Annotated in this window: 50 protein-coding genes and 1 pseudogene (2 of these 51 running past the window's edge); 20 read left to right on the top strand and 31 right to left on the bottom strand. The window is 63.1% G+C overall.

The features are described 5' to 3' along the window. A protein-coding gene (locus tag X757_RS146015; RefSeq protein ID WP_023669627.1) for a GcrA family cell cycle regulator crosses the window boundary here: on the top strand, positions 1-119 show its 3' portion. It extends 400 nt beyond the left edge of the window; only the last 119 of its 519 coding nucleotides appear in the window; the start codon falls outside the window, past its left edge; the stop codon is at positions 117-119. A 104-nt stretch (positions 120-223) separates the two neighbouring features. Here the strand turns inward: X757_RS146015 and X757_RS146010 are convergent, their stop codons facing one another. From X757_RS146010 to X757_RS146000, 3 genes are all read right to left on the bottom strand, one after another. Continuing rightward, a complete protein-coding gene (locus X757_RS146010) occupies positions 224-1,231 on the bottom strand; it encodes a magnesium and cobalt transport protein CorA (RefSeq protein ID WP_023669626.1) in 1,008 nt (335 codons plus the stop codon). Between the two features lie 95 nt (positions 1,232-1,326). After that, entirely contained in the window at positions 1,327-2,049 is a 723-nt protein-coding gene (gene phoU, locus X757_RS146005; RefSeq protein ID WP_023692535.1) for a phosphate signaling complex protein PhoU, read from the bottom strand. 115 nt (positions 2,050-2,164) lie between these two features. Further along, a complete protein-coding gene (locus tag X757_RS146000; protein ID WP_023726832.1) occupies positions 2,165-3,430 on the bottom strand; it encodes an ATP-binding protein in 1,266 nt (421 codons plus the stop codon). Between the two features lie 102 nt (positions 3,431-3,532). Here X757_RS146000 and ppk2 point away from each other — a divergent pair, with 102 nt between their 5' ends. Then, positions 3,533-4,438 carry a polyphosphate kinase 2 gene (gene ppk2, locus X757_RS145995; protein WP_023726833.1) on the top strand — a complete coding sequence of 302 codons (906 nt, stop codon included), beginning with the start codon at positions 3,533-3,535 and terminating at the stop codon, positions 4,436-4,438. A gap of 201 nt (positions 4,439-4,639) precedes the next feature. Here the strand turns inward: ppk2 and X757_RS145990 are convergent, their stop codons facing one another. Both X757_RS145990 and X757_RS145985 read right to left on the bottom strand, forming a co-directional pair. Continuing rightward, on the bottom strand, positions 4,640-5,278 hold the full coding sequence (locus X757_RS145990) for an acyl-homoserine-lactone synthase (RefSeq protein WP_023681954.1): 639 nt from the start codon (positions 5,276-5,278) through the stop codon (positions 4,640-4,642). Positions 5,279-5,553: 275 nt separating this feature from the next. Then, complete coding sequence (locus X757_RS145985) at positions 5,554-6,285, bottom strand: LuxR family transcriptional regulator (protein ID WP_023669621.1); 732 nt, start codon at positions 6,283-6,285, stop codon at positions 5,554-5,556. A gap of 296 nt (positions 6,286-6,581) precedes the next feature. Here X757_RS145985 and X757_RS145980 point away from each other — a divergent pair, with 296 nt between their 5' ends. Beyond that, a complete protein-coding gene (locus tag X757_RS145980) occupies positions 6,582-7,397 on the top strand; it encodes a transporter substrate-binding domain-containing protein (RefSeq protein WP_050593952.1) in 816 nt (271 codons plus the stop codon). Positions 7,398-7,533: 136 nt separating this feature from the next. On the opposite strand, the gene X757_RS145975 is transcribed toward X757_RS145980, so the two are convergent. Continuing rightward, entirely contained in the window at positions 7,534-7,947 is a 414-nt protein-coding gene (locus X757_RS145975; RefSeq protein WP_023688697.1) for a tellurite resistance TerB family protein, read from the bottom strand. Positions 7,948-8,103: 156 nt separating this feature from the next. Between X757_RS145975 and X757_RS145970 the strand changes: the two genes are divergently transcribed. Then, positions 8,104-9,753: a lysine--tRNA ligase gene (locus X757_RS145970; protein ID WP_023726835.1), complete on the top strand. Its 1,650-nt coding sequence runs from the start codon at positions 8,104-8,106 to the stop codon at positions 9,751-9,753. On the opposite strand, the gene X757_RS145965 is transcribed toward X757_RS145970, so the two are convergent. From X757_RS145965 to X757_RS145935, 8 genes and pseudogenes are all read right to left on the bottom strand, one after another. Beyond that, the gene (locus tag X757_RS145965; protein WP_023681958.1) at positions 9,716-10,588 is read right to left on the bottom strand and encodes a thermonuclease family protein; all 873 of its coding nucleotides are present in this window, start codon (positions 10,586-10,588) and stop codon (positions 9,716-9,718) included. The genes X757_RS145970 and X757_RS145965 overlap by 38 nt on opposite strands. Before the next feature lie 8 nt (positions 10,589-10,596). Beyond that, a complete protein-coding gene (locus X757_RS145960; RefSeq protein ID WP_023681959.1) occupies positions 10,597-11,247 on the bottom strand; it encodes a helix-turn-helix transcriptional regulator in 651 nt (216 codons plus the stop codon). Positions 11,248-11,550: 303 nt separating this feature from the next. Then, positions 11,551-11,711: pseudogene (locus X757_RS1000000169735) on the bottom strand (thioesterase); the annotation flags it as partial. A gap of 11 nt (positions 11,712-11,722) precedes the next feature. Then, on the bottom strand, positions 11,723-13,942 hold the full coding sequence (locus X757_RS145955; protein WP_023726836.1) for a 3-hydroxyacyl-CoA dehydrogenase NAD-binding domain-containing protein: 2,220 nt from the start codon (positions 13,940-13,942) through the stop codon (positions 11,723-11,725). A gap of 23 nt (positions 13,943-13,965) precedes the next feature. Then, positions 13,966-15,174, bottom strand: coding sequence for an acetyl-CoA C-acetyltransferase (locus X757_RS145950; protein ID WP_023669613.1), 1,209 nt, complete (start codon positions 15,172-15,174; stop codon positions 13,966-13,968). A 31-nt stretch (positions 15,175-15,205) separates the two neighbouring features. Next, positions 15,206-16,375, bottom strand: a complete 1,170-nt coding sequence (locus tag X757_RS145945) for an acyl-CoA dehydrogenase family protein (protein ID WP_023681961.1) — start codon at positions 16,373-16,375, stop codon at positions 15,206-15,208. A gap of 232 nt (positions 16,376-16,607) precedes the next feature. Then, positions 16,608-18,416, bottom strand: a complete 1,809-nt coding sequence (locus tag X757_RS145940; RefSeq protein ID WP_023726837.1) for an acyl-CoA dehydrogenase — start codon at positions 18,414-18,416, stop codon at positions 16,608-16,610. Positions 18,417-18,691: 275 nt separating this feature from the next. Next, on the bottom strand, positions 18,692-19,150 hold the full coding sequence (locus X757_RS145935) for a MerR family DNA-binding transcriptional regulator (RefSeq protein ID WP_023669610.1): 459 nt from the start codon (positions 19,148-19,150) through the stop codon (positions 18,692-18,694). A 479-nt stretch (positions 19,151-19,629) separates the two neighbouring features. Here X757_RS145935 and X757_RS145930 point away from each other — a divergent pair, with 479 nt between their 5' ends. From X757_RS145930 to X757_RS145915, 4 genes are all read left to right on the top strand, one after another. Beyond that, entirely contained in the window at positions 19,630-23,637 is a 4,008-nt protein-coding gene (locus tag X757_RS145930; RefSeq protein ID WP_023726838.1) for an SEL1-like repeat protein, read from the top strand. 193 nt (positions 23,638-23,830) lie between these two features. Continuing rightward, positions 23,831-24,754 carry a sulfite exporter TauE/SafE family protein gene (locus X757_RS145925; RefSeq protein ID WP_023669608.1) on the top strand — a complete coding sequence of 308 codons (924 nt, stop codon included), beginning with the start codon at positions 23,831-23,833 and terminating at the stop codon, positions 24,752-24,754. Next, on the top strand, positions 24,754-25,545 hold the full coding sequence (locus X757_RS145920; RefSeq protein WP_023726839.1) for a TIGR02186 family protein: 792 nt from the start codon (positions 24,754-24,756) through the stop codon (positions 25,543-25,545). The genes X757_RS145925 and X757_RS145920 overlap by 1 nt, the downstream gene beginning before the upstream one ends. Before the next feature lie 176 nt (positions 25,546-25,721). Continuing rightward, on the top strand, positions 25,722-26,978 hold the full coding sequence (locus X757_RS145915; protein WP_023699496.1) for an Hsp70 family protein: 1,257 nt from the start codon (positions 25,722-25,724) through the stop codon (positions 26,976-26,978). A gap of 4 nt (positions 26,979-26,982) precedes the next feature. On the opposite strand, the gene X757_RS145910 is transcribed toward X757_RS145915, so the two are convergent. Next, positions 26,983-27,882, bottom strand: a complete 900-nt coding sequence (locus tag X757_RS145910) for a LysR family transcriptional regulator (RefSeq protein ID WP_023699495.1) — start codon at positions 27,880-27,882, stop codon at positions 26,983-26,985. 278 nt (positions 27,883-28,160) lie between these two features. On the opposite strand from X757_RS145910, the gene X757_RS145905 reads away from it, so the two are divergent. The 3 genes from X757_RS145905 to X757_RS145895 are packed head-to-tail and all read left to right on the top strand — an operon-like array spanning position 28,161 to position 32,758. Continuing rightward, entirely contained in the window at positions 28,161-31,091 is a 2,931-nt protein-coding gene (locus X757_RS145905; RefSeq protein WP_023726840.1) for a molybdopterin oxidoreductase family protein, read from the top strand. Further along, complete coding sequence (locus X757_RS145900) at positions 31,088-31,816, top strand: 4Fe-4S dicluster domain-containing protein (RefSeq protein WP_023681970.1); 729 nt, start codon at positions 31,088-31,090, stop codon at positions 31,814-31,816. Before X757_RS145905 ends, X757_RS145900 begins: the two co-directional genes overlap by 4 nt. 3 nt (positions 31,817-31,819) lie before the next feature. Continuing rightward, positions 31,820-32,758 carry a DmsC/YnfH family molybdoenzyme membrane anchor subunit gene (locus X757_RS145895; protein WP_023696709.1) on the top strand — a complete coding sequence of 313 codons (939 nt, stop codon included), beginning with the start codon at positions 31,820-31,822 and terminating at the stop codon, positions 32,756-32,758. A 12-nt stretch (positions 32,759-32,770) separates the two neighbouring features. Here X757_RS145895 and X757_RS145890 read toward each other — a convergent pair whose 3' ends face one another. Further along, positions 32,771-33,649, bottom strand: coding sequence for a LysR substrate-binding domain-containing protein (locus X757_RS145890; RefSeq protein ID WP_023726841.1), 879 nt, complete (start codon positions 33,647-33,649; stop codon positions 32,771-32,773). Positions 33,650-33,743: 94 nt separating this feature from the next. Here X757_RS145890 and X757_RS145885 point away from each other — a divergent pair, with 94 nt between their 5' ends. Further along, complete coding sequence (locus X757_RS145885) at positions 33,744-34,715, top strand: quinone oxidoreductase (protein WP_023726842.1); 972 nt, start codon at positions 33,744-33,746, stop codon at positions 34,713-34,715. Between the two features lie 4 nt (positions 34,716-34,719). On the opposite strand, the gene pdeM is transcribed toward X757_RS145885, so the two are convergent. Next, positions 34,720-35,436: a ligase-associated DNA damage response endonuclease PdeM gene (gene pdeM, locus X757_RS145880; protein WP_023726843.1), complete on the bottom strand. Its 717-nt coding sequence runs from the start codon at positions 35,434-35,436 to the stop codon at positions 34,720-34,722. Next, entirely contained in the window at positions 35,433-37,937 is a 2,505-nt protein-coding gene (locus X757_RS145875) for a ligase-associated DNA damage response DEXH box helicase (RefSeq protein ID WP_245275080.1), read from the bottom strand. The genes pdeM and X757_RS145875 overlap by 4 nt, the downstream gene beginning before the upstream one ends. On the opposite strand from X757_RS145875, the gene X757_RS1000000169025 reads away from it, so the two are divergent. Next, positions 37,845-38,039 carry a hypothetical protein gene (locus X757_RS1000000169025; RefSeq protein ID WP_245260071.1) on the top strand — a complete coding sequence of 65 codons (195 nt, stop codon included), beginning with the start codon at positions 37,845-37,847 and terminating at the stop codon, positions 38,037-38,039. The two genes, X757_RS145875 and X757_RS1000000169025, sit on opposite strands and share 93 nt — an antisense overlap. Before the next feature lie 141 nt (positions 38,040-38,180). Here the strand turns inward: X757_RS1000000169025 and X757_RS145870 are convergent, their stop codons facing one another. The 3 genes from X757_RS145870 to X757_RS145860 form a co-directional block, all read right to left on the bottom strand. Then, positions 38,181-39,041: an NlpC/P60 family protein gene (locus tag X757_RS145870; RefSeq protein WP_023681976.1), complete on the bottom strand. Its 861-nt coding sequence runs from the start codon at positions 39,039-39,041 to the stop codon at positions 38,181-38,183. Between the two features lie 29 nt (positions 39,042-39,070). Beyond that, the gene (locus X757_RS145865) at positions 39,071-39,421 is read right to left on the bottom strand and encodes a MarR family winged helix-turn-helix transcriptional regulator (RefSeq protein WP_023669596.1); all 351 of its coding nucleotides are present in this window, start codon (positions 39,419-39,421) and stop codon (positions 39,071-39,073) included. Positions 39,422-39,490: 69 nt separating this feature from the next. Next, positions 39,491-40,852, bottom strand: coding sequence for a M17 family metallopeptidase (locus X757_RS145860; RefSeq protein ID WP_023726845.1), 1,362 nt, complete (start codon positions 40,850-40,852; stop codon positions 39,491-39,493). 237 nt (positions 40,853-41,089) lie between these two features. Between X757_RS145860 and X757_RS145855 the strand changes: the two genes are divergently transcribed. After that, positions 41,090-41,911 carry a tetratricopeptide repeat protein gene (locus X757_RS145855; protein ID WP_023669594.1) on the top strand — a complete coding sequence of 274 codons (822 nt, stop codon included), beginning with the start codon at positions 41,090-41,092 and terminating at the stop codon, positions 41,909-41,911. Positions 41,912-42,025: 114 nt separating this feature from the next. On the opposite strand, the gene X757_RS145850 is transcribed toward X757_RS145855, so the two are convergent. From X757_RS145850 to X757_RS145810, 9 genes are all read right to left on the bottom strand, one after another. Then, the gene (locus X757_RS145850) at positions 42,026-43,042 is read right to left on the bottom strand and encodes a type II secretion system F family protein (RefSeq protein WP_023696714.1); all 1,017 of its coding nucleotides are present in this window, start codon (positions 43,040-43,042) and stop codon (positions 42,026-42,028) included. A gap of 40 nt (positions 43,043-43,082) precedes the next feature. Beyond that, a complete protein-coding gene (locus X757_RS145845; protein ID WP_023669592.1) occupies positions 43,083-44,096 on the bottom strand; it encodes a type II secretion system F family protein in 1,014 nt (337 codons plus the stop codon). A gap of 155 nt (positions 44,097-44,251) precedes the next feature. Then, positions 44,252-45,760, bottom strand: coding sequence for a CpaF family protein (locus X757_RS145840; RefSeq protein WP_023688717.1), 1,509 nt, complete (start codon positions 45,758-45,760; stop codon positions 44,252-44,254). Between the two features lie 86 nt (positions 45,761-45,846). After that, positions 45,847-47,130 (bottom strand): CpaE family protein, encoded by a 1,284-nt coding sequence (locus X757_RS145835; protein WP_023726846.1) that lies wholly within the window; start codon positions 47,128-47,130, stop codon positions 45,847-45,849. A 54-nt stretch (positions 47,131-47,184) separates the two neighbouring features. After that, positions 47,185-47,922, bottom strand: coding sequence for a CpaD family pilus assembly protein (locus X757_RS145830; RefSeq protein WP_023726847.1), 738 nt, complete (start codon positions 47,920-47,922; stop codon positions 47,185-47,187). A gap of 13 nt (positions 47,923-47,935) precedes the next feature. Next, positions 47,936-49,447: a type II and III secretion system protein family protein gene (locus tag X757_RS145825; RefSeq protein WP_023726848.1), complete on the bottom strand. Its 1,512-nt coding sequence runs from the start codon at positions 49,445-49,447 to the stop codon at positions 47,936-47,938. Further along, positions 49,444-50,256 (bottom strand): Flp pilus assembly protein CpaB, encoded by an 813-nt coding sequence (cpaB, locus tag X757_RS145820; protein WP_023688721.1) that lies wholly within the window; start codon positions 50,254-50,256, stop codon positions 49,444-49,446. The genes X757_RS145825 and cpaB overlap by 4 nt, the downstream gene beginning before the upstream one ends. Positions 50,257-50,459: 203 nt before the next feature. Further along, positions 50,460-50,978 carry a prepilin peptidase gene (locus X757_RS145815; RefSeq protein WP_023699481.1) on the bottom strand — a complete coding sequence of 173 codons (519 nt, stop codon included), beginning with the start codon at positions 50,976-50,978 and terminating at the stop codon, positions 50,460-50,462. A 211-nt stretch (positions 50,979-51,189) separates the two neighbouring features. Then, a complete protein-coding gene (locus X757_RS145810) occupies positions 51,190-51,378 on the bottom strand; it encodes a Flp family type IVb pilin (protein WP_023699479.1) in 189 nt (62 codons plus the stop codon). 346 nt (positions 51,379-51,724) lie between these two features. Here X757_RS145810 and X757_RS145805 point away from each other — a divergent pair, with 346 nt between their 5' ends. The 3 genes from X757_RS145805 to X757_RS145795 all read left to right on the top strand — a co-directional run bounded on the left by X757_RS145805 (position 51,725) and on the right by X757_RS145795 (position 53,585). Further along, positions 51,725-52,147 carry a pilus assembly protein N-terminal domain-containing protein gene (locus X757_RS145805; protein WP_023681988.1) on the top strand — a complete coding sequence of 141 codons (423 nt, stop codon included), beginning with the start codon at positions 51,725-51,727 and terminating at the stop codon, positions 52,145-52,147. 166 nt (positions 52,148-52,313) lie between these two features. Next, positions 52,314-52,919 carry a TadE/TadG family type IV pilus assembly protein gene (locus tag X757_RS145800; RefSeq protein ID WP_023699477.1) on the top strand — a complete coding sequence of 202 codons (606 nt, stop codon included), beginning with the start codon at positions 52,314-52,316 and terminating at the stop codon, positions 52,917-52,919. 30 nt (positions 52,920-52,949) lie between these two features. After that, positions 52,950-53,585 (top strand): TadE/TadG family type IV pilus assembly protein, encoded by a 636-nt coding sequence (locus X757_RS145795; protein WP_023699476.1) that lies wholly within the window; start codon positions 52,950-52,952, stop codon positions 53,583-53,585. A 26-nt stretch (positions 53,586-53,611) separates the two neighbouring features. Here X757_RS145795 and X757_RS145790 read toward each other — a convergent pair whose 3' ends face one another. Beyond that, positions 53,612-54,565, bottom strand: coding sequence for a PhnD/SsuA/transferrin family substrate-binding protein (locus tag X757_RS145790; RefSeq protein WP_023726849.1), 954 nt, complete (start codon positions 54,563-54,565; stop codon positions 53,612-53,614). A 175-nt stretch (positions 54,566-54,740) separates the two neighbouring features. Here X757_RS145790 and X757_RS145785 point away from each other — a divergent pair, with 175 nt between their 5' ends. The 3 genes in view from X757_RS145785 to X757_RS145775 are tightly spaced (at most 40 nt apart) and all read left to right on the top strand, a layout consistent with a single transcriptional unit that may run on beyond the window. Then, positions 54,741-55,979, top strand: coding sequence for a phosphopentomutase (locus X757_RS145785; protein ID WP_023726850.1), 1,239 nt, complete (start codon positions 54,741-54,743; stop codon positions 55,977-55,979). Next, the gene (gene mutM, locus X757_RS145780; RefSeq protein WP_023726851.1) at positions 55,972-56,862 is read left to right on the top strand and encodes a bifunctional DNA-formamidopyrimidine glycosylase/DNA-(apurinic or apyrimidinic site) lyase; all 891 of its coding nucleotides are present in this window, start codon (positions 55,972-55,974) and stop codon (positions 56,860-56,862) included. The genes X757_RS145785 and mutM overlap by 8 nt, the downstream gene beginning before the upstream one ends. A 40-nt stretch (positions 56,863-56,902) precedes the next feature. Continuing rightward, on the top strand, positions 56,903-57,671 hold the 5' portion of the coding sequence (locus X757_RS145775) for an enoyl-CoA hydratase (protein WP_023681994.1). The gene runs 5 nt beyond the window's last position; only the first 769 of its 774 coding nucleotides appear in the window; the start codon lies at positions 56,903-56,905; the stop codon falls past the right edge of the window.

The following is a 57,671-nucleotide window of genomic DNA, read 5'->3' on the forward strand; positions in this document are numbered from 1 at the left end:
ACCCGCTGTCGGAAGACTTCAACTTCTGCGGCAACGAGGCGGCTGAAACCGGACCTTACTGCAAGTACCACGCAAGGGTGGCGTTCCAGCCGGCTTCAGAGCGGCGCAGAAGCCGGTAGTTAGGAATAGGGATTGGGGACTGGGCAGTAGGGAATGGGGTAGCGCTCGTGAGGCGCTACCTTATTCTGCCTACTGCCTACTGCCTACTGCCTACTGCCTACCATCACAGCCACCCACTCTTCCGAAATCGCCAATACAAAAACGAGCAGATCAGCGCGATCGAGACCAATACGACGGGATAGCCGTATTGCATCTTCAGCTCCGGCATGTCGTCGAAATTCATGCCGTAAATGCCGGCGAGCGCCGTCGGCACCGCCAGGATCGCGGCCCATGAGGCCAGCTTCTTGGTGTTCGCGGTTTCCTGGCTCTGGCCGACCAGCAGGCTGGCTTCGAAAGCGAAGGCCAGAACCTCGCGCAGGCTGTCGATCTTTTCCTGCACGGTGCGGATATGATCGGTGACATCGCGAAACAGCGGATGCATGGCGGTATGGATCTGCGGCAGGTCGGCGCTGGTCAGCCGGCGGCAGACCTCGACCAGCGGCAGCGCCGCATTGCGCAGGCGCAACAGATCGCGGCGCAGCATATAGAGCCGCTCGATGTCGGGACCGGTCATCGGCTTCAGCAGCACCCTGTCCTCGATCGCCTCGACCTCGTCCTCGATCTGCTCGAGCACCGGCATGTAGTTGTCGACGATGAAGTCGAGGATGGCGTAGAGGACGAAATCCTCGCCCTTGGCCAGTGAGTGCGGACAGCTTTCCCAGTGCTGGCGCACGGCGGCGTATGAGGTCGAGGGACCATGCCTGACGCTGACGATATAGCCTGAGCCGACGAACAGATGCGTCTCGCCGAAGGTGACGCGTCCGTCGATCAGCTGTGCAGTGCGGGCAACGATGAACAGCGCATCGCCATATTGCTCGATCTTCGGCCGCTGGTGCGGATGTTCGGCGTCTTCAATCGCCAGCTCATGCAAATGGAATTGCGCCTTGACGCGCAGCAGAAGCTCGCGGTCGGGTTCGAGCAGCCCGATCCAGACGACATGGCCCGACTTCTTGGCCCATTCACCGGCTTCCTCGATCGGAATGTCGGCGATGCGCTTGCCGGCGGTGTAGACGCTCGACGCGATGATGCCGGACGATGCCGGCGCCGGCTTGAACTCTCGGACATATTCCATCGCAGCCTCCTGAGCGCCTGGCCTTGGCCAGGAACCGAGACGCTAACATCCGGGCAGTTTAGCGCAATATGATTACGCGTTCGAGGGGCGCGCGATCACTTCACCGGCAGCGCCGGCAGGGCAACCTTGTCGGTCTTGTCGCCCTTTGGACGCTCGGCCGGCAACTGCTCGCCGGTGACGATGTAGTAGATCGTCTCGGCAATGTTGGTGGCGTGGTCGCCGATGCGCTCGATGTTCTTGGCGCAAAACAGCAGATGCGTGCACGGCGTGATGTTGCGCGGATCTTCCATCATGTAGGTCAAAAGCTCGCGAAACAGCGAGGTGTACATGGCGTCGATCTGGTCGTCGCGGTCGCGAACGAAGCCTATTTTCTCGACCGAGCGCGAGGCATAGACGTCGAGCACTTCCTTGAGCTGGGTCAAAGCGAGTTCGGCCAGCGCCTCGAGGCCGCGAAACAGGCTGGTCGGCTGGCGGCCGTCAATGACGCTGACCACACGCTTGGCGACGTTCTTGGCGAGGTCACCGACCCGTTCGAGGTCGGCCGAAATGCGGATGGCGCCGACGATCTCGCGCAGATCCGTCGCCATGGGCTGGCGCTTGGCGATGATGACGATGGCTTTGTCGTCGATTTCGCGCTGGCCATCGTCAAGCACGATGTCGTCACGAATGACCTTCTGGGCGAGGCCGGGATCGGCATTGACCAGCGCCTGGATCGCCTGCTCGACCATGCGCTCGGCATGGCCGCCCATCGCAGCGATGCGCTTCGCCAGGTATTTCAGCTCTTCGTCATAGGCGCTGACAATGTGTACGGACTGCATGGGCGAAATGCCTTCCTTAAATCTTTGGCCTTTTGAGTCGTTTCCTCGACCCCTGTGCTGATACGCTAGCCGGATGACAGAAAGAAGAAACAGGCAGTTAGCAGATAGTACCGCCTCAGCCTGCCGGCAAATGGACCGTGAACGCCGCGCCCTTGCCAACCTCCGACTTGATCGAAAGCCGGGCGTTGTGGCGCGTCAGAATATGCTTGACGATGGACAGGCCAAGACCGGTGCCTTTCTGCGTGCGGCTGCTCTCCACGTCGACGCGATAGAAGCGCTCGGTAATGCGCGGTATGTGCTCTTCCGGGATGCCCGGGCCGTAGTCCCTGATGGTTACATCGATGCCCGGTTCCGGGCCGGCCTCGCCCCGCGCGATCGACACCGTGACGCGTCCGCCAGGCTGGCCGTATTTGCAGGCGTTTTCCAAGAGATTCTCGAACACCTGGAACAGCTCGTCGCGGTCTCCGGGCACGTCGAGCGGCCCCTCGGCGTAGTCGCGTTCGATGACGACGCCGTTCTCGCTGGCGAGCGGGCCTAGTGAATCGATGACGCTGTCGATGGTCTGGCGCAGATCGACCTCGGTTCCCGGCCTCAGGTAAGGCTTCATTTCAAGCCTCGACAGCGACAGGAGATCGTCGATGAGGCGCGCCATGCGGCCGGTCTGGTTCTGCATGATCTGCAGGAACTGCTCGCGCGCCGCCGGATCGTTGCGGGCCGGGCCGCGCAACGTCTCGATGAAGCCCGAGATTGAAGCAAGCGGGGTGCGCAACTCGTGGCTGGCATTGGCTATGAAGTCAGCGCGCATGCGGTCGATGCGGCGCGTCTCACTCTGGTCCTTGAATACCAGCACATAGAGATCGGTGGCGTGGCCGACCGAGGACGCGCTGACCCGGTAGGCCCGTTCCACCGGCAGCTTCTCGGTGTAGTCGACGGCATCGGAGGCAACGGTTCCCGACAGCACGCCGTCCAGCAAGGCCTGCATTTCCGGCGCGCGGAATTTTAGCGACAGCGACAGGCCGGGCGCGATACCGACAAAGGCGGCAAAGGCGGCGGCATTGGCGTGGACGATGGTGGCGGTGCGGTCGAAGATGATCAGCGGATCGGCAACGGCAGCCGCAAGATATTCCCCGGAAAGCCGCTGCAGCCCACTCGCCTCGATCGTGGCAATGGTCTCAGCGGACCGGCTGGCGCCACCGGTTGGCAGAAGCGCGGCGGCCAGCAGCACCGTCAACGCAGCCAGGACCACATAGGCGGAGATACCGGCAAACCCATAAACGGCCATGATGGCGATCGCACCGGCGGCAAGCAGCCATCGGCTGTTCCACAGCCGGCCGGCGACGGCTTGCCCCGTGGTTGTCCGCTCTGCGCCGGTGTCAGCCATTCGTGCTTTCCGTGCTTCTGTGCCGGTCTCGCCGAAACTTCCGCTGGACCGGGTTTGAGGCCCCCCATAGCATGAGTCCGCAAGCTGGAAAGGTTCGTCTCGATGAAAAAAGCCAAGGAAAGTCCCGCCGCAGAGCCGGCAAAGGGGCCGCTGAAGATCAAGGTGGACGGCAAGGAGCGGGAGTTCGACATCGAAAACCCTGAGCTTCCCAGCTGGATCGAGGACCACAAACTGACGGCAGGCGACTACCCCTACGACAAGAAAATGAAGACCGAGGAGTATGACGAGACGCTGGAGCGGCTGCAGATCGAACTGGTCAAGGCGCAGGCCTGGCTGCAGGCGACCGGCAGCAGACTGATGTCGCTGTTCGAGGGGCGCGATGCCGCCGGCAAGGGCGGCACCATCTCGGTGCTGCGCCAGTATCTCAACCCTCGAACCGCGCGCAACGTGGCGCTGACCAAGCCGACCCCAACCGAAGTCGGGCAATGGTACTACCAGCGCTACGTCGCCCATTTCCCGACATCGGGCGAATTCGTCACCTTCGACCGGTCCTGGTACAACCGCGGCGGCGTCGAGCCGGTGATGGGCTTCTGCACACCGGAACAGCATGCAAAATTCCTCGACGAGACGCCGCATTTCGAGCGGATGATCTCCAACGACGGCATCTATTTCTTCAAATTCTGGCTCAACATCGGCCGCGAAACCCAGCTCGAACGGTTTCACGACCGCCGCTGGTCTCCGCTGAAGAACTGGAAGTTCTCGCCGATCGATATTGCCGGCATTACCAAATGGGACGACTACACCAAGGCGCGCGACCAGATGGTCGAGCGCACGCACAAACAGTTCGCGCCCTGGATCATCGTGCGGGCCAATGACAAGCGACGCTCGCGGCTGGCCGTCATGCGGCGCATCCTGTTGTCACTGCCCTATGATGGGCGCGATCTCGACGCCATCGGCAAGGAAGATAAGAAGATCGTCGGCGAAGGGCCGTCGTTTCTCGAGAAGTAGAGACTGGCCTCGATAGGCAGAGGCTGAAATTACAGAGCCCACCCCCACACGGAGGTGGGCTCTGTGGCCATTGTCTAAAGCGCATCGCATTTGAACGGATTCACGCGACGCGCTTTAGGTCTTTGTTTCATGCATGTCGTTCTCTCAAAACCGGGGCCACTTTGAGCGACATGCATTAAAGCGCGTCGGGTGAAGACAGTCTCACGACGCCTGCCGCATGCCGAGCATGTGGGGGGTGCCCCTGGCCAACACCGGGGCGTGATGGTTGCGGCGCGAACGCACGACATCCAGCGTATGCTCGTTGAAGGTCAGCAGTGTGGCGACGACCTGCTGGTTGCCATAGGTGCGCTGGTAACCGAGCGGCGTCGCCAGGAAGTGCAACTGCAGCGTCCGCAGCACCCACACCGGCTCGACCTCGATAATGACCTGATCGACATTGCGAGCAAGGCCCCATTCGACGAAGCCGGCGATCAGTTCGGTGCCGACCGTAGACACGCCGCGCTTGCCATCGCGAAAGCCTGGCGCCACCGCGTAACGGGTTAGCTCCCAGACATTCGGTCCCGAAGGGCGCTTTCCCTCGCAGAGTTCCGGCATCACATCGCTAAGGAGATGCGGCCGTGTGGTCGGCAGCATCCGATGATAGCCTGCAAGCTCGCCATTGCGTATGACAAGGTGGTGTTCGGCCTCATCATGGTCGAATTGATCGATTTCGAGGCCGTCCGGGCGATCGAGATCGGTCCACCGCATCTCATCGACGAAGACCTTGTAACGCAGGCGATGGACGGCCTCCCATAGGTCGGGACGTTCCATCAGTTGTTGAGTGGTAAGGGAAAATAGCATTAGCCGTCTCCTGGGCTTAAGAGGAAGATACGGCCGGGCTTTCCCGAAAAAATTGCGCGAAGGTGTTGGCAAGGATTTCCAGGCTGCCACAGCCGACATGGCTAATATAGCTGCGTCTAAACGCCTCCGCGATGGCGTGCACCCTGTTGGCGACGCCGAGTCTGCTTTTGGCGTTAAGAAAGCATTAGCCGTCTCAAGAGGACGACAGGGGCCGGTCTTTTCTGAAGATATGACGCCAACAATGCGGCCATAAATTTCGGGCCGCCAGAACCGGCCTAGCTGATATAGCCGTGCCTGACTGCTTCGGCGACTGCCTGCACACGGTTGGCGGCGCCTAGTTTGCTCTTGGCGTTGAGAAGGTGTTTCTCAGAGGTATGCTCCGAGATGCCGAGGATCTGCGAAATCTCCCACTCGGATTTTCCGACCGCCGCCCATTGCAGGCATTCGCGCTCGCGCGGCGTCAATTCAATGTGATCGATAGATTTGCCGGCCGTCGTTTGAAGCTGCATGGCGCGGCCGATGGCATAGGTGGAGGCCAGCGAGACCATTGCGAATTCGGCTTCGGACAGTTCGACCGCCTCACCGCCCAGCGAGACCAGCGCGATCTGGCCTTCGAGCGTGATCAGCGGGAAGGCGAGGCCGTCACGCAGCTTGAACTGGCGGGCGTCGCGCATTACCTCGGCGCTGCTCTTGTCGGCGGGCATGCTTTGAACGGCATCGCGCCATTGGAATGGCGCCCGAAACTGCTTCAAATGGCTGACGACCGGATCGTGGTCGACGTAGTTGCGCGATAAGTAACGCTCCAGCCATTCGCTAGGCCAATCGCAGAGCAGCACATGGTCCTTCGTCTGGCTGCTTGGTGTACCGGGCTGCGGCACCGTTGCGGCTATCAGGGCCGTCAATCCGAAATTCGAGGTGACACTAAGTAGCTGCTCGCACACCGCAGCCGACGTGTCGGCACGCTGCACCCGGTCAATATATTCAAGTGTCCGGTCAAAATAACCCATCGCAACATCTACCCCATGTTGCCTACCGCTCTTGAGACCGATGCTACGTGCCTGCCCCGCACTTAGCCATCAACCCCGGATTGCAAAGCCACATCCTTAGCTTTTCTAACGCCAGCGACCGCCAACCCCGGGCCGACTCTGTGCGGCTATTTGCAACCTCGCCAAAGCATAACCCGAAATTTGCCCTTTGAAATCAAAAACAATTGTGCCTGCGCCGTTTTCGTATCACAAGCCAACGGCCAAGACGGGCGGAGTTTTTTGTGACATCACGCTGGATAACCATCGCCTTGCTGTCGATGCTGATCGGAGTGCAGCCGTTTGCCGGCGCTGTGCGGGCAGCGGAACCGCAGGTGCCGGTGCTTTGGGATGCCAAGGAGCGGCTGCCGAAGCCGGACCTTGCGGCGCTGCCGAGGCTCAGGTTCCTCACCACAACCGATTTCCCGCCCTTCAATTTTCTCGACGGCACGGGCCGACTGTCCGGCTTCCACATCGACCTGGCGCGGGCGATTTGCGCCGAACTCGACATCCCCGACAAATGCCAGATCCAGGCGCTGCCCTGGGCCGAACTCGACGACGCGTTGCAGAAGGGCGAAGGCGAGGCGATCATCGCCGGCATCGCCGCAACGCCGGAGACGCGGGCGAAGTACAGCTTTTCGCGCTCCTATCTACAGTTTCCGGCGCGCTTCATCATGCCGAAGACCAAGGCCTTCGCCGAGCCGATCCTCGACAAATTGCGCTCGAAGCGGGTCGGCGTGCTGGCCGGCTCGGCGCATGAAAAGATGCTGCGCGATTATTTCGGCACCGTGCAGATCATCCGCTTTCAACGGCCGGAAGACCTCTACAGCGACTTGAAGAGCGCCAAGATCGATGCCGCCTTCGGCGACGGCATGCGCTTTTCCTTCTGGCTGGGCGGCACGGACGCCGCCGGTTGCTGCCGCTTCGCCGGTGGACCCTACCTCGCGCCGGAATATCTGGGCTCCGGCATGACCATTGCCACCCGGGCCAGCGACCCAGCGCTGGCCGCAGCCATGGACTACGCGCTGCAGGAGATATCGGTGAAAGGCACCTTCGCCGAATTCTACCTCCGCTATTTCCCGGTCAGTTTCTTCTGATCCGGTTCCAGGTCGTTTCTTCTGATCCGGTTCCCGGTCAGTTTCTTCTGATCCGGTTCCCGGTCAGTTTCTTCTGATCCGGTTCCCGGTCAGCTTTTTCTGATCCGATCCCGGTCAGCTTCCTCTAGGGGCTGGATCAGGTCAGCGTGCGCAGGCGGGCCTTCGCCCCGCGCGCGATGGCCGCGGCAGTCAGCGTGTCGAGATCGAGTTCACGCCGGATCAACTGCAGCACCCGCAATTCCTCCATGCGCATTTCGAGATCGACCGCGGCAACCTCGAAGGCCGCGGCATAGGCGGTGTCGTGCAGCCGTTCGGGCAAAGTCTCGGCGACACGCTCGAGCACGCCTTCCAACCCATCCTTTTCATGCAGCATCTTCTGGCAGTCCTGCGCAATGGCGATCAGCCTGTCCTGCTTGAAATCCTCGAACACCGGCCAGCTGCGGACGACGTCGCCGATGCGCGCCAGTTCGATATCGGTCATGTCGCGATCGGAAGCCGAGGTGATGACCATCAGGTAGATCAGGGCTTCATGGGTGGACGGCAACGGCATTCAAAACTCCTTGATAGTGAGGGTCGAAGGTAGGGACGCCACGGCGCCGTCGCAACGAAAACGCCTGATATCGTTGACGCTCCGCCCTGTCGCGCCTAGAGACCCGGTTGAAAAATCTTACCAGCCGCGAAAGCCGGCCATGACTGGAACTTTGACATGACGGGATCAAACATCGCCGATCTCAACCCCGAAATGCTTGCGGCAGCCGCCGAAAGCAAGGCCTGGCCGTTCGAGGAAGCCAAAAAGATCATCGAGCGCTACAAAGGCGGCGACTTTCCCGAGACCGTCCTGTTCGAGACCGGCTACGGTCCGTCGGGTCTGCCGCATATCGGCACGTTCGGCGAGGTCGCGCGCACCTCGATGGTGCGCCATGCCTTTCACGTGCTGACCGGGAACAAGGTCAAGACCAAGCTGCTCTGCTTCTCCGACGACATGGACGGCATGCGCAAGATTCCCGACAATGTGCCGGATCGCGCAGCGCTCGAGCCCTATCTGCATATGCCGCTGTCGTCGGTGCCCAATCCGTTCGGCGGCGACTATGCGAGCTTTGCCGACCACAACAACGCGATGCTGTGCCGCTTCCTCGACACGTTCGGCTTCGACTACGAATTCGCCAGCGCCACGCAGTACTACAAGGCCGGCCGCTTCGATGCGATGCTGGTGCGCGCCGCCGAGCGCTATGAGCAGATCATGGCGGTGATGCTGCCGACGCTGGGGCCGGAGCGGCAGGCAACCTACAGCCCGTTCCTGCCGATCTCGCCGAAGAGCGGGCGCGTGCTCTACGTGCCGATGAAGCATGTCGACGCCAAGGCCGGCAACATCACCTTCGACGATGAGGGCACCGAGACCACGCTTTCGGTGACCGGCGGGAAGGTCAAGCTGCAGTGGAAGCCGGATTTCGGCATGCGCTGGGCAGCGCTCGGCGTCGATTTCGAAATGTTCGGCAAGGACCACCAGACGAACGCGGTGATCTACGACCGCATCTGCAACATTCTCGGCGGGCGCGCGCCCGAGCATTTCGTCTACGAACTGTTCCTGGACGAGAACGGCCAGAAGATCTCGAAGTCGAAGGGCAACGGGCTGACCATCGACGAATGGCTGCGCTACGCGCCGACCGAAAGCCTCGGCCTCTATATGTATCAGCGGCCAAGGCAGGCGAAAAAGCTCTATTTCGACGTCATCCCACGCGCCGTCGACGAGTACTACACCTTCCTCAACGCCTATCCGCGCCAGGACTGGAAGGAGCGGCTGGGCAATCCGGTCTGGCACATGCATGACGGCAAGCCGCCTTCCATCGACATGCCGGTGCCGTTCTCGCTGCTGCTCAACCTGGTCAGCGCCTCCAACGCGCAAAACAAGGATGTGCTGTGGGGCTTCATCTCGCGCCATGCATCTGGCGTGACGCCAGCGACGCATCCCGAACTCGACCAGCTGGTCGGTTTCGCCATCCGCTACTTCGACGATTTCGTGAAGCCGACGAAGACCTTCCGGCCGGCCGACGATGTCGAACGCGTGGCGCTGGAAGCGCTTGGCAACGCGCTTGCTGGCCTGCCGGCCGGCGCCGACGGCGAAGCGATCCAGAACGCTTCGCTCAACGTGGCGCGCAAGATCGAACGCTATCAGGACCATTCGAAGAAGAGCCCGGACGGCGGCCCTGGTGTCTCGGGCGCTTTCTTCCAGATGATCTACCAGGTGCTGATCGGCCAGGAACGCGGACCGCGCTTCGGTTCGTTCGCAGCCCTCTACGGCATCGCCGAAACCCGCGCGCTCATTGAGCGGGCGCTGGCTGGTCAGCTGGCGGCGTAATTTCCGTCCCGGCCGGCGGCGTGTCTATCGCCGGGGCATCGAGGATCGGTTGCGACGCCGTCGGTGCCACAACAGGCGTTGGCGCCGGTGGCAGGCCGCCAAGATCGGGCGCGGCGCCGAAGACGCCCTTCTTGGCGGCGCGCGCCTTGTCGCCCGCTTCGACATAGGGGCCGGCTGCCGTGGCGCGCGCCCAGCCGTTTTCGACCAGCCACTGGCCGACATCCAGCTTGCCGATGCGGCATTCGGCGGCGATCAGCGCACGGTCGGCCTCCGGCGGCACCTTGCAGGCAACGGCCCGGCCGCGCAGGAAAGACCGGAACGCGGTGCGCGCCCTGATACCGCAAGCCCAGGACTTGCCGCCCTCGGTGCAGGTCTCGTCTTGCCTGACGATGTCGATGCCGGAGACCGTCACGGAATAACCATTGGCTTCGATCAGGCCGGCGGCGGCCGCGACCGGCTGGAACAGTTTTGTTCCTCCCCAGTCGTCGACCGCTCTGCGCCCACGCGGCTTGGGCGGCCCGGCCAGCGCCAGGTCGCTCAGCGGCGCGCGTGGCTCAACCCGTTCAAGTTCTTCTACCGGCAGCGGCGGCGGAGCGATGGCCTCGGGATCGATCGCCCTCGAATGCACCTGAGGCGAGTGCATCGGAGGCTTGACGGGCCGGACCTCGGGGATCGCCGACGTCGCCGGCTCCTCGGGCACGGCCTCGGTGTCCGGGTCGATCTGGTCGACGGTGATGGCGGTGCTTTCGCGATGCAGCGCGCGACCGCCGGCGACGACAATGGCGACCATCACCGGGATCGCCAGGAGGGCTATGAGGATTTGAAGCAGACGCACCGCGAGACCTACTGGCTTGCCCAGACGATCCGCGCCACCCATTCGACATCGCGCATCGCGATGTCGCGGTCCGGGTGGTCGGGGTTGAGCGAAATCAGCACGATCGATTTCGTCGTCTGGCGGTCGAGCACCTTGGCCATGACTTCGCCGGCATTGGTCTTGACGACGACGCGGTCGCCCTTGCGGGTAGCGGCGCCCGGCTCGACGATCAGCACATCGCCATTGCGGTACAGCGGCAGCATGGAATCGCCCTGCACCTTCAACGCATAAGAGGTTTCGGTCGCCCGTGCCGGAAGCTCGACAAGGTCCCAGCCCTGGCCTGAGGGATAGCCGGCATCATCGAAGAAGCCGCCGGCGCCGGCCTGGGCAAAGCCGAGCAGCGGCACCGCCGAACGCTGCGCGGCTACCGAGCCCGAAGCGGCCTTGGCACGGCCTTCGACCAGCCCGGTGAATTCGTCGAGCGAGGCGCCGGTCGCCTCGATGATCTTCGCCAGCGATTCGGTCGACGGCCAGCGCGGCCGTCCATCCGAGGACAGCCGCTTCGATTTGTTGAAAGCGGTGGAGTCCAGACCGGCTCGCCGGGCCAGGCCGGAGGCCGACAACGAATAGCGCTCAGCGAGAGCGTCGATGGCTGCCCAAACTCGGTCATGCGAGAGCAATTCGCTCTCCTCAAAACAGGAAAAAATACCTTTTCCTTCTAACGCGCGGTCATCCGATTGTCCACCGGCGCGCGGCCGATCCCCTAAAAAGCTGTGTGCGGCGAAGTCGTCATGGATGCCTCAAACTGCCTTGGCAAGGCTGCGCAATCCCTGGTCGGAGCTCATGAAACCCCGCTCGGCCTAGGTCGGCGGTCACGGTTGAACGGAGCGGGCAAGCGTACTGTTGGACGCGCCAAGGACGCTGTAGCATTTTGATTTGGCGCATGACCCCGAAAATCGATTCCGATTTTCGGGGTCATGCGCGAGGTCGGCGAGCATCATGTAGCGGGCGTTGTTGAGATGGAGGTTGAAGTCGATCTCGGTCGGCAGGCAGCGAAAAGCCAGTCGGCTTTCGCTACCGACCGCATAAGGCCACGGCGCCTTGCCGTGGCCATCATGCGCGCAAGGCGCCCCCAGACGTACATGGGGCGCTAGCTCAAGCGGCCTTCTTCACCTCGCCTTTCGCATAGGGATCGAAGCGCTGGTAGAAGGTCTCGCCCTTCTCGGCCAGGTCGAGCAGCAGCTTTGGCGCCTTGAACTCGGCGCCGTATTTCTTCTGCAGGCCTTTGGCTATTCTGACGAACTCCCTGGCGCCGATGCCGTCAATATAGGACAGCGCGCCGCCGGTGAATGGCGCGAAACCAAAGGCGAGGATCGACCCGAGATCGGCCTCGCGCGGATCGGTGACGATGCCTTCCTCCATCACCCGGGCCGCTTCCAGCGCAATGGTGACCAGCAGGCGCTGCTGCAGTTCCTCATAATCGACCTTCTCGGCCTCCAGCTGCGGATAGAGATCCTTCAGGCCCGGCCACAGCTTCTTCCTGGCGGGCTTGGCGGGATAGTCGTAAAAACCCTTGCCGTTTTTGCGGCCGAAGCGGCCATGGGTGTCGACCAGCGTGTTGATCAACGCCATCTGCCTGGGGTCGACGGCCTTGTCGCCGAGGTCCCTGATGGTCTGCTTCATGATCTTCTGGGCAAGGTCGATCGCCGTCTCGTCGGTCAGGGCCAGGGGGCCGACCGGCATGCCGGCGGCCTTGGCGGCGTTCTCGATCATCGGCGCCGGAACGCCTTCGATCAGCATCTTGTAGGCTTCCGACATGTAGCGCAGCACGCAGCGGTTGACGTAGAAGCCGCGCGTGTCGTTGACGACGATCGGCGTCTTCTTGATGGCGCGCACGAAATCGATCGCGGTGGCCAGCGCCTTGTCGCCGGTCTTCTTGCCCAAAATGATCTCGACCAGCATCATCTTGTCGACCGGCGAGAAGAAGTGGATGCCGACGAAATTCTTCGGCCGCGCCGAATTCTTGGCCAGTGCGGTGATCGGGATGGTCGAGGTGTTGGAGGCGAAGATCGCCGACGATTTCAGCACGGCTTCGGCCTGCTCGGTGGCAGCCTTCTTGACGGCCGAATCCTCGAACACCGCCTCGACCACCAGATCGCAGCCGGCGAGATCGGCATAGTCGGCCGACGGCGTGATCAGCGACAGAAGTCTGTCCTTCTCCTCGGGCTTGACGCGGCCCTTCTTGACCTGATCGGAGATCAGGCTGTCGGAATGCGTCTTGCCCTTTTCGGCCGACGCCATGTCGCGGTCGAGCAGGACGACCGGGATGCCAGCCTTGGCGGTGACAAAGGCGATGCCGGCGCCCATGAAGCCGGCGCCGAGAATACCGATCTTCTTGAACTTGGTCTCCGGCACGCCGGCCGGGCGGCGGGCGCCCTTGTTGAGCTCCTGCAGCGAGACGAACAGCGAGCGGATCATCGCTGCTGCTTCCTTCGACTGCATGATTTCGGTGAAATAGCGCTGTTCGATCCGCAGACCGGTGTCGAACGGCACCAGCAGGCCTTCATAGACGCATTTCAGGATCGCCGCGGCGGCCGGATAATTGCCGTAGGTCTCGCGGCGCAGGATGGCGATGGCCGGCGGCCACAGATTGAAGCCGGCCGGCGTATAGATTTGGCCGCCAGGCACCTTGAAGCCCTTCTCGTCCCAGGGCTGGACGGCTTTCAGGCCGTTCCTGATCATCGCCTTGGCGGTCTCGATCAGCTTGCCGGGTTCGGCGATCTCGTGGATCAGCCCCATCGCCTTGGCTTTCTGCGGCGACAGCGTCTGGCCGGTGGTCAGCATCTGCAACGCCTGCTGCTGGTCGGTCAGGCGCGGCACGCGTTGGGTGCCACCGGCGCCGGGGAAGATGCCGACCTTGACTTCCGGCAAGGCCATCTTGACCTTTTCGGAGTCAGCGGCAACGCGGCCATGACAGGCCAGCGACAGCTCGAACGCGCCACCCATGCAGGTGCCGTTGATCGCCGAGACCCAAGGCTTGCCCGACGTTTCGAGCTTGCGCCACAAGCCACCCATGCGGCCGGCATTGTCGAACAAAAGCTGTGCCGCCTTCTCCGGGTCCTTGGTCTTCTCCTTGGCAAATACGGCCAGCATCTTCTGCAGCATGGTCAGGTCGGCGCCGCCGGAGAAGCTGTCCTTTCCCGAGGTGATCACCGCGCCCTTGATGGCGGCGTCGGCCACCACATGGTCGATGATCTTCTCGAGCTCGTTCATCACCTCTTCGGTGAAGACGTTCATCGAGCGGTCCGGCATGTTCCAGGTGACCAGCGCGATGCCGTCTGCGTCGGTGTCGACCGTGAAGTTTGTATAAGTCATGTCTCTCTCCTTCCGGCCGAAAATCAGACGCGTTCGATAATCGTTGCGGTGCCCATGCCGGCGCCGATGCAGAGCGTCACCAGAGCGGTGTTCAAATCGCGGCGCTCGAGCTCGTCCAGCACCGTGCCCAGGATCATCGCGCCGGTGGCGCCGAGCGGATGGCCCATGGCGATGGCGCCGCCATTGACGTTGATCTTGTCGTGCGGGATTTCGAATGCCTGCATGTAGCGCAGCACCACTGAGGCGAAGGCCTCGTTGAGCTCGAACAGGTCGATATCCGACAGCTTCATCTTGGCGCGCTTCAGAAGCTTCTCGGTGACGTCGACCGGACCGGTAAGCATCAGCACCGGCTCGGAGCCGATGTTGGCAAAGGCGCGGATGCGGGCGCGTGGCTTCAGGCCCATCGTCTTGCCGGCCTTCTTCGAGCCGAGCAGTACGGCGGCCGCACCATCGACGATGCCGGACGAGTTGCCGGCATGGTGGACGTGGTTGACCTCTTCGACTTCCGGATGCTTCTGCACGGCGACCGCGTCGAAGCCGCCCATTTCGCCAGGCATGACGAAGGACGGGTTGAGCGAGGCCAGCGACTGCATGTCGGTCGACGGCCGCATATGCTCGTCATGATCGAGGATGGTGAGGCCGTTCTGGTCCTTGATCGGTATGACGGAGTTCTTGAAACGGCCATCGGCCCAGGCCTTGCCCGCACGCTTCTGGCTCTCGACCGCATAGGCATCGACGTCGTCGCGCGAAAAACCGTATTTGGTGGCGATCAGGTCGGCCGAAATGCCTTGCGGCACGAACCAGCCGGGCAGGCCGACGGACGGGTCCATGAACCACGCGCCGCCCGAGGCGCCCATGCCGACGCGCGACATCGATTCCACGCCGCCTGCAATGACGATCTCGTCGGCGCCTTGAGCGATCTTGGCGGCGCCGAAATTGATGGCGTCGAGGCCTGAGGCGCAGAAGCGCGAGATCTGCATGCCCGGCGCCTTGTTATCGTAGCCGGCCTCGAAGGCGGCGGCACGCGGAATGACGGAGCCGGCTTCGCCGACCGGATCGACGCAGCCGAAGATGATGTCGTCGACGTTTGCAGTGTCGAGGCCGTTGCGGTCGCGCAACGCTTCAAGCGTCCTGGCCGCAAGCCGCACCGCCGGCACCTCGTGCAGCGAGCCATCCTTCTTGCCCTTGCCGCGCGGTGTGCGCACGGCGTCATAGACATAAGCTTCAGCCATTTGCTTGCTCCTTGCTTTGCCGACGTCGCTCTCAGAGAGAGCGGCCGATCAGCAATTTCATGATCTCGTTGGTGCCGCCGTAGATGCGCTGGACGCGGGCGTCGCGGAACATGCGGGCGATCGGATATTCATTCATGTAGCCATAGCCGCCATGCAATTGAAGGCATTCGTCGACGACTTTTCCCTGCAGGTCCGAGAGCCAGTATTTCGCCATCGACGCCGTCACCGGATCCAGCCCGCCATTGATGTGGCGGGTGACGCAATCATTGTAGAAGACGCGGCCGATGGTGGCCTCGGTCTTCAGTTCGGCGAGCTTGAACTGGGTGTTCTGGAACTCGATGATCGCTTTGCCGAAGGCCTTGCGGTCCTTGACGTAGTCGATGGTCAGAGCAAGCGCGCGCTCGATCATGGCGATCGCGCCGGTGCCGATCTGCAGGCGCTCCTGCGGCAATTGCTGCATCAGCTGGATGAAGCCCTGTCCCTCTTCGTGGCCAAGCAGGTTCGAGGTCGGCACGCGCAGATCATTGAAGAACAGCTCCGACGTGTCGTTGGCCTTCAGGCCGATCTTGTCGAGGTTGCGGCCGCGTTCGAAGCCTTCGGCCTCGTCGGCCTCGACGACGATCAGCGAGGTGCCCTTGGCGCCTTTGGCCGGATCGGTCTTGGTGACGACGATGATGAAATTGGCCAGTTGGCCATTGGTGATGAAGGTTTTCGAGCCGTTGATCTTGTACTGGTTGCCGTCCTTCTCGGCGCGCGTCTTGACGCCTTGCAGGTCGGAGCCGGCGCCCGGCTCGGTCATGGCGATGGCGCCGATCAGTTCGCCGGTTGCCAGCTTCGGCAGCCATTTCTTCTTCTGCTCCTCGGAGCCGTAATGAAGGATGTAAGGGGCAACGATCGCATTGTGCAGGCCGATGCCGAAACCGTCGACGCCGACATGGCCGATCGCCTCGATGATGGCGCTCTCATGCGCGAAGGTGCCGCCGGAGCCGCCATATTCCTCCGGCATCGAGGCGCAGAGCAGGCCGGCGGAACCTGCCTTGCGCCAGCTCTCGCGGTCGACCATCTCGTTCTTCTCGAACTCGTCGTAGCGCGGCGCGATCTCTTCCGACATGAAGCGATGCGCCATGTCGTAGAGCATGCCGACTTCGTCCGCCGCCCAGGCGGGCTTCGGCAAGGAGAGCACTTCGGCTGGATTTGTCATGCCGTTTCTCCCGCGCCAACGTCCCCCTCCCCCTCGAGGGGAGGGTGGCCGCGAAGCGGTCGGGTGGGGTCGCCGATGACGTGCTCGACCTTATCTTCGGAATTGACGCGGGTTTGGGGCATTGCGATCATCTCCTACCAAAGCGCCAACCAGCCGGCGCACTGCACGCAAGGACCCCTCCCGGCCCTTCGGGCCACCCTCCCCTCAAGGGGGAGGGGGACGCCAGCCATTTCTAGAACGCTTCCGCAGGCAGCGCCATTAGCGTGTCCGCACCACTGGAAATGCGGGCGAGATGTGCCGATGTCTCGGGCATGATCCGCTCCATGAAGAAGCGCGCCGTCACCACCTTGTTGTCGTAGAAAGCCCCATTTTCGTGGACAGATTGGGAGCCATTGGCGCCGGTCTTGCCGAGCGCGGCCTTGGCCATCTGCGCCCACATGTAGCCGAGCGCCACAAGGCCAAAGAGATGCATGTAGTCGGTGGATGCGGCGCCGGCATTGTCGGGCTTGGCCATGCCGTTCTGCACCAGCCACATCGTCGCCGCCTGCAGATCGTTGAGGCCCTTCTTCAACGCCTTGGTGAACGGCGCCAGCTTCTCGTCGGCACGGTTCTCCTCGCAGAACTCGCCGACGTCCTTGAAGAAAGCCTGCACTGCGCGGCCGCCATTCAGGCCAAGCTTGCGGCCGACGAGGTCGAGCGCCTGGATGCCGTTGGCGCCTTCATAGATCATGGCAATGCGGGCATCGCGCACGAACTGGCTCATGCCGTGTTCTTCGATGTAGCCGTGGCCGCCGAACACCTGCTGCGCCATGACGGCATGGTCGAAGCCCTTGTCGGTGAGCACGCCCTTGATCACCGGCGTCAGCAGGCCCGTATAGTCGTCGGCCGCCTGGCGATCCTTGTCGTCGGCGGAGCGGTGGGCGATGTCGGACTTGATCGCCGTCCACAGCGCCAGCGCGCGGCCGGCCTCGTTGAAGGCCTTCATGGTCATCAGCGAGCGGCGGATGTCGGGATGCACGATGATCGGATCGGCTTGTCTGTCCGGCGCCTTGGCGCCAGACAGCGAGCGGCCCTGCAGCCGGTCCTTGGCGTAGGAGACCGCGTTCTGGTAGGCGATCTCGGACAGCGACAGGCCCTGCAGGCCGACGCCGAGCCGGGCTTCGTTCATCATCGTGAACATCGCCTTCAGGCCGCCATTGGCCTCGCCGAGCAGCGTGCCTTCGGCCTCGTCATAATTCATGACGCAAGTCGAATTGCCGTGGATGCCCATCTTCTCCTCGATCGACCCGCAGGAGAGCGTGTTCTTCTCGCCCGGATTGCCCGAGGCATCGAGCTTCAGCTTTGGCACGATGAACAGCGAGATGCCCTTCACGCCTGCCGGCGCGCCTTCGATGCGGGCCAACACGAGATGAACGATGTTTTCCGACATGTCGTGCTCGCCGGCCGAGATGAAGATCTTCTGGCCGGATACCTTGTAGGTGCCGTTGCCGTTCGGCACCGCCTTGGTGCGCAGCAGGCCGAGATCGGTGCCGCAATGCGGCTCGGTCAGGTTCATGGTACCGGTCCAGGACCCCTCGACCAGCTTCGGCAGCCATGTCGCCTTCTGCTCGTCGGTGCCGTGTGTGATGATCGCCGCGATCGCGCCTTGCGTCAGGCCGGGATACATCATCAGCGCCATGTTGGCCGAAACCATGTATTCGGCAACCGCGGTGTGCACGGCATAGGGCAGCCCCTGGCCGCCGAACTCGATGGGCGCCGCCAGTCCCATCCAGCCGCCTTCGCGATACTGGTCGTAGGCTTCCTTGAAGCCCTTCGGCGTCGTCACCGAGCCGTCCTCATGGCGCACGCAGCCTTCCATGTCACCGACGCGGTTCAGAGGATGCATAACGTTTTCGGCGAGCTTGGCGCCTTCGGCGAGGATCGCCTCGACAACGTCGGGCGTCGCGTCGGCAAATCCGGGAAGGTTGGAGTAGCGCTGATAACCCAGCACCTCGTTGAGCACGAACAGCGTGTCCTGGACCGGCGCCCTGTAGATCGGCATGTGTTTCCTCCACCATGCGGGTCTTGGCCGCGAGATCGGGCCCCGAAACATGAGGTTGGGGGCGGCATGCGGGCCAATCTTGAAAGCGGGATAGCAAAAATTGACGTTTGCGTAAACGTCAATTTTGTCGCCGCGACAAAATTTACCTATGCCAGCCTGTCGGCACGAGCGGTGCATGGCTTTGCGCAAAGCGAGGGGGGTCAAACAAAAAGAGCCGCGTGGGCGGCCGCGCGGCTCTTCCGTTCAAAGCTTTCGCCGGGAGCTGCGGAGCGAAATCAGCTGGCGGCGCTGGCCGGGGCCGAACGCTCGGACAGCATCTGGCGCACGGCCGACATCGAGCCGCTCAACTCGTTGATGGCGTCGTCGATCAGCGCGCGCTGCTTCTGCAGGCGGGCAAGCTGCTTCTCCGACTTGTCGAGAGCCAGCCGCAGCTGCTTGGTGTTGGATCCCGTCGGATCGTAGAGATCCATCATCTGCTTGACGTCGCGTAGCGAGAACCCGACCTTGCGGCCGAGCAGGATCAGCTTCAGCCGCGCCTTGTCGCGACGCGTGTATAGCCGCGTCGCCCCATCGCGCTTTGGATTGAGCAGGCCCTTGTCTTCATAGAAACGCAGCGTGCGCAGCGTCACGCCGTATTTCTTGGCCATCTCGCCGATGCGCACGAGCTCCTCACTGGCTTCGGCAGACATATTGTTGGTGTTGGCCGCGGCTTCGCCGGGCGAAACAAGTTTCATAGTCACTGGCTTTCCCCTGTCGTGGCATCGCGGTCTCGGACCTTGCAACGCCTGAGTGGAAGCGGGGGCATGCTTCCAGTCGTGGTTTCAACTAATTCATCGCAAAAGGCACGAACGGCGCCCCTCTTACGTTTACGTCAATTCTATATCGATAGCCGCCGCATGACGCAAGGGCGTTCTGGGATTGCGAAACCTTATGCCGCACCCCCGGCGCCGGGTCCGAACGGGCACCGCCTGTATTTCAGCAATGCCGTAACTTCTTAAGCTTGGTTAACACCTTGTTTACCACGATGAGTGAAATGTACGGATGTCGGTCACCCGTGTTTATCCTGTAGCGAATTTTTCACGGTTTTTCGGAGAGCGGGCCTGGCCCGGGAAGCTCGTCTTCCGCCGCAGCAGTGCCGCGCGGCCGCCTTCGTTCCCGACAAGGACTTGGGAAACTGGCAGCAAGCCGGCCATTCTGAAAAACGGACGCATCGATGAACAGCAAGCGGTCCTATCTCGATACACTCAACGCCGGCAGGCCGCGCAGGCCGAACACCACACTTGATGAATTGAACCGCTCGCTGGAAACGCTGGAGCAGCGGCTGGAGCGCAAGCGCGAGGACGCCGCCGAGCGCTTCGATCCGCGCCGGCCGCCGGCAGAGCCGCGCTACGCAAGCGTCCAGCCCTACGCCCCGCCGCGCTGGTACGAGGACCCGCAGCCCACGCCGCGGCCGAAAGGCGCCGGGCCGGCCGGTTTCGACCAGAACTATCAGGCGATCGCGCGCGACATCGACCGCGTGCGCGGCCAGGAAGACAGCGTCGCCGTGGTCGGCAAGATCGCCGGCGAATTGCGTGGCCTGCGCGAGGAACTGCGCCATCAGATGACGGCCGGCCTGCAGCGCGAATTCGCCGCGTTGCGCAAGGACATCGAACGGGCCTTCCAGGCGAGCAACCAATCGGGTGGTCAGGCAGGCGGCTTGCCCGGCAAGGGCAGCGCCGAACTCGGCGTCGAATTCGAGCGGCTGTCCGGCGCCATCCAGACGCTGGCCGAGAAGAGCGACGACCGAAGCGTCAACATGCTGCGGCTCGAGCTCGAGCAGGTAAAGACGGCGCTCGACACATTGGCGCGCGAGGAAAGCGTGCTGAAGGTCGACCGCCGCTGGGACGATTTCGACCGCCGCTGGAGCGCGTTCGAGGACCGTGTCGACGCCGACCAGCGCAACCGCGCCGACGGCCCCGGATTTTCGGCCCTGACCGACCGGCTCGAACAGATCAGCAATGCGGTCCACAATCTGCCGGAATCGCTGTCGCTGCGCTCGATGGAAGAAAAGGTCCGCACGCTTGCCGGCGCCGTCGATCATTTCGTCAGCCAGCAGAGCAACCGCGGCGGCGACACGCTTGGCCTGATCGACGAACGGCTCGATGAGATTTCGCGCGCCATCGTCGCCTCGACCGTCGCCGCACAGGCCAATTCCTTCGACCCCGAACCGTTCGAGCGCATCGAGAAGCGGATCGCCTCGCTGGCGCAGCAGATCGAGGAAGTCGTGCAGGTTCGTCCGAGCGGCGAGGTTCTCGACCGTCTCAGCACGCTGTCGAACAGGGTCGACGAGCTTGCCGGCCGCGCCAATCTGCCGGAACAGGCGATGGAGCGCCTCGGCAAGCAGATCGTGATGATCGCCGACAAGATCGACCGCGCCCCGGCCATGCCCGACGCCGACTATATCTTCCAGGGTCTGGAACAGCGCTTCGACGTGCTGTCGGGCATGATGGAACGTCGGCAGGGCGACGCCATCGAACAGGGCAACATGCTGTTTCGCGATCTCGAGCGGCGGCTGGACGAGGTTGCCGACCGGCTGGACCAGCGTCAGCCGCAGGCTGACAGCGCCGGCATCATGGACGCCATCGACGCACGCTTCACCGCACTCGCCCAACGCATGGAGACGCGCATTCCCGATCCTGCCAACGAGGCGGCGATCCGCGGCCTGGAAAGCCGGCTCGAAGACATTTCAAGCCGGCTGGAATCGTCGGCCGCGCAGGTCGCCGGCATCGATCCGGCACTGATCCGCAGCCTCGAGGCGCAGGTCTCCGGCCTGTCGGCTCACCTGTCGAAGCCCGGCACGCCGCTGCCGGAATTCGAGGACATCAGCCCGCGTCTCAACGAAATCGAGAAGTCGCTGGCTGGAACCCGCGAATCCATCATGGGCGCGGCACGCGAAGCGGCCGAGAGCGCCGTGCGCTCGCTGGCAGATTCCAACGCCAACACCGCGGCCGTTACCGGCCTTGCCCAGGATCTGAAGACGCTGGAAGCGCTGACGCGTCGTTCGGACGAGCGCAATTCACGGACATTCGAGGCTATCCACGACACGTTGCTCAAGATCGTCGATCGTCTGGGCTCGCTGGAGACCAGCGAACCGGCCGAGGCGGTGAGCGAGCTTCTGGATGCCCAGGCCGAGCCGGCGCGGCGGGCCCGCGATGCACGCGCCTCCAAGATTTCGGTGCAGGACGCGCCGTCGATGGATATCGACCAGCCGCTGCCGCTGACCGGAGACATGGCCGATCTCGACGGCCGCGCCGCCGCCATCATGCGCAGCGAGCCGGATATGCGCGCCGACCCGGGTACGCGTAGCGACCTGGGTACGCGTAGCGACCCGGTCATGGGCAGCGAACCCGTGCGGCGCTCGCCAGCCGAGGCTGCCGCGGCCGCTGCCCAGGCAGCGCTCGGTTCCGACAGGATTGCCGAGAAAGGCGAAGCCACGGCCAAGACGTCGCTGTTCGGTGGATTGGCGCGCGCCTTCAGGGGCAAGAAGCCGGCTGACATGCCGCCGCTTGCCGGCTCGGGGCCCAATGTCGACATGCCGAGCGTCGATCTCGACGAGCCGCTCGATCCGAAGCTCGCCAACCGGCCGTTGGAGCCGGGCTCCGGCGCGCCCGACCTCAACGCCATCATGAAGCGCGTACGCGACGAACGTGGCCCACCGGTGCGCCAAAACTCCGGCGATGCATCGAAATCCGACTTCATTGCCGCTGCCAGGCGCGCGGCGCAGGCTGCGGCCGCCGAGGCCGACGCGTTGAAACGCCAGTCCACCATGAAGGGCCCGGTCAAGGCGCTTCGCATCGGCGACCTGCTCAAGGCGCGGCGCAAGCCGATACTCATGGGAGCGGTCGCGATCATGCTGGCGCTTGCCGGCCTCCAGTTGGGCAAGGCCTTCTTCGCCGACCCGGTCGAGGTCGCAAGCAACGATACAGCGCCGATCATCGCCTCGCAGCCGGTCGAGACTGCCTCGGTCAACGCTGCCAGCCAACCCAAGGCAGAACAGCAGGTGGCCGTTCAGGACGTGCCGGCCCGGATCGTCAGGCAGGCGGAGCCCACGGAACCGGCAGCTGGCAACGATGCGCCAATGAATGCGGCCTCGGTCGCTGGGCCCGAAATGCCGGCGGTGGAGCCCGCGCCAGCGCCGATGGCTTTGGCCGATCCGGCCCCCGCGCCAAATGCAATGCTGCCGACCACCGCCACTGCGGAACCGGGGGCTGCCGACGCGCAGCCTGCGGCCGCCGTCATGGCGCCCTCGGCCTCGGATACGACGGCCTCGGATACTACCGGCGCCGTTCCGCCGGCTGATGCCGCGGTAGCACCTATCGTGGCCAAGATAGACGTTCCGGCCGATGCCGGCCCGCAAGCCTTGCGCGACGCGGCTGCCGGCGGTGACGCCAAGGCGCTGTTCGAGCTCGGTTCGCGCTATGCTGAATCGCGCGGCGTCAAGGAAGACATGGCGGCAGCGGCCAAATGGTACGAAAAGTCGGCCGAGCTCGGCTTCGCACCGGCGGAATACCGCATCGGCAATTTCTACGAGAAGGGCATCGGCGTCACGCGCGACGTCAAGAAGGCAAAGACCTTCTACCAGCTCGCCGCCGCGCAGGGTAATGCCAGCGCCATGCACAACCTGGCCGTTCTGTTTGCCATGGCCGCCGACGGCGTGACCGACAATGAATCGGCCGCGCACTGGTTTCAGGCGGCGGCCGATGTCGGCGTCAAGGACAGCCAGTTCAATCTCGGCATCCTGGCGGCAAAGGGCGTCGGCATGAAGCAGAGCCTGGAGGAATCCTACAAATGGTTCGCGCTCGTCGCCAAGACCGGCGACAAGGATGCGGCTGCCAAGCGCGACGAAGTCGCCACTGCGCTGCGCCCCGAACAGCTGGAGCGGGCCCGCGCCGCCACGGAACTGTGGAAGCCGAAGCCGCTCGACCCGGCGTCCAACTCGGCCGATATTCCTGAATCCTGGCAGGAAGGCACGCCGCAGACCACCGCCAGCGTCGACATGAAGAAGGCGGTCAAGAACATCCAGCTCATCCTCAACAAGAACGGCTACGATGCCGGCGGCGCCGATGGCGTGATGGGCGGCAAGACCAAGACCGCAATCATGGCTTTCCAGACCGACAACAAGATGCAGGCGACCGGCGAAATCGACGAAAAGCTGGTGAAGGCGCTGCTGGCGCACAAATAACGGCAGATGCGTCGCTAACGCGACGCCCTTGCCATACATTTGCCTGTTAACTGCTTGAGATGTTTTTTGTTTCGGTAGGGCGGCGGGGTTTGATCCCACTGCCCCGGCGGTGCAAGAAAGAATTGGCTTTTCGGTGCGACAATGCCCTGGAATGGCTGCAATCGCCGACAGGCAAACTGATCGAGACTGACGGGTGGGCATCTATCTCCCGATCGCGGAAATTTCCGTCAACGTCTTCGTGCTGCTGGCAATGGGCGCGGCGGTGGGTTTCCTGTCGGGCATGTTCGGGGTCGGTGGCGGCTTTCTGATCACGCCGCTCTTGATCTTCTACAACATCCCGCCGGCAATCGCCGTTGCCACTGGCGCCAACCAGGTTATCGCCTCCTCCTTCTCCGGCGCGCTGTCGCACATGAAGCGCGGCACGCTCGACTTCAAGCTCGGCGGGGTGCTGCTGGCCGGCGGCATCGTCGGCTCGACCGGCGGTATCTTCGTCTTTGCCTTCCTGCGTCGGCTCGGCCAGCTCGATTTGTTTATCTCACTGCTTTACGTCGTGCTGCTTGGCACCGTCGGCGGGCTGATGCTGGTCGAGAGCGTCAATGCGCTGCGCGCGACGCGCAGCGGTGCGGCGCCGGTCTTGAAGAAATCCGGCCAGCACAACTGGATCCACCGGCTGCCGCTGAAGATGCGCTTCAGGGCCTCGAAGCTGTTCGTCAGCGTCATTCCGGTGCTGGGGCTCGGCGCCGGCATCGGCTTCCTGTCGTCGATCATGGGTGTCGGCGGTGGCTTCATCATGGTGCCGGCGCTGATCTACCTCCTGAAAGTGCCGACCAACGTCGTTATCGGCACCTCGCTGTTCCAGATCATTTTCACCTCGGCCTACACCACGCTGGTCCACGCCACCACCAACCAGACAGTCGACGTCATGCTTGCCTTCCTGCTGATGGCGGGCGGCGTCGCCGGCGCGCAATATGGCGCCAAGGCAGGACAGAAGCTGCGCGGCGAACAGCTCAGGGCACTGCTGGCGCTGCTGGTGCTGGCGGTTGCCATCCGGCTTGCCATCGATCTCTTCGTCACGCCGCCAAACCTCTATTCGCTGACCGCCGCGGGCCTGAACTGATGCCGCGGTGGGGGATTTTTTCGGCCGCCGTTTTGCTTCTCGCCCTCGCTCTGCCGGCGGCAGCGCAATCGCCGAACCCCTTGCCGGAAGGCATCCAGATCGGTCTCTCCACCGACGCCGTGTCGATCACCGCCGGCTTTTCCGGCGCCGACCTGACCATTTTCGGTTCGCTGGAAAACCCCGACCCGCTGGTCGCGCGGCAGGGGCGCTATGACGTCATCGTCGTGCTCGAAGGGCCGCCGCGGCCGGTTGTGGTGCGCCGCAAGGACCGGGTGCTCGGCGTCTGGGTCAACCTGGAATCCGAGACCTTCGAGAACGTGCCGGTCTCCTACTCCGTCGCCACGACACGGCCGCTGCAGGACATCACCGAACCCAACAGCTACAAGCAGCTGTCGCTCGGCGCCTCCAACCTTTACATGCAACCGGCCGACGTAACCGACAGTCCGGCGACGATCGAGGAATTCACCGTGGCGCTGCGCGAGCGCAAGGCGGCGACCGGCCTCTATAGCGAGAATGTCGGCGGCGTGCAGTTCCTGTCGCAGAACCTGTTTCGCGCCACGGTGCGGCTGGCGCCCAATGTCCCGGTTGGAACGCATAAAGCCCGCGCGTTCCTGTTCAAGAGCGGCCTGTTCCTCAAGGAAAGCTCGGCCCAGCTCGAAATCCGCAAATCGGGTTTCGAACAGTCGATCTTCCGCGTCGCGCATGATTACTCCTTCCTCTACGGCGTCTTCTCCGTGTCGCTGGCCATGATCACCGGCTGGCTGGGCAGGCTGATCTTCCGCAGGGATTGACGCGCACGACCCATTTCCGGGGAAAGGGGGTTCCCCTTTTCTCAGTCTTGCGATAGACCGCCGCCTCCCAACCCTCGGGTTACACGCACAATCATTCGGCAGAACGGTCAGGCCTCTGGACGGCGCGCGCCTTGCGGACGCCTGCCACAGCGACGACCCAATGACAGGAGGCTGCAATGCACCAGGCATTTGGCGGCATCGATTTCGGCACGTCCAATTCTACGGTGGGCGTGATCCGCAACGGCCAGGCACGGCTGGTGGCGCTGGAAGGCGGACAGCCGACATTGCCAAGCGCGGTTTTCTTCAACTTCGAGGACGGTCACACCTATTTCGGCCGCCGCGCCATTGCCGACTACACCGATGCCATCGAAGGCCGGCTGATGCGGTCGCTGAAGAGCGTGCTCGGCAGTTCGCTGGCGCATGAGAAGACGCGGATCAAGGCCCGGCAGATCGGTTTCATCGACATTGTCGGCATGTTCGTCGGCCATTTGAAGAAGCGGCTTGAGGAAGATGCCGGCGCTCCGGTGGAGAACGTTGTGCTCGGCCGGCCGGTGCAATTTGTCGACGACGATGTGGAAGCCGATGCCAAGGCGCAAAGCGAGCTTGAAAAAGCGGCGCGCGCGCAAGGCTTCAAGCACATCGCCTTCCAGTTCGAACCGATTGCGGCTGCACTCGACTATGAGCAGGACGTGAAGCGCGAGGAACTGGCGTTGATCGTCGACATGGGCGGCGGCACGTCCGACTTCTCGATCGTGCGCGTTTCGCCGCAACGCGCCCGCTCACGCGACCGCAAGGACGACATCCTCGCCAACCGAGGCATTCATATTGGCGGCACCGATTTCGACCGGCTGCTCAGCATCGCCCATGTCATGCCCAAGCTCGGCTATCTCTCGCCCACAAAAGACGGCAAGCGCAACCTGCCGGCGAGCTATTTCATTGATCTCGCGACGTGGCAGCGCATCAACCTCGTCTATACTGCCAAGGCGATGACGCATCTGAGGCAAATCCGCTTCGAGGCCGTCCGCGCCGACCTTGTCGACCGCTTCATCCATATTGTCGAGCACCGTTACGGCCATGCGCTGGCCGGCCTCGTCGAACGAGCCAAGATCGCGCTGACGGATCAGGCTTCGGCCGATGTAACGGTGGCGCTGCCTGGCGCGCATTTCGCCGCCGAGATCTCGCGGACCGGCCTGGAAGAGACCATCGCCGCCGACATCGAGCGGGTGTCCGCTACGGTGCGGCAGACGATTGCCGATGCTGGCGTGAAAGCGTCCGACATCACCGCCGTGTTCCTCACCGGCGGCTCGACCGCCATCCCGCTGGCACGGCGCGAAATCCTGTCGCTGGTGCCGCAAGCCGCCGTTATCGAGGGCGACATGTTCGGTTCGGTCGGCCTTGGCCTGGCGCTGGATGCACAGCGGAAGTTCGCCTGATCGCTTACGCCGGATTGCTGACGGCCTCAGCGCCGAGATGCGCCTTGAGCGCCATCTGGGCGAGGCTTGCCTGGCGGTCGCGATGGGTGATCATGGCGAAGTCGCGCTTCGGCAGTTCGAGCGGCACCGACCGGAGACTGCCCTCGGCGACGGCGCGTCCGACGACGAGGTCCGAGATGATGGTGGCGCCGGCGCCGGCCTCGACCGCCTGGCGAACCGCCTCGTTGCTCGGCAGCACCAGAAATATCTGCAGGTCGCCAAGCGATATCCCCTCGCGGCGGGCCAGGTCCTCCAGCACCTCGCGCGTGCCCGAACCACCCTCACGGATGATCCAGCGCAGCCCTCTGATATCCGGGCGGCCCGGCGCGATCTCGGCGATTTCGGGATGCGAGGCGGCGACGACCAGCATCAACCTGTCGACGTCGACCTTGGTGCGGCGGAGGATGTCTGACTCGGTGCGCCCCTCGACCAGACCGAGATCGGCGGTGCCGTCGAGCACATTGGCCTCGACCTGCCTGGTGTTGCCGATGCTGACGCTTAAGCGCACCGCCGGGTAGGCTTCATGGAAAGAGGCCAGCCTGCGCGGCAGCCAGTAGCTGGCGATGGTCAGGCTGGCGGCGATCGACAGGCTGCCGGCGACCGTCTGCGAGACATGCTCCAGCACATTTCGGGCGGCGGCGGCGCGTTCCAGCACCGCCTTGGCCTCGGGCAGGAAACGGTGGCCGGTCTGAGCCAGCTCGATGTTGCGGCCGACACGGTTGAACAGATGAACGCCATGCTGCTCTTCCAAAGCGCGGATAGCCGCCGACGCCGCCGACTGGGAGATGCCCAAAAGCTCCGCCGCCTTGGTCATATGGCCGCGTTCGGCAACGGCAACGAAAATGCGCAACTGGTCCAGCGTCATGTGTGCATTAAGAACCAATTCCGATCGAATTTACAAGAACAACTGATTAGACGGATCGATAGCTTTATTCTACTTTTTCAGTCGAAGTTAGAAAGAATTCGCCAACAAATCGCGGCCAACAAAATGATCGGGCGGTTCAGATCCCTGTTTGCGCATTGGACCCGTGGCCTCAGGCGGCGGCTGGCCGGCGATCGATATCATCCTGAAGAACACTATATGCGTGGCCCCGGACCGAAGACGCGGGCCAAATTCGCAGGTAGCAAAAGCACGCCGGCATCATGAACCCAGCTGCGCCGCGCGGAGCCAATTCCGCACCGTCGCAACGGCCGCTTGGCGATACACGCGCGCCTGATGAAGGCGACGGCGTCGACACCTCGCCCGCTATCTCCGACAGCATCGCCAAGACCACCTGCTATATGTGCGCCTGCCGCTGCGGCATCGACGTCCACATCAAGGACGGCAAGGTGCGCTACATCAACGGCAACAAGGACCATCCGGTCAATCGCGGCGTAATCTGCGGCAAGGGCAGCTCCGGCATCATGCAGCATTACAGCCCGGCTCGGCTGAAGAAGCCGCTGTTGCGCAGCGGCCTGCGGGGCTCGGGCGAATTCCGCGAGATCGAGTGGGAGGAAGCGTTTTCGATTGCGACCGGGCGGCTATCGCATATCCGCCGAACCGATCCGAAAAAGCTCGCCTTCTTCACCGGGCGCGACCAGTCGCAGTCGCTGACCGGCTGGTGGGCGAGCCAGTTCGGCACGCCGAACTTCGCCGCCCATGGCGGCTTCTGCTCGGTCAACATGGCGGCCGGCGGGCTCTACACGATCGGCGGCTCGTTCTGGGAGTTCGGCGAGCCGGACTGGGACAATACGAAATACTTCATGCTGTTCGGCGTCGCCGAGGACCATGATTCCAACCCGATCAAGATCGGCTTGGGTAAACTCAAGGCGCGCGGCGCCAAGGTGGTGTCGATCAACCCGTGCCGCACGGGCTACAACGCGATTGCCGACGACTGGATCGGGATCCGGCCCGGCACCGACGGCCTCTTCGTCTTCGCCCTCATCCACGAACTGCTCAAGGCGGGCCGCGTCGATCTCGATTATCTGCTCCGCTACACCAACGCCCATGTGCTGGTCATCCAGGAGCCGGGTGCGGCGGACGACGGGCTGTTCCTGCGCGACAGCGACAACAATCTTCTCGCGTGGGACAGAGTGGCGAAGACAACCGTCAACGCAGCCGATGCGGATGCGAAGCCGGCGTTGACCGGCAGCTTCACGTTCGCCGGCCGCCGCTGCGTGCCGGTGTTTCGGCTTATCGCCGACCGCTACATGGACGACAGCTACGCACCCGATGCGGTCGCGGCACGATGCGGCATTCCGGCCGACACCATCCGCCGGATCGCTGCCGAACTCGCCCACGTCGCCTTCGAACAGACGATCGAACTGCCGGTTGCGTGGACCGACTGGGCCGGACGGCGGCACGAGACGATCAAGGGACGGCCGGTGTCGATGCATGCCATGCGCGGCATCTCGGCCCACTCCAACGGCTTTCACTCCTGCCGTGCCATCCACCTGCTGCAGGTGCTGCTCGGCACCGTGGACGTGCCCGGCGGCTTCCGTTTCAAGCCCCCCTACCCGCGCTCGGCGCCCCCGGGACCGAAGCCGGCCGGCAAGGTGGTCAGGCCGATGACGCCGCTCGACGGCATGCCGCTCGGCTTCGTCTGCGGGCCGGACGATCTCCTGGTCGACGAGGCCGGCACGCCTTTGCGCATCGACAAGGCTTATTCCTGGGATGCGCCGCTCGCCGCGCATGGGCTGATGCATACGGTCATCCGCAATGCGTGGGCCGGTGACCCGTACCCAATCGACACGCTGATGATGTACATGTCGAACATGGCGTGGAATTCCTCGATGAACACCGTCGAGACCATTGCCATGCTCACCGACCATGACGAAGCGGGTAACTACAAGATCCCCTTCATCATCTATTCCGACGCCTATTATTCCGAGACGGTGCCGTTCGCCGACCTGGTGCTGCCCGACACCACCTATCTCGAACGTCACGACTGCATCAGCCTGCTCGACCGGCCGATCAGCCATGCCGACGGGCCGGGCGACGCGATCCGCCATCCGGTGGTCGAACCGGACCGAGATGTCAGGCCGTTCCAATCGGTGCTGATCGAACTTGGCGCTCGGCTTGGCCTGCCCGGCTTCGTCGAGGACGATGGCTCGGCCAGATATGCCGACTATGCCGACTACATCGTCAATCACGAACGCACGCCGGGCATCGGCCCGCTGGCCGGCTGGCGCGGCAAGGACGGCACTTCCGTCGGCAAGGGCGAAGTCAATCCCGACCAGTTGCAGCGCTACATCGGCAATGGCGGCTTCTGGCACCAGGATTTTGCTGAGGACCAGCGCTATTACAAGATGGCCAACCGCTCCTATCTCGACTTCGCAGAGCAGATGGGGTTCATCCCCAAGGCCGAGCCGATCGTGTTCCAGCTCTATTGCGAACCGATGCAGCGCTTTCGCCTCGCCGCGCGCGGTCATGGTCGCGTCCAGCCGCCCGAGAGCGAACGCCAGCGCATCGAGACCTATATGGATCCGCTGCCGTTCTGGTTTACGCCGTTCGAAGAGGCCGCGGTCGATCCGCAGAAATACCCGCTGCATGCGCTGACGCAGCGGCCTATGCACATGTATCATTCCTGGGGCTCGCAGAATGCGTGGCTGCGGCAAATCACCAGCCAGAACCGCCTGTTCGTGCACCACCAGACCGCGGCAGTTCTCGACCTGGCCGACGACGACTGGGTGTGGATCGAAAGCATCAACGGCCGGGTGAAGGGACAGATCAAGCTGGTCGACGGGGTCAATGCGGATACGGTCTGGACATGGAACGCCATCGGCAAAAGGCGCGGCGCCTGGGGGCTGAAGGACAACGCCGCCGAGAGCAATCGCGGCTTCCTGCTCAACCACATCATCGGCGACCAGACCTCGGCCGATGCGAACGGTAAACGCTATTCGAATTCCGATCCGGTCACCGGCCAGGCGGCGTGGTTCGATCTCAGGGTTCGCATCGTCAAATGCGCCTCCGAAGAAGCCGGCTTCACCGAGCCGCAATTCGAGCGCTTCAGCCAGCCGCCAAATGTCGAGCCTTCGCCTGACATCCTTCGCTTCGGCGCCGAGTTCCGCGTCCATAGGGAAGCCGTGGAATGACCTGCCTTCCCGCCCATACAGACAAGAAGCTTGGCCTAGTCATCGACCTCGACACCTGCGTCGGCTGCCAGGCCTGCGTCACCGCCTGCAAGGAGTGGAACACCGGCGGCCACATGGCGCCACTGACCGACATCGACCCCTATGGCGGCCGTGTCGACGGCGTCTGGTTCAACCGCGTGCACAGCTACGAGCACACGACCGAGGCGGGCGGGCGCACGGTCAACTTTCCGCGCTCCTGCCTGCATTGCGAGACGCCTGCCTGCGTCACTGTCTGCCCGACCGGCGCGTCCTACAAGCGGGCGTCGGACGGCATCGTGCTGATCGACGAAAGCAAATGCATCGGCTGCAAACTGTGCAGTTGGGCCTGCCCCTATGGCGCGCGCGAATTCGATACCGACGTCGGCGTGATGAAGAAATGCACGCTGTGCGTCGACCGTATCTACAACGACAATCTGGCCGAGGAAGACCGCGTGCCGGCCTGCGTTGCCGCCTGCCCGACCAGCGCTCGGCATTTCGGCGACCTCGGCGATCCCACCTCGGCGGTATCGCAACTGGTGGCGGAGCGTGGCGGCGTCGACCTGATGCCGGAGATGGGTTACAAGCCGACCAACAAATATCTGCCGCCGCGCGCCCAGCGCGCCGCATCGGTGCCGGCGCCAAGGCTCGAGCCAGTCACGGTCGAAGGCGGTTTTCTTGGTTGGATCGACCGCATGCTTTCGAACTGACCAATGCATCCAGCCTTTTCCGTCGTTTTCTTCACCACTGCTACAGGAGCGGGCTACGGACTGCTGGCGCTGCTCGGCGTGCTTGGCGGACTGGGTTTTATCCCGGCCCATTTCTGGCTCGGCCTTATCGGCATGGGGCTGGCGCTTGGCCTGATTGCCGCCGGCCTTTTGTCGTCGACCGGCCATCTCGGCCGGCCCGAACGCGCCTGGCGCGCCTTTTCGCAATGGCGTAGCTCCTGGCTGTCACGCGAGGGTGTATCGTCGGTCGCAACCTTCATTCCCGCCGGGCTGTTCGGCATCGGCTGGGTGTTTTTTGGCCGCACCGGAGGCTGGATGGCCATCGCCGGGTTTCTCGCAACTATCGGCGCAATCGTCACCGTCTGCACCACCGGCATGATCTATGCCTCGCTGAAGCCGATCGCGCAGTGGCATAGCCCGTATACGCTGCCGGGCTATCTCATCTTTTCGGCGATGACCGGCAGCGTGCTGTTGAACGCGCTGCTGCAGGCTTTCGCCATCAGCCCGACCGCCGTTGCGGTAGCCGCCCTGCTGCTGACCTTGCTCGGCTGGGGCTGGAAGCTGGCGACGTGGCGATACAATGACGCGCTGGAGATCGCGACCACCGCCAACACGGCGACAGGCCTCGCCGGAGGGACGGTGCGCTCGCTGGAATGGCCGCACACCGAGGAGAACTACCTGCTCAAGGAAATGGGCTTTCGCATCGCCCGCAAGCACGGTGCAAAGCTGCGGCTGATCACGCAGTTGCTGGCTTTCGCCTTGCCTGCCCTGCTGCTGCTTTCTGTCTTATTCGCTTTGCCCTGGCCATTCGCAGCGGTGCTGTCGGTGCTTGCGGCAACCGTCCAGTTCGCCGGCATGCTGGTCGAGCGCTGGCTGTTCTTCGCCGAGGCCAAGCACACCGTCACCCTCTATTACGGCCGGTAGAGCGTCCCGCCGTCAGGCGGCCCGTGCTCGTGGCGCCGCCGGCAAATCCTTAAGCAGGATTTCGATCGCGGCATCGATTACAGCTGTCCTGCGGTCGTGCGCGTAAAGGCCGTATTGGACCGTGAGCGGCTCGGGCAGGCCGGCTGACGTCTTCAGCACCCGCATCGAAGCGGTGCGCACGGATTCGGGCGGAAGCAGTCCAACGCCCAGTCCGTTCTCGATCGCAGCCTGAAGGCCGGTGACGCTCTGGCATGACAAGGCGATCCGGTGCTCCCGGCCGGCGGCGACCAGCGCCTCGATCATCCGCCTGCGCCAAGGGCAGGTTGCGCCGAAGGCGGCGAGATCGAGTGGCCGGTCATGGTCCAGCACATAATCCTGGGCGCAGACCCACTGCAGTTCGACGTTCCATGTCGTCACGGCATCGGCCGCGACGACGGATGTCGGGGCAATCATGACATCCAGCGCATCCTCGCTCCACAGCCGTCCCAGCGCGACGCTGTGCTCGACCATCGCGTCGAGGCTGATGTCGGGATAGGTGCGATGCAGCCGCCCAAGCGCGGCCGAAAGCGCGGCCGTGGTGACCTCTTCGGCAAGACCAATACGCACGCCGCCGCCAATGCTAGCCTGCTGCAGACGCGCCACTGCTTCATCGCCGAGAGCGAGGATGCGGGTCGCGTATCCCAGAAAGAGCTCGCCTTCCGCAGTCGGCACAACGCCGCGGCCGGTGCGCTGGAACAAGTGCCGTTGGAGCAGGCCCTCCAGCCGGCGCATCTGCATGCTCATCGCCGATTGGGTCTTGCCGGTCTGCGCGGCGACCCTGCTCAGGCTACCTTGCCGGCAGACCGCGACATAGGTGCGGAGAAGGTCGAGGCCGATCTGCTCAGATATCATTTTGTTTGAACTCTGATGTCATAGGTATCAGTCTACGATGATATCTCGCCACGCGCTATCTCACACTCAAGAGAACAGCGCAGGGGAGAAAACCATGAAAGCGATCCGTGTTCACCGCCATGGCGGGCCAGATGTGCTCGCCTACGAAGATGTCGACATCGGCCAGCCCGGACCGGGCGAGGTGCGCGTGCGCAACCGGGCGGTCGGTCTCAACTTCGTCGACATCTATTTTCGCACCGGCGAATACGCGCCGCCCGCTCTGCCATTCATTCCCGGCAATGAAGGCGCCGGCGAAATCGTCGCCGTCGGTGAAGGCGTCAGCGGCTTCGCGCCTAGCGACCGAGTCGCCTATGTCGAGACCCTCGGCGCCTATGCCGAAGAACGCATCGTGCCAGCGCATTTCGTCGTGCATCTGCCCGACGCCATCGATTTCGAGACAGGTGCGGCGATGATGCTGAAAGGGCTGACGGCGCAATATCTGCTGCGCCGCACGTTTCGCGTCGAGGCGGGCCATACCATCCTGGTGCATGCCGCGGCGGGCGGCGTCGGCCTCATCCTGACGCAATGGGCCAAACATCTCGGCGCGACCGTCATCGGCACGGTCGGTTCACCCGAAAAGGCCGAACTTGCGCGCGCCAATGGCTGCGACCATGTCATCGACTACAGCAAAGAGAATTTCGCCGCACGGGTGAAAGAGGTCACCAACGGCGAAGGCTGCCACGTCGTCTATGACGGCGTCGGCAATGCGACCTTCCCCGCCTCGCTCGACTGCCTGCGGCCGTTCGGCACCTTCGTCAGCTACGGCACGGCGTCGGGGTCGATCCCGCCATTCGACATCATGCTTTTGATGCAAAAGGGTTCGCTGTTCGCCACCTGGCAGTTGCTGTTCCATCATCTCGCCAGACGTGAGGACGTTGTCGCCATGAGCGAGGATCTGTTCAGCGTCGTCCTCAGCGGCGCAGTGAAAATCCCGGTGCACACAAGCATGCCGCTTGCCGAAGTGGCGGAGGCGCATCGCCGGCTCGAGGCACGGCAGACGACAGGCGCAACCGTGCTTATACCGTAGAAACTTAGCCCGGCCGCAGCATCGAACCGGAAATGGCGAAGATGCGCGCGGCGCCCATCATATAGGCCATCAACGTCTCGCGGCGGAACAGGCCGGCATAGGCGTGGTCGAGCACGTTGAGCGAGCCGGTATAAGCGCCGAAGGCCGGCATGATCATGCGGCCGCCATCGCCGGCAAAGCAGCGCCGCCGCACCGAGCGGCCCTGCTGGACGATGCGGGCGCAAGGGTGAAGATGGCCGGCAACTTCGCCCTCGGTTCTTATCTTCGACGGCTCGTGGCGGAACAGCAGCGAGCCGATGGCGAGTTCGCGCACCGTCTCGCCGGGCAAATCCGCCGGCGCTTCCGGGTCATGGTTGCCGGCGACCCAGAACCAGTCGCGGCCGGCCATCAATGCTTCCAGCCGATCGCGGAAGGTTTGATGCATGCGCTCGGCGCCGCCGCCGTCGTGGAAGGAGTCGCCCAGGCTGATGACGATGGCCGGCTGGTAGTCCGCGATTACCGCCTGCAGCCGGAGCAGAGTGGCGTCGGTATCGTAGGGCGGGATCAGTGCGCCGCGCCTGGCGAAGGACGAGCCCTTTTCCAGATGCAGGTCGGAGACCGCGAGCAGCCTCAGATCGGGGAAATAGAGCACGCCGCGCGAATCACAGACCGCGCGCTCGCCCGCGATGCCGACAAAGTCGGCCTCGGCGATCAGCGATGCCCGCGCCAGCGAAAAATTCATTCCTCAACCATCCCAGGACCCATGGCTTCCTCGACCAAAGTCGCGGCATCCATCAGCAGCGTTTCGTCGGCCTCGCCGTTCACCGGCATCTTGCCGATTTCGAGCATGATCGGCACGGCCAGCGGCGATATCTGTTCGAGTGCCTTATGCACGATTCGACCCTGGATACGCGAGAGCATGTCGGCAAGTCTGCTGACATCGAGCAGACCGGTCGCCGCGTCGGCGCGCGTCGCCTGCAGCAGGATGTGGTCGGGTTCATGGCTGCGCAGCACGTCATAGATCAGATCGGTCGAGACGGTGACCTGGCGGCCGCTTTTCTCCTGGCCGGGGTGACGCTTCTCGATCAGGCCTGAAATCAGCGCGCAGTTGCGGAAGGTGCGCTTGAGCAGCCAGCTGTCGGCCAGCCAAGCCTCGAGGTCGTCGCCCAGCATGTCCTGGTCGAACAGAGCGCCAAGCGAAGGTTTCCGCGATTTGAACATCGCGCCCATATCGCCCAGCGACCAGATGGCCAATGCGTAGTCGGTGGCGACGAAGCCAAGCGGCCTGGCGCCGGCCCTGTCCAGGCGGCGGGTGAGCAGCATGCCTAGCGTCTGGTGCGCCAGCCTGCCCTCGAAAGGATAAGCGACGAGATAGTGACGGTTGCCGCGCGGAAAGGTCTCGATCAAGAGGTCGTCGCGTTTGGGCAATACCGATTTGTCGGCCTGGAACCGCAGCCAGTCCGATACCTGCTCGGGCAGCTTCTTCCAGCGCTGCGGGTCGTCCAGCATGGCGCGCACCTGCTCGGCGAGGTAAGTCGAAAGCGGAAATTTGCCGCCGCCATAATAAGGAACCTTGGCGTCGCTTCCCGGCGCATTCGAGACGAAGCATTCGTTCTCGCGGATGCCTTCGAAGCGCAGCACTTTGCCGGCAAACATGAAGGTGTCGCCATGCGTCAGCGTTTCGAGGAAGGCCTCCTCGATCTTGCCCAGAGCTCGGCCGCCGTGCGAAGCCGAGCCTTTGCTGCCGGCCTTGACGTAACGCACATTGAGCGCCGGCACCTCGATGATGGTGCCGACGTTCAGCCGATATTGCTGCGCGACGCGGGGATTGGAGACCCGCCACATGCCGTCCTTGTTGAGGCGGATGCGGGCGTAGCGCTCGTAGTTCTTCAGTGCGTAGCCGCCGGTGGCGACGAAATCAATGACGCGGTCGAATGTCGGCCGGTCGAGGCTGGCATAGGGCGCTGCTGTCAGCACTTCCTCGTAGAGATCGTCGGCGCGAAACGGCGCTCCGCAGGCGCAGCCCAGCACATGCTGGGCCAGCACATCGAGCCCGCCATTGACCAGCGGCGGCGTATCCTGGGCGCCCAGATAGTTGGCGTCCAGCGCTGCCCGGCACTCCAGCACCTCGAAACGATTGGCCGGGATCAGGATCGCCTTCGACGGCTCGTCCATGCGGTGATTGGCGCGGCCGATGCGCTGCGCCAGCCGGCTGGCGCCCTTGGGCGCGCCGACATGGACGACCAGATCGACATCGCCCCAATCGATGCCAAGGTCGAGCGTCGAGGTGGCGACGATGGCACGGAGCGCGTTTTCCCCCATCGCCTTCTCGACGCGTCGGCGCTGGGCGACATCGAGCGAGCCGTGATGCAGCGCGATCGGCAAGGTATCCTCGTTGACCCGCCACAATTCCTGAAACAGCAGCTCGGCCTGGCTGCGGGTGTTGACGAACAGCAGGGTGGTCTTGTGGCGCTTGATCTCGCGGTAGATTTCCGGCGTCGCATAGCGCGCCGAATGGCCGGCCCATGGCACGCGCTCTTCCGAATCGAGGATCGAGATTTCGGGCTTCGCGCCGCCGGTTACGACGATGAGCTCAGACATATCGGGACTTGCCAAGCCTTTGGGCGGATTCTGGCTCACCAGCCAGCGCCGCAACTCGTCGGGCTCGGCCACCGTTGCCGACAGACCGATCGTCTGCAGGCCGGGCACGATGCTGCGCAGCCGCGCCAGCCCGAGCGCCAGCAGATGGCCGCGTTTCGATGTCACCAGCGAATGCAACTCGTCGAGCACGACATAGCGCAGATCCTCGAAGAAGCGCCCGGCATCGCCGGCCGCAATCAGCAGCGCCAATTGCTCGGGCGTGGTGAGCAGGATATCGGGCGGCGCCAGCTTCTGGCGCTGCCGCTTGTGGGAAGGCGTGTCGCCGGTGCGCGTCTCGATGGTGACGGGCAGGCCGATCTCCTCCACCGGCTTGCCGAGGTTGCGCTCGATGTCGACGGCCAGCGCCTTCAGCGGCGAGATGTAGAGCGTATGGATGACGCGCCGTGCCATACCGGCTTTGCGTCTGGGGCGGTTGGCCAGTTCGGTCAACGATGGCAAGAAGCCGGCCAGTGTCTTGCCGGCGCCGGTCGGTGCGATCAAGAGCACCGATTGCCCGGCTTGAGCCTTCGCCAGCAGCTCGATCTGGTGAGCGCGCGGCGACCAGCCTTTTTCGCCAAACCATCTGATGAATGGCTCGGGCAGAAGGACGGCGGCATTTTGTTTGGCAAGGCGCGGCTGCTCGGTCACGCGAAAGAGGTAGCGCGACGGCGCGCGATCGCCAAGGAAAATCGGAACAAAAGGTGATCGGGTGAGTTGCCCTCACCCCGTACGGGGAGAGGATGCCGGCAGGCACGTGAGGGACAGCGCGAGCTTTCAATCGCTGGCGCCGCCCCTCATCCGCCCTTCGGGCACCTTCTCCCCGTGAACGGGGCGAAGGAAGAGGCGCTAAGGCCGCCGAAACCCAGTCGGCCCGCCATAGAGATACCCAATCCGATCAACCGCATCCTTCAGCCCTTCGCGCGAGACCAGCATGGTGTGGCCGTTGGCGTGGATCATGGTCTCGGCGTCGGTCATAACGGCGACATGCCCCTTCCAGAACACGAGGTCACCGCGTTTTAGCCCGGCATAATCGGATCCCGGATCGAGCGGCTCGCCCAGGCCTGCCGCCTGCATGTCGGAATCTCGAAGCACATTGCGGCCGGCCATGCGCATGGCCAGTTGCACGAGGCCAGAACAGTCGATGCCGAAGCCGGAGGTGCCGCCCCAGAGATAGGGCGTGCCGATAAACATCTCGGCGACCGAGACATAGTCGGCGGCGATATCGCTGACCGGGCGCACATGGCCGGCGATCAGCGCCTCGCCGGAAGGCAACAGCGCATAGTGCGTGCCGCGCGTTTCGGCAGCGCCCCTCACCGTCACCGTCGAGCCCATCGACAATTGCCCGCTGATCGGAAAGCGCAGATCCGGGCCTGGATAGAGAAAAGTGCGCGGCGCCGTGACGATGTGGGTTGGCGCATGCTCGCGTGCGCCCAGCATGGTGGCGCCGACGTAGCCGACATAGCCGTCGCGTTCGGCCTGGACCCAGGCCCAGCCTTCGGCTTCCTCGAAGACAAGCACATCGTCGCCGAACAGTACCTGCGTGTTGACGCCGGCATCCGGGCGCGGTGCCTTGCGCACGTCAGCCACGGAGGCCGTGATCCGAGCCCGACGGCCGGTGACGAAGCGATCGGCCGAAACCTCCCCTTTCAGCCTTGCATCGGCGAGGTCGGAACGGAAGGCGTGGAGGCGGGCATCCCTGGCAGTCAAATCGGTACTCGTTCTAATTCATGGATTGATCAGATGGGCAGTTCATGAGCCCTGGCAACGATACCATCCCCGAAGCGCTCGACAAAGAGCGCGCCTTCGACCGTGCGCCGGATCAGCACATTGCGCTTGTCGAGCTCGTCGCGATGGCGTGACACCAGTTTCAGCGCACCCATAGTGTCGAGGGCGCGGGTGATGACCGGCTTGGTGACATTGAGGCGGGCTGCCAGGCCGCGCACCGTGTGCGGCGGCGGGTCGAGATAGATGGTGAACAGGATCGCCGTCTGGCGCATGGTGAGATCTGGCGCGCCGGCGCGCACCTGCGACAGCATCACCTGCTGCCATAGTCGCATCGCCTGGCTCGGACGCATCGAAATCGACATCGCGCGAGCATGACGGCAAATTGTTTCGGTTCCGTTTCAGTTTAGAGGCAGTGTGCTTTGCTCACGACCCTAGGCATAGCGCCTCGAAATGACCCGCTCCAGTGCACGGATGCCTTGCGCCTCGCCGCCGGCGGGTCCATAGGGGCGATCGGACGGGTTCCAGGCGAAGATGTCGAAATGCGCCCAGCCCGTTGTCCGTTCGACAAAGCGCTTGAGGAACAGCGCCGCGGTGACCGAGCCGGCGAAACCGTCCGTGGTGACGTTGTTGATGTCGGCGATCTTCGACGCCAGCCTGGCGTCATAGGGCCGCCACAACGGCATGCGCCACAACGGATCCTCGACGGCCACCGAGGCCGCAGCCAGTTCGGACGCCAGCGCTTCGTCGCCAGTGTAGAAAGGCGGCAGATCGGGACCGAGCGCGACACGCGCTGCCCCGGTCAGCGTCGCCATGTCGATCAGCAGTTCCGGCTCCTCGTCATCGGCCAGCGCCAGCGCATCGGCCAGCACCAGCCGCCCTTCGGCGTCGGTGTTGCCGATCTCGACGGTAATGCCCTTGCGGCTGGTCAGTACATCTCCAGGCCGGAAAGCGTTGCCGGCAATCGAATTCTCGACCGCCGGGATCAGGACGCGCAGCCGGATCTTCAGCCCGGCAGCCATGATCATCGAGGCCAGGCCCAGCACATTGGCGGCGCCGCCCATATCCTTCTTCATCAAGAGCATGCCCGACGACGGTTTGATGTCGAGGCCGCCAGTGTCGAAACAGACACCCTTGCCGACCAGCGTCACCTTCGGCGCGCCTTCCGGTCCCCAAACCATGTCGATCAGTCGCGGCGCTCCGACCGAGGCCCGGCCGACCGCATGGATCATCGGGAAATTCTGCTTCAGGAGATCATCCCCCTTGATCACCGACACCTCGGCCTTGTGAGTGGCCGCCAGGGTCCGCACGGCCTTCTCCAACTCGTCCGGTCCCATGTCGCTGGTCGGCGTGTTGACGAGGTCGCGCGCCAGGAAGACGCCGTCGGCGATGCGCCGGACGCGTCCTGCATCTACGCCGAGCGGCAGCGCAAAACGCAGCGTCTTGCCTGATTTCTTTCCGTAGCGAGTGAAGACGTAACCGCCGAGCACCAAGGCTATGGCCGCGAGTTCCGGCTCGGCTGGAGCGGCGGCAAAATGCCAGTCGCCTTCCGGCAAGGCTCTCGCCAGCATGCCGACGGCCAGCGCGCCCTCGCCATCACCGACGCCGAACAAGGCGCCGGCAAGGGAACCGTTGTCGCCGGGAACGGCGAGCGTCCTACCGGCTTCGCCGGAAAAGCCGTTGGCGGCCGCCCATGCGGTCATGGAAGGCGAAAGCCCCAAGGCCTCCAGTCCATCGCTCGCGACCAGATGGACCGGCAGGGCAGTGTTTAGTGTCTCGATGAGTTCGACGGGCATTCGATGGTCTCCGGGAGGCTTGCAGGTCGTCCTCAGTCAAGTGACAGGGACGTCGGATGATTTCAACATCTATGCACAGGGGCCGGCATGGGACTGCCAGGCCAAAGGCTTCCGGCGGGCCGTTCACCGATCCGACGGCTCATTTTTTAACTGTCCGTTAGGGTTAACAGAATATTTCTGCGGGGATGAAGATGGCCACGTGAATGGCCACGCGCAGGAATGGAGAGCCCCGTGCCGATGCCCACCAACCGCAGGATGAACGTCACGGGCAAACGGTTGGTCACCACGGCACTGCTGATGGCGCTGGCGGCCGGTGTTGCCGGGTGCGGAACCAGCAAGCTCACGACCGGCTCGATCGGGCGCACCAGCGGCAAACCGCTGGAAACCATGTCGGCCAGCGAGTTGCACGGGGCGACCGGGCGGCTGGGCGAATCCTACGCAAAGAACCCCAACGACAAGCGGCTGGCGACAAATTTTGCGGCGGCGCTCCAGATGGACGGCGATGCCGACCAGTCGCTTGCCGTGATGCGCAAGCTGGCGATCGCCTACCCCAAGGATCGCGACGTGCTTGCCGCCTACGGCAAGGCGCTGGCCGCCAACGGCCAGTTCGAGCCGGCGCTCGACGCCGTGCGCCGGGCGCAGACGCCGGAATATCCGGACTGGCGGCTGATGTCGGCCGAGGCCGCCATTCTCGACCAGCTTGGCCAGAAGGATGAAGCGCGCCAGAACTACCGCAAGGCGCTGGACCTAAAGCCGAACGAACCCTCGATCCTTTCCAATCTCGGTATGTCCTATGTGCTGGAAGGCGATCTGCGCACCGCCGAGACCTATATGCGCTCGGCAGCCCAGCAACCGAATGCCGACAGCCGGGTGCGCCAGAACCTTGCGCTGGTCGTGGGACTGCAGGGCCGCTTCGACGAGGCCGAGAAGATCGCGTCGCAGGAGCTTTCACCCGAACAGGCGCAAGCCAATGTAGCCTATCTTCGCCAGATGCTTGCCCAGCAGAACGCCTGGAGTCAGCTCAAGGATCAGGACAAGGCAAAGCCGGCGACCAACTGAGCGCCGCATGGGCGCCGGCTCCGCACAGCGCAAATCCGTCCACGCATCAACGCTGAAAACCAAGAGCCGCACTGCATTGGCAGTGCGGCTCTTTTGTACGGCTGCAACCGAGGCCTACTGGCTTGAGGAATTGTGCTGGTCGCCGAAGATGCCGCGCTGACTGACCTGAATGCCGGCTGGGCCTAGAATGATGGCGAACAAAACCGGCAGGAAGAACAGGATCATCGGCACGGTAAGCTTCGGCGGCAGGGCGGCGGCCTTCTTCTCGGCGGCATTCATGCGCATGTCACGGCTTTCCGAGGCCAGCACGCGCAATGCGTGCGCCACGGGTGTGCCGTAGCGTTCGGCCTGGACCAGCGCCTGGGACACTGACTTCACCGACTCCAGGCCGGTACGAGCCGAGAGGTTTTCATAAGCCTGCTTGCGCTCCTGCAGATAAGAGAGTTCGGCGTTGGTCAGCACGAATTCCTCCGCCAGCGCCACCGACTGCGAACCGATCTCCTCGGAGACCTTGCGCAAGGCGGCCTCGACCGACATGCCCGATTCGACGCAGATCAGCATCAGGTCGAGCGCATCCGGCCACGCCGCCTGGATCGACTGCTTGCGCTTGGCGGCACGATTGTTGACGTAAAGGATCGGCGCGTAGAAACCGGCGTAGGCGACAAGGATGCAGACGAACAGTTTCACGAAGGCCGGCCGGTCCGGCAGTCCGCCGAGCACGAACAGATAGATCGCTGCCAGCGCGAAACCGACAAAAGGCAGGATCAGGCGGAAGAACAGGAAGCGGGTCAGCGGGTTCTGGCCACGAAAGCCCGCCACCTTGAGCTTCTGCAACGTGCCTTCATCGGCCAACGCACGCCGCAGGTCCAGCCTGTCGACGATGTTGCGCATGCCGATCGACTGCTCTTCGCGCAGCCCCTTGCGGCGACGATCGGCTTCATTGGCAAGCCGCGCGCGCTGCTTGGCGCGCAATTCGTCACGCTCCAGCGCCACCGATCTCATGCGAGTCTTGAGCTGATTGCCACCAAGGGCCGGCAGCACCGTGAAGACGGTCGCGAACACCGCAATGCCAACCAGCAACGCTATCAGGAAGGCAGGATCGGTCAGCGATTTTACGACTTGGTCGGTCATTCGTTTTCAGTCTTTTCGTTTCGAGCTTTCCAAGGTCGGCCTAAACTTCAAAGTTCATCATCTTGCGCATCACCAGAATGCCGATCGACATCCAGACGCCGGAACAGCCGAGGATCAGATTGCCGGTGCTGGTGGTGAACAGCGGCATGATGTAGTTCGGGCTCGACAGATAGACGAGAAGGGCGACGACAAAAGGCAGCGCGCCGATGATGACGGCCGACGCCTTGGCTTCCATGGAAAGCGCCTGGACCTTGGCCTTCATCTTCTTGCGATCGCGAAGCACGCGCGACAGGTTGCCAAGCGCCTCGGAGAGATTACCGCCGGCCTGTGACTGGATCTGAATAACGATGCCGAAGAAGCTTGCCTCGCTGCACGGCATGGTTTCAGCCATGCGCAAGGTGGCATCGGGGATGGACATGCCAATCTGCTGTGAATCGACGATCCGGCGGAACTCGGTCTTGACCGGCTCCGGCGATTCACTGGCGATCAGGCGAATGGCGTCGTTGAGCGGCAGGCCGGATTTGACGGCGCGCACGATGATGTCGAGGGCGTTGGGAAATTCGTTGAGGAACGCCTTGACCCGGCGCGCGCGGCGAAACGAGACGAACCAGCGCGGCAGGCCGAGCGCCCCCGCCAGCAGCGCGCCCGGCAGGACCAGAAGCGGCGCGCCGGCGAGATAGGCAAGCACCGTCAGCGCGATGCCGCAAATGACGGAGTAGATATAGAAACGCTCGATCGAGACCTGCATGCCGGCCTGACGAATCTGGGCCTTTAACGGCGGCTTCTTGACGGCGAGTTCGTTGGTTTTCTGCTTTTCGTCGAGCTGTTTCAGCGTGTCCTGGACAGATTTACGCCGCTTGACCGCCTCCGCGACACGGTCGCGCGAAGCCTTGACGACCGAACGATCGGTCTCGGCGGCCTTGATCGTCTCGAGCCGCTTGCCGGCCTGCTTCTCGTTGCTCATCTTGGTGAACAGGAAGGCATAGGCGACCGCACCGGCGCTGAAGCCGGCGAGCACGATGAACGCCAGTACGGTGGTGTCAATTCCGAACATCGACCTCGGTCCCCAGCGCATATCGCCGTTTCAAGGAAACGGCGATATGCGCTATCGCTTTGTTTTGACGCAATTCCCAAGGGAAAGCACTACGCGCTTTTCCCGGGAAAACCGCTTCACACTTTTTCTGGAATTGCTTCCAACCTCGATATGCGTCAGTCAGCGCGTTTCTCCATCGATTCCAGCGCATTGGCGAGGCGCTGTTCCTCGCCATAGTAGCGGGCGCGATCCCAGAAGTGCGGACGGCCGATGCCGGTCGACACGTGCTCGCCAAGCAGCCTTCCATTCGAGTCCTCGCCCTTGATGTTGTAGAGCACGATATCCTGCGTGATGATGACGTCGCCTTCCATGCCGATCACCTCGGTGATGTGGGTGATGCGGCGCGAGCCGTCGCGAAGGCGTGCTGCCTGGATGATGACATCGATGGAGCCGACGACGATTTCACGCACGGTCTTCTGCGGCAGCGAATAGCCGCCCATGGCGATCATCGATTCGATACGGTTCAGGCATTCGCGCGGGCTGTTGGAGTGGATCGTTCCCATCGACCCATCATGGCCGGTGTTCATCGCCTGCAGCAGGTCGAAAACCTCCGGTCCGCGCACTTCGCCGACGATGATGCGTTCGGGCCGCATGCGCAGGCAGTTCTTGACCAGGTCGCGCATTGTCACCTCGCCTTCGCCCTCGAGATTGGGCGGGCGGGTTTCGAGACGCACCACGTGCGGCTGCTGCAGTTGCAGTTCGGCCGAGTCTTCGCAGGTGATGACGCGTTCTTCGCGGTCGATATAGTTGGTCAGGCAGTTGAGCAGCGTCGTCTTGCCGGAGCCGGTACCGCCGGAGATGACGATGTTGCAGCGGACGCGGCCGATGATCTTGAGGATCTCGGCGCCCTGCGGCGAGATGGCGCCGAACTTGACCAGCTGATCGAGCGTCAGCTTGTCCTTCTTGAACTTGCGGATGGTGAGCGCGGTGCCGTCGATGGAGAGCGGCGGGGCGATGACGTTGACGCGGGAGCCGTCGGGTAGGCGGGCGTCGCAGATCGGACTCGATTCGTCGACGCGGCGGCCAACCTGGCTGACGATGCGCTGGCAGATGTTGAGCAGCTGCTGATTGTCGCGGAAGCGGATGCCGGTCTGTTCGACCTTGCCATTGACTTCGATGTAGACGTTCTTGGAGCCGTTGACCATGATGTCGGCGATATCGTCGCGGGCGAGCAGCGGCTCCAGCGGGCCGTAGCCCAGCACATCGTTGCAGATGTCCTCGAGCAACTCTTCCTGCTCGGCGATCGACATTGCGAAATTTTTGATGGCGATGATGTCGTTGACGATGTCGCGGATTTCCTCGCGCGCGCTCTCGGGATCGAGCTTGGCGAGTTGCGACAGGTCAATGGTGTCGATGAGCGCGGAGAAGACCTGGCTCTTGGTGTCGTAGTAGGTTTCACTTTTTTCGCGCTGGATCTTTTTTGGCGGCTCCGGCGCCATCGATGGCGCCTCAACGGCACGGCGAGTTGGCGGGGTTCCCGGCGCTCCAGGCGGCGCTGCCGCCGGCCGGGCAAGTACCGCCATGTCCGCAGGCGTTGCAGTGGCCGGCGCCGCTGGCGCCGGTGCTGGCTGACGGAACTCCGGGGTGAACCGGCCGCCGTCGTCGGAGCCTCTTTTACCAAACATGATCGACTACCAATTCCGTCCAGAACATGATGCCGAAGCGGTTTTCGGACGACATCATGCTCTACTTCTTGATTTGGAGGGGAGCGTCATTTCTTGTTACGCGAGAGCTTGCCGAGCAGGCCGCCAAGGCCTGCCTTCTTCCTGGCCTTGATTTCGCTGCGACCGGTCAGGACATGCGCGATTTCGTTGATCATGCCGACGACCGGGCTCCTGGCATCCATCTCGCCCAGCATGCGGCCGTTGTTGGCGGCATTTCCAAACAACAACGGGTCGAAGGCGATGACCGACATCGGCGTGAGGCTGAGCGGTTCGGCGAAGTCGGAAGCGGATATCTCGGGTCGCTTCGGTACGCCGGCCTGGTTGATGATCAGTTTCGGCGGCGGATCGTTCGGGCGAAGCCGCGTCAGCATATCGACCAGATTCTTGGTGTTGCGCAGATTGGCCAGTTCCGGCGTCGCCGTGATGACGATCTCGTCAGCCTTGATCAGTGTGTTCTTGGTCCAGCCAGTCCAGACATGAGGAACGTCGAGCACCAGCAGCGGCACACTGCGCTGCGCGGTGTCGATGAGTTGCGTGAAGGCATCGGGATCGAAATCATAGACACGTTCGAGGGTGGAGGGCGCGGCGAGCAGCGACAGATGTTCGGCGCACTGGGCAAGCAGCCGGTCGAGATAGACCTCGTCAACTCGTTCGGGCGAAAACACGGCTTCGGCGATGCCTTGCGCAGGGTCCTGGTCGAAATTTATGTTGGCCGTCCCGAAAGCCAGGTCGAGATCGGCGACGACCACTTCCGACTTGAACAGCGATGACATCGCCCACGCTACATTGTGGGCGATGGTCGAGGAGCCGACGCCGCCCTTGGCGCCGATGAAGGCGATCGAGCGGCCGATCGGCTCGGCTTCCGGATCGACGAAGATCGATGAAACCACGGAGACGATATCGGCCATCGACACCGGCGCGATGACATATTCGGAAATACCGAAGCGGATGAGTTCGCGGTAAAGACCGACATCGTTGTAGTGGCCGATCACCACGACTTTCGAGGAGGGATCGCAATATTCGGAAAGCTGGGCAAGCTGCTCCAGCAACTGCTTCGGTTCGCTGCGCGATTCCAGCAGGATCAGGTTCGGCGTCGGCGCCGACTGGTAGAATTCGATCGCCGTGGCGATGCCGCCCATATGCACTTTCAGATGCGCCTTGGCCATGCGGCGATCCTCGCCGGCCCGCTCCACCGGATGCGCGACACCTTCCGTCTCGCAAAATGCCTGGATCGAAATACGCGGCACCGGCCGCAGCGCCTGCATCGCGGCAATATCCGATTGCGAGCTGTCGCCGCCGTCTCCGGGCGTGTCGTAGGCAAGATTGCTCATCGTCATGCTCTTTTCCGTAACTTCTCGTTCCGGCTCTACGCGGGACCGGCGCTCCTAATACGTCACTTCCGAACTGCCGAGGAACTCGTCCGAAATACCTCTGCCGCGATAGACGTCGATCACCGCGCCGCGGTTCTCGGCGTCGATATCGGACGACTTTCTTGGCCCGAGCAGATCGGCCGGATTGGCGAGTTGCGCAGCGAGGTTGTTTTGAGAGGAGCAGCCGTAATCGGCGTAGTGCTTGTTTTCGGAGGTTGCGAGGATGTCTTCGGGCCAGCGCCCGCATTTGTCGGTCTGGGCTCTCACCGAAATATAGGAAACGCGGATAGGCGCCGAGGCTTCTGGGGAAACCGACTGGTAGGAGGTCACCACGATCCGGTTTCGCTTGATGCCGCCGGCAACCGCCAGCCTGGCGAAATCGCGCGCCGCGGCAGTCGCCGCCACCTCATTGGCCGAGCCGATCGGGATTGCGATCGTCAGCGCCGGGGCAGCGCTCCTGTCGTAGCGGTCAAGGAAGCCCAGAAGCGTGTCGCGCTGCGAGCCGGTCATGCCGCGATCGCCGGCGCCGACCGGGAGGTCCAGCTTCTGGTTCTTCTCGGCAATCACGATCGGATGCGTGGTGCGATAATCATCGGGAATCGCCCCAACCGTGATGCTGTCGCGCTTGGCGCAACCGGCGAGCGAGGCGGCGATCGCGATCGCCAGGATCGGCATTGCCGATCGGCTGATCCGGGCACGGCCGGACCGCACTGTCGCGGCGACCGCCATTGCCTTCGATGCTGACTGAGACATGTCCGCTCCCCGCTTACTTGTAGATGAAGCCGACAACGCCGTGGTAGCGGCCGTTGGGCTTGTCTGTCTGCATGGTGCCGTAGACGCGGTTGACGCGGCCAAGGAACATGGCCGGGCCATCGCCAGCGGCGTTGAAATTGTCATCCGGCTTGGCCAGGTCGTTGCGCGCCACCGGCCGCACCAGATAAGGCGTGATGATGATGACCAACTCGCTTTCGTTGCGGACGAAATCGCGGCTGCGGAACAGCGTGCCGAGCACCGGGATCTTGGTCAGTCCGGGCAAGCCGTTAACCGCCTGCCTGACGTCGTCGCGGACGAGGCCGGCTATCATCATCGATCCACCCGAAGGCAGTTCCACGGTCGTGTCGGCCAAACGTTTGCGCAGCGATATGACGTTGGTGTCTCCGAAAGAGACCGCGCCTTCGGTGGTCGGTTCAGAAACCGACGTCCTGACCTTCAGGCTGATGCGACCGGGCGACAGCACCACAGGCTGAAATTCCAGGCCGATGCCGTATTCGATTTTCTGAGCCGTCCAAACCCTGTCGGCATTCTGATTGGCGTCCGACTTGGCGTTTGTAACGGCGCTGACCATATTGTACTCGCCGCCGACCCTGAAGGTCGCCTTCTCGCCGGAGACGGCCGTCAAAGTAGGCTCGGCCAGCGTTTTCATGACGCCGGACTGCTCCATCGCAGTGATGTAGCCCTGCAGAGCCGAGGTGGCGAAATTGACCCCCGAACTCGACAACGGCTTGCCTAGGCCGGGGAAGGTGTCACTGGTCGCATTGAAGCTGATGCCGTTGGAGCTGCCTTTGCCAACCATGTTGACGCCGAGCTGCTTCATCACCGAGCGGCTGACTTCGGCCACGGTCACCTTCAGCGTCACCTGGTCGTCGCCGATGATCTGCAGCAGGTTGACGATCTTCGAGACCCGGCGTTCGGCATCCGGATTGTTGATGTCGACGCCGCCATTGGCATTGCCGCCCGCCGCGGTCTGCGAATACTGACCGGTCGTCGCTTCACCGCCGGACACGAAGATGGTTGCCAGATCGACGGCGCGCTTGGCATCGAGCGGCGTGTCCACCGTCCCGGTCAGGACGACGTTGTCGTTCAGCAACTCGACCTTGATCTCGGCATTCGGAAGGAAGCGCTTGAGATAATCTTCCAATCCGGCGACGTCGCGTTCGACGGCCAGATCCAGGCTGGCGATCTGCTTGCCATTGGGACCGAAGACGAAGATGTTGGTTTCGCCCACCGACTTGCCGAACAGATAGATCCGCCTTGCGGTGCGGGTCACCGCATCGGCGACCGCGGGGTTGGCGACCAGGATGTCGTAGGCGTCGCTCGGCAGATCGATGACCACCGATTTGTTGAGGCCAAGCTTGACACGTTGCGTGGCCGACGAGGCCGTGACCCCGACGCTCTTTCCGGCGGCCTTGGCGTAGACAAGGCCACTTGCATGGGCTCCGAGAAAAAGCAGGCCGATGGCCGCAGCCGTGGTGACCGGCAGTCTAGCGACTAACCTCATTTCCTTGCCCCTACTTCGGAAACTTCGCCCGATTTGATCAACCGCACCGTTCCGCGTCGCCCATTGCCGGAAACGAGGTAGTCGGCTTCATCGGTACCCTTTTCCTTGTTGTCGGTGATCGAGCGCAGCGCCAGCGTCAGGCGATCGGCCATCTGCTGGGCGACGGTGATGATCTCGGCCTGCTGCGGCGTCAGCTCCAGCGTCGCCGTCTGTCCGACCCTGGTCTTCTTGCCTTCCTCGTCCTCCTGGATGGTCTGATCGATCGCCAGGACGCGGATGTTCTTGAGGATGGTCTCGGTGGTGAATCCGCTACCGGCGTTGCCGGTGTCGGATCTGCGGGTCATGATGACGTCGACAAAATCGTTAGGCAGGATAAAGCCGCCTGCCGACGTGTCGGCCGAGATCGCGGTGGCGACGGCACGCATGCCGGTGGGCAGGATCGAAGACATGAAGCTCTGCCCCTCGCCGATCAGCTTGGAGCGCCGCAGCGGCTCACCGGTGTACATCGCCATGCGGGCGACGGAGCCCTTCAGCTTCTCCCGCGCTTCGGGTTCGGCGGCACGGGTGATGAAATTCGCATTGATGCCATCGGACGGCCAGGACTCCCAGCTGAGATTGTTTTCAAGCGGGCTTCCCATAGGCACGTCGCCGGAAAGCACGAGCACATCCTGCAAGGCGATGGCCGGCGCCTGCGGGGCATCGACGACGACCTGCTGGGGCGGGACCGCCACCATATTCTTGGCAACATAACCTGCACCACCCGCCGCGGCCACCGCCACGCCCAGAATGATCAGTCGGGATGCTGGCATCTGTCCGAACCCTCGCCTTTAGGCAACCACCTAGCCAGGCCGGACTTTGCAGCGGCAATCGTCAAAACAAGGTTAATACAATGCTTACGATCGTGATTAATTCAAGGTTTACATAATTACACGACCATGCTCCAACAAATGAAAAAGGCGGCTAAGCCGCCTCTTCAGGATCGATGCCGAAAGGGCAGAGGAGGTTCGCTACATCAGGTCGCCAACCTTGCCAATGCCCATTCCATCAAGGGCGAATCGGGATAGGTCAGCAGCCCGCCAATGCCGAGTGCGATGCCATAGGGAACGCCATTCATCTCGTCGGCGAAATGGCGCAGGACCGGATTGTGACTGGTGTAGGTCGCCAGCGGCGATTTCCGATAGAAGAGAATGGCGAGCGTCAGCATGCCACCGATGAACGTCGAAGCGACGAGGTAATTGACAAGGTGAATGTTGAGCCCCATCCAGATGGACGTGGCTGCCAAAAGCTTGGCATCGCCTCCGCCCATGCCGCCGAGCGCAAACAGACCGAAAGTCACGGCCAGCACCAGGCCGCCGGCGGCGAAATGCCAGCCGTAAGTTGCCCAGTCCATACCCGTCAGTGGCGCAACCACGGCAAAGACGGCCACAAGCAGCGCCGGCACCCGATTGGAGATTGTCATCGACAGCGCGTCGGAGATCGCCGCAAAAAGCATGCAAAACGGAAAGACAACGAAGATCAGCGCGTTGAGCATCGGTCTCTCATGGTTGGAAAGGCAACGATGGCTGCAGGTTAGGCGGCTTGGGTTAAGGATTGGTGAGTTCTGCTGATGCGGGGCAAATCCCGGGAAATGTTAGGGCGCCAAGCGGCGCAGCAAAGACCAAAGCCAAACGATCTTCAAAGACAAAAGGGCCGCCAGCGAGGCGGCCCTTCCAGTCTACCCGTCGAAACAGGATGCTAGACTATTACTTACAAGCAGCGTTCGTCGGATCCTTCACGCAATCCGCGATGTCCTTGAACTTGTTGTTCAGGGCATTGCCGAGCTGACCAGCGCCAACCATGATGGCAAGCGCGATGAGAGCTGCGATCAGACCGTATTCGATAGCGGTCGCGCCGGATTCGTCCTTCGCGAAACGTGCGATGAGATTAGACATTCGAGAGCTCCTACTCCACGTGTTACAGCACTTCCGTCAACTTCTGTGGTGGTTGATCGGATGCTGCCAATCTACGGAGAAGCTCTTTCAATCGGCTTAATAAACAGCCTTACCGATTCCTTTCCCGCTTCGAACAGCTTGCGTGGTTAACCGTAAACTAAACGCTGGAAAGTAGCTCGCCTGCCCGTGAAAAGCTGTAATCTCACGGCTATCGGCAGGATGCATTGTTATATTAGCTGGCAGCAAGATTGGTGCGAATACCCCGGCGACGGTCAAGGTTTAACCGTTGGTTCACCAATCTCCTTCATGTTTCTTTGAACAAGTTTTGCCGCTGTGGAGCGCCTTGATGACTGCCATGAAATCGTCATTCCTGCTTGTCGCGCTTCTCGCCGTCCCGGCTTTTGTGCTGCCGGCCAAGGCCGGAGCCGGCATCGAAGTGACGATGAATCAGGCCAAGATCGTCAAACTGACACGCCCCGCCGACACCATCGTCGTCGGCAATCCGGCGATTGCCGACGCCTCCGTCCAGGATGCATCGACGATCGTGCTGACCGGCAAGGGGTTCGGCGTCACCAATCTGGTTGTCCTCGACCACGATGGCAGCCCGATCGTCGACGAGCAGGTGACCGTGGTGCGCCAGGACGCGTCGTCCGTGCGTATCTACAGGCGCGCCTCGGTACAGACCATGTCCTGCACGCCCTATTGCGAAAGCTCGTACAAGAGCGACTCGGAAAAGTCGTCCGAAGCCGAGATGAGCGCTGGGCAGTAAGCGCCTCAGTTGGCTTGATTGTCTCGGGAAAGCCGCGTCGGTTAGCGGCCGGTTAATGTCGCCTGGTCGAATTTAACGGTCATTCAAACCGGAGCTAAATGGGTTCTTGATAGTGGTGCTGACGGTACCGCATCAGGATCGGTAGGAACGGGATAGGGGCGACGTTTTGGACGAGGATTCAGAACGCGAGATCTGCAAGGTCAAGGCAGGGCGCGTGACGTTTGCCCGTCTTTTCCTTGGTGATCGGCGCGGCAGCACGGCGATAGAATTCGCGATGCTTGCGTTACCGTTTGCGGCTCTCGTCTTCGCCATCCTCGAGAGCTGCGTTTCATTTGCCGGACAGGAGGTGATGGCCAACATCACCGATGATATCGCCCGTCAGTTGCGTACTGGCCAGTTGAGGCAAGCCGATGTGACGGAAGAGAAGCTGAAGGGCTTGGTCTGCGCCAGACTCGAGATCATTGTCGCGAAGGGTTGCCCCGGTTTGCTGGTGGATCTGCGCCCGTTCAAGACCTTTGCCGGGGCAGCCAGTGCGGGTTTCACGATTTCCGGCTCGACCATCACGCTGACGGGCAAGGATCCGGATACAGGCAAGGACCCGGCTTTCGGGACCCCTACAATAGGTCCGGCAGAATCAAAGAACATGCTGCGGGTCTTTTACCCTTGGCCGGTCATGACCGATTTCATGGCTCAATACATGTCGAATATGGATGGCGGCAAGACTCTGCATTACGCGACGACAACGTGGCAAAACGAGCCATTCGACAACTGAGTTTGCACGTGTAAGCAAAAGGAAAAGTGCATGTTTCGTGCGGGGGCACATCCGGGGATGTCGGTTGTCTGGAAGAGAGCGGCGCGGTTTTTTTCCGATCGGCGCGGCATAGCGGCCGTCGAGTTTGCCCTCATCGTGCCTGTCTTGCTGATCATGTATTTCATTACCATGGAGGCCTCGCAAGCCATCGAGGCCAGCAAGAAGGTCAGCCGCATCAGCTCCATGGTTGCCGACCTCGTCACGCAGCAAACGTCGGTGGTCAACGCAGATCTCACCGACATCATGAAGATCGGCAACTCCAGCCTTCAGCCTTACAACCGCTCGGTCGCCAATATCTCCATTACGGCAATCGACATCAGAACCGACCCGAACAATCCGATACCGCAAGCAAAGGTGGCGTGGTCCTGGAGCGTGCTGGATGGGAAGACTGGCCGCGACTCCAACCCGACAACTTCCACCACCGTTCCGGCGACGCTCAATGTTGCGGGGACTTTCCTCATTCGTGTCAAAACCACTCTAGCATACCAACCGATCATCTCCTGGTCGGAAGGCTCCGAAAAGCCGCTCGGATTTATCTCGGCCTTCAACAAAGGCAAGATAACGATGAGCGAAACCTACTATCTCAGGCCGCGCCGGGCCACGTCGATCCCCTGCAGCGATTGCTGAAGCAGTTCTACCCATTCAACCCGGGTTCATTGCGCGCCGCTGTCGGTGCTGCCCGACACCAGGCGCACGATGGAATCGGCCATCGCATAGTCACTCGCAGCGGCGAGCGTGAACCCTCCCGAATGTCTCGATTCCACGAAATCGTAGACTTCCGGCGACTGCGATCTGAGATTGGTGAGGAAGACGGTCAGTCGGCGTTTGGCTTCGGGGTCGAGATCGCTGCGGACGGCGTGAGGGCCGTATCTGAGCACGCCGGAGGTCCAGATGATCTGGAGCGCGGCTTCTGGAATGCCCGCCGCCTCCAGTCGCGCCGCCGTGCCGTCCGGATCAGCCGGCTGATCGCCAGCAATCGCCGTCCGGTTTTCCGCCGTGGCCCGCTCCCAGCCGAACAAGGCATCGGCCTGGCCATCGACCAGCATCGCTTCTGCGGCGGCAGCCGAGCCGGCATGAGCGAGGAATGGCGCATCCTGGCTGATCTTGATGCCGTCGGCCGCCAGCCCGGCGAGCGGTAGAAGCGAACCGCCGACATTGTCGGAAGGCGCCATGGCGATGCGGTGCGTTTCCAGGGCCGCGAGATCGGAAAGCCTGCCGTCGCGCGTCAAAAGCACGGAGCGGATGCCCGTGGCACCGTCGGCATCGACCGGCGCCACAAGAGGTTCGACGCAGCCGCAGCGCTCCGAGGCGGTGGCGTAGGCGGTCGCCGAATAGACCGCGTACTGAATCTGGCCATTGGCCTGTGCCTCTATCAGCGCCGCATAGTCATGCGCGACGACGAATTCCACCTTCATGCCGAGCGCCCTGCCGTAGGCGTCAGTCAGCATGGCCAGACCCGGAACCGTGTTGCCGGCGCCCGGCTCGGCAACGATGCCGATCCGAAACGTGCCGATCTGGTCGCGCCAGTCGGCGTGCGCGGCGAGCTGCGAGGCCAGCAGCGCTACAGTGGTCGCCAGTGCACTCCAACCGAGGTCAGCCCGTCTCATCGATCCATGCCCCGCACGCCGTTCCTTGAAGCGCATCGCATGTCTCAAGGATGCGTACAGCGCGCCTGCCCGACTTCGCGACCATCGCGTCAGGCCGTTGCCGCCTGGTTTACGATTTGCCAATGCCGCGACGGGACCTTATGTCTGGTCAACCAGACTGGCAATGACGGCACCGATGGCACGCGCTTTCCTCTTCGTTCTCGATTCTTTCGGCATTGGCGGCGCCGCCGATGCCGAACCCTATGGCGACGCCGGCTCGAACACATTCGGACATATCGCGCTGGCCTGCGCGGAAGCCCGCGCCGATCGCGAGGGCCTGCGCGAGGGACCGCTGAAGGTGCCCACCATGGTTTCGCTCGGTCTCGGCCGCGCAGCAGAAACCGCAACCGGCTTCCAATTCGACAGCAAAGCCGCTGTTTCAGCCTCCGCTTTCCACGGCGCCGCGCAGGAGATTTCGAGCGGCAAGGATACGCCGTCGGGTCACTGGGAAATCGCCGGGCTGCCCGTGCGGTTCGACTGGGGCTATTTCCCCGATAAGGTGCCCGCCTTCCCTGCCGAACTGACCGAAGCGATGATCCGCGAGGGCAAGGTGCCGGGCATTCTCGGCAACTGCCATGCGCCCGGCACCGAGATCATCGAGCGCTTCGGCGAGGAGCATATCCGCACCGGCCAGCCGATCTGCTACACCTCGGTCGATTCAGTCCTGCAGATAGCAGCGCACGAAGTTCATTTCGGCCTGGAGCGGCTCTACGAGTTCTGCAAGACGGTACGCCGGCTAGTCGATCCGCTGAAGATCGGACGGGTGATCGCACGGCCTTTCCTGGGCGAAACATCGGCCACCTTCGAGCGCACCTACAACCGCCATGACTACGCCGTGCCGCCGCCTGAGCCGACGCTGCTCGACCGCTTGACCGGGCGCGGCAGCCGGGTGATCGCGGTCGGCAAGATCGGCGACATCTTCGCCCACCGCGGTATCTCGGAAGTACGCAAGGCGCCCGGCAACATGGCAATGTTCGACAAGGCGCTGGGTGCGATGGACGATGCCGGCGACGGCGACCTGGTGTTCGCCAATTTCGTCGACTTCGACACCGATTTCGGCCATCGCCGCGACGTCGCCGGCTATGCTGCAGCGCTCGAAGCCTTCGACCGCCGGCTGCCCGAGGCACTGGCAAAGCTGAAGCCGGGCGATCTGCTCGTCCTCACCGCCGACCATGGCAACGATCCGACATGGCGAGGCACCGACCACACGCGCGAACGCGTCCCGGTCATCGGCACCGCACCGGGTCTCACGGGCGGCGACATCGGGCTCAGGACCACCTTCGCCGATATCGGCGAGACGGTCGCCGAACACCTCAAGCTGGCGCGCGGCCGCCACGGCGCTTCCTTCCATGCGGCGATAGGCGGCCATGCCTGAACTGCCCGAGGTCGAAACCGTCCGGCGCGGCCTGCAGCCGGTTCTGGAAAGCGCGCGGATCGTACGCGTCGAGGCGCGCCGGCCCGATCTCAGATTTCCGTTTCCGGCGAAATTTGCGCAGCGGCTGACCGGCAAGACGGTCATCGCGCTTGGCCGCCGCGCCAAATATCTCACCATACACCTGGACGATGGCCCGGTGCTGATCTGCCATCTCGGCATGTCGGGCTCGTTCCGCATCGAGACCGCCGATGAGAAAGAGACGCCCGGCACGTTCCATCAAGAGCGCTCGAAGGATGCCAAGCACGACCATGTGGTGTTCCATGTCGTGTCGCCTGTCGGCGTCCAGTCTCGCGTGGTCTTCAACGACCCGCGTCGCTTCGGCTTCATGCTGTTTGCGGAAGGCCTGGCCGACGCGCATCCGATGCTGGCGGGACTGGGCGTCGAGCCGACCGGCAATGCGCTGGAAGGCGCCCTGCTCGCCTCTCTGCTGAAGGGCCGCAGATCGCCGTTGAAGGCGGCGCTGCTCGACCAGAAGCTGATTGCCGGGCTCGGCAATATCTATGTGTCGGAAGCGCTGTGGCGCGCCGGCCTTTCGCCATTGCGCGAGGCAGGCACCATCGCCGGGACCAGCAAGAAGGCCAAGGAACAGAGCGAACGACTGGCCGGGGCAATCCGTTCGGTGATCGCCGATGCGATCGCCGCCGGCGGGTCTTCGCTGCGCGACTATGTGCACACAGACGGGTCGCTGGGCTATTTCCAGCATTCCTTCGCGGTCTACGATCGCGAAGGCGAGCCCTGTCCGACGCCCGGCTGTCGCGGCCACATCGAGCGCATCGTGCAAAGCGGCCGCTCGACCTTTTATTGCCGGACCTGCCAGCGATAAGCTAGACGGTCCGTCAGTGCCGCAACCAGGAGGCCAGCCCATGAGCTATGAAACCATCATCGTCGAGACGCGCGGCAAGGTCGGCCTGATCACGCTGAACCGGCCCAAGGCGCTGAACGCGCTGAACGCGCAGGTGCTGGCGGATTTGCTGACGGCGGCAAAGGGGTTCGACGCCGATCCCGGCATCGGCGCCATGGTCATCACCGGTTCCGAGAAGGCTTTTGCGGCGGGCGCCGACATCAAGGAAATGCAGGCCGTCACCTACGCGGAGGCCTATGTGCAGGATTTCTTCGTCGGCTGGGAAGAGTTTACCCGTGCGCGCAAGCCGATGATCGCGGCGGTCGCCGGCTATGCACTGGGCGGCGGCTGCGAACTGGCGATGATGTGCGATTTCATCATTGCCGCCGACACGGCGAAATTCGGCCAGCCCGAAATCACGCTCGGCGTCATTCCCGGCATGGGCGGGTCGCAACGGCTGACCCGCTTTGTCGGCAAGTCGAAGGCCATGGACATGTGCCTGACCGGTCGGATGATGGATGCCGCCGAAGCCGAGCGCAGCGGCCTGGCCTCGCGCGTCGTGCCGGCCGGCGAGTTGATCGAGGAGGCGATGAAGGCCGCGGCCAGGATATCAGAGTTTTCACTGCCATCGGTGATGATGGCCAAGGAGGCAGTCAACCGCGCCTACGAGACGACGCTGGCGGAGGGACTGCGCTTCGAACGCCGGCTGTTCCACTCGCTGTTTGCGCTCGACGACCAGAAGGAAGGGATGGCCGCCTTTGCCGAGAAGCGGAAGCCGAATTTCACCAATC

This window comes from Mesorhizobium sp. LSHC412B00, assembly GCF_000503035.1.
In the GTDB taxonomy this organism is placed as follows: Bacteria; Pseudomonadota; Alphaproteobacteria; order Rhizobiales; family Rhizobiaceae; genus Mesorhizobium.

Bases quoted from the DNA above. Each gene is read 5' to 3' on its own strand.
- mutM (WP_023726851.1), top strand. From the start codon at position 55,972: ATGCCTGAACTGCCCGAGGTCGAAACCGTCCGGCGCGGCCTGCAGCCG.
- X757_RS145815 (WP_023699481.1), bottom strand. From the start codon at position 50,978: ATGCTCAACGCGCTGATCTTCGTTGTCTTTCCGTTTTGCATGCTTTTT.
- X757_RS145895 (WP_023696709.1), top strand. From the start codon at position 31,820: ATGCATCCAGCCTTTTCCGTCGTTTTCTTCACCACTGCTACAGGAGCG.
- X757_RS145810 (WP_023699479.1), bottom strand. From the start codon at position 51,378: ATGTCTAATCTCATCGCACGTTTCGCGAAGGACGAATCCGGCGCGACC.
- X757_RS145865 (WP_023669596.1), bottom strand. From the start codon at position 39,421: ATGTCGATTTCGATGCGTCCGAGCCAGGCGATGCGACTATGGCAGCAG.
- X757_RS145975 (WP_023688697.1), bottom strand. From the start codon at position 7,947: ATGCCGTTGCCGTCCACCCATGAAGCCCTGATCTACCTGATGGTCATC.
- X757_RS145910 (WP_023699495.1), bottom strand. From the start codon at position 27,882: ATGACGCTGGACCAGTTGCGCATTTTCGTTGCCGTTGCCGAACGCGGC.
- X757_RS145840 (WP_023688717.1), bottom strand. From the start codon at position 45,760: ATGTTTGGTAAAAGAGGCTCCGACGACGGCGGCCGGTTCACCCCGGAG.
- X757_RS145785 (WP_023726850.1), top strand. From the start codon at position 54,741: ATGGCACGCGCTTTCCTCTTCGTTCTCGATTCTTTCGGCATTGGCGGC.
- X757_RS145890 (WP_023726841.1), bottom strand. From the start codon at position 33,649: ATGATATCTGAGCAGATCGGCCTCGACCTTCTCCGCACCTATGTCGCG.
- X757_RS145855 (WP_023669594.1), top strand. From the start codon at position 41,090: ATGCCCACCAACCGCAGGATGAACGTCACGGGCAAACGGTTGGTCACC.
- X757_RS146010 (WP_023669626.1), bottom strand. From the start codon at position 1,231: ATGGAATATGTCCGAGAGTTCAAGCCGGCGCCGGCATCGTCCGGCATC.
- X757_RS145860 (WP_023726845.1), bottom strand. From the start codon at position 40,852: ATGCCCGTCGAACTCATCGAGACACTAAACACTGCCCTGCCGGTCCAT.
- X757_RS145900 (WP_023681970.1), top strand. From the start codon at position 31,088: ATGACCTGCCTTCCCGCCCATACAGACAAGAAGCTTGGCCTAGTCATC.
- pdeM (WP_023726843.1), bottom strand. From the start codon at position 35,436: ATGAATTTTTCGCTGGCGCGGGCATCGCTGATCGCCGAGGCCGACTTT.
- X757_RS146000 (WP_023726832.1), bottom strand. From the start codon at position 3,430: ATGGCTGACACCGGCGCAGAGCGGACAACCACGGGGCAAGCCGTCGCC.
- X757_RS145970 (WP_023726835.1), top strand. From the start codon at position 8,104: ATGACGGGATCAAACATCGCCGATCTCAACCCCGAAATGCTTGCGGCA.
- X757_RS145830 (WP_023726847.1), bottom strand. From the start codon at position 47,922: ATGTCTCAGTCAGCATCGAAGGCAATGGCGGTCGCCGCGACAGTGCGG.
- X757_RS145980 (WP_050593952.1), top strand. From the start codon at position 6,582: ATGCTGATCGGAGTGCAGCCGTTTGCCGGCGCTGTGCGGGCAGCGGAA.
- X757_RS145990 (WP_023681954.1), bottom strand. From the start codon at position 5,278: ATGCTATTTTCCCTTACCACTCAACAACTGATGGAACGTCCCGACCTA.
- X757_RS145935 (WP_023669610.1), bottom strand. From the start codon at position 19,150: ATGAAACTTGTTTCGCCCGGCGAAGCCGCGGCCAACACCAACAATATG.
- X757_RS145850 (WP_023696714.1), bottom strand. From the start codon at position 43,042: ATGACCGACCAAGTCGTAAAATCGCTGACCGATCCTGCCTTCCTGATA.
- X757_RS145905 (WP_023726840.1), top strand. From the start codon at position 28,161: ATGAACCCAGCTGCGCCGCGCGGAGCCAATTCCGCACCGTCGCAACGG.
- cpaB (WP_023688721.1), bottom strand. From the start codon at position 50,256: ATGCCAGCATCCCGACTGATCATTCTGGGCGTGGCGGTGGCCGCGGCG.
- X757_RS145955 (WP_023726836.1), bottom strand. From the start codon at position 13,942: ATGACTTATACAAACTTCACGGTCGACACCGACGCAGACGGCATCGCG.
- X757_RS145795 (WP_023699476.1), top strand. From the start codon at position 52,950: ATGTTTCGTGCGGGGGCACATCCGGGGATGTCGGTTGTCTGGAAGAGA.
- X757_RS145950 (WP_023669613.1), bottom strand. From the start codon at position 15,174: ATGGCTGAAGCTTATGTCTATGACGCCGTGCGCACACCGCGCGGCAAG.
- X757_RS145945 (WP_023681961.1), bottom strand. From the start codon at position 16,375: ATGACAAATCCAGCCGAAGTGCTCTCCTTGCCGAAGCCCGCCTGGGCG.
- X757_RS145805 (WP_023681988.1), top strand. From the start codon at position 51,725: ATGACTGCCATGAAATCGTCATTCCTGCTTGTCGCGCTTCTCGCCGTC.
- X757_RS145825 (WP_023726848.1), bottom strand. From the start codon at position 49,447: ATGAGGTTAGTCGCTAGACTGCCGGTCACCACGGCTGCGGCCATCGGC.
- phoU (WP_023692535.1), bottom strand. From the start codon at position 2,049: ATGCAGTCCGTACACATTGTCAGCGCCTATGACGAAGAGCTGAAATAC.
- X757_RS145915 (WP_023699496.1), top strand. From the start codon at position 25,722: ATGCACCAGGCATTTGGCGGCATCGATTTCGGCACGTCCAATTCTACG.
- ppk2 (WP_023726833.1), top strand. From the start codon at position 3,533: ATGAAAAAAGCCAAGGAAAGTCCCGCCGCAGAGCCGGCAAAGGGGCCG.
- X757_RS145790 (WP_023726849.1), bottom strand. From the start codon at position 54,565: ATGAGACGGGCTGACCTCGGTTGGAGTGCACTGGCGACCACTGTAGCG.
- X757_RS145835 (WP_023726846.1), bottom strand. From the start codon at position 47,130: ATGAGCAATCTTGCCTACGACACGCCCGGAGACGGCGGCGACAGCTCG.
- X757_RS145930 (WP_023726838.1), top strand. From the start codon at position 19,630: ATGAACAGCAAGCGGTCCTATCTCGATACACTCAACGCCGGCAGGCCG.
- X757_RS145885 (WP_023726842.1), top strand. From the start codon at position 33,744: ATGAAAGCGATCCGTGTTCACCGCCATGGCGGGCCAGATGTGCTCGCC.
- X757_RS145940 (WP_023726837.1), bottom strand. From the start codon at position 18,416: ATGCCGATCTACAGGGCGCCGGTCCAGGACACGCTGTTCGTGCTCAAC.
- X757_RS145920 (WP_023726839.1), top strand. From the start codon at position 24,754: ATGCCGCGGTGGGGGATTTTTTCGGCCGCCGTTTTGCTTCTCGCCCTC.
- X757_RS145985 (WP_023669621.1), bottom strand. From the start codon at position 6,285: ATGGGTTATTTTGACCGGACACTTGAATATATTGACCGGGTGCAGCGT.
- X757_RS145845 (WP_023669592.1), bottom strand. From the start codon at position 44,096: ATGTTCGGAATTGACACCACCGTACTGGCGTTCATCGTGCTCGCCGGC.